This window comes from Bacillus infantis, from assembly GCF_050107595.1.
Lineage (GTDB): Bacteria > Bacillota > Bacilli > Bacillales > Cytobacillaceae > Bacillus_AB > Bacillus_AB infantis_C.
This window is the reverse complement of record NZ_JBNILH010000004.1, coordinates 1-53,631: the sequence shown is the minus strand read 5'-3', so window position 1 is coordinate 53,631 and position 53,631 is coordinate 1. Positions and strand designations below refer to the sequence as shown.

The 53,631-nt window shown below is 46.3% G+C and carries 63 protein-coding genes, 1 tRNA gene, 1 rRNA gene and 1 pseudogene (1 of these 66 only partly in view); 38 read left to right on the top strand and 28 right to left on the bottom strand.

Annotated elements, in window-relative coordinates:
- Nucleotides 1-584 carry the 5' portion of a DUF2225 domain-containing protein gene (locus tag ACQCVH_RS09560; RefSeq protein WP_426835475.1) on the bottom strand. The gene continues 118 nt to the left of window position 1, outside the view, so only the first 584 of its 702 coding nucleotides appear in the window; it begins with the start codon at nucleotides 582-584; its stop codon lies beyond the left edge, outside the window.
- A gap of 187 nt (nucleotides 585-771) precedes the next feature.
- Here ACQCVH_RS09560 and ACQCVH_RS09555 point away from each other — a divergent pair, with 187 nt between their 5' ends.
- From ACQCVH_RS09555 to ACQCVH_RS09545, 3 genes are all read left to right on the top strand, one after another.
- Entirely contained in the window at nucleotides 772-1,137 is a 366-nt protein-coding gene (locus tag ACQCVH_RS09555; protein ID WP_224904699.1) for a HesB/IscA family protein, read from the top strand.
- A 104-nt stretch (nucleotides 1,138-1,241) separates the two neighbouring features.
- Complete coding sequence (locus ACQCVH_RS09550; RefSeq protein WP_426835474.1) at nucleotides 1,242-1,928, top strand: hypothetical protein; 687 nt, start codon at nucleotides 1,242-1,244, stop codon at nucleotides 1,926-1,928.
- Between the two features lie 132 nt (nucleotides 1,929-2,060).
- Entirely contained in the window at nucleotides 2,061-2,279 is a 219-nt protein-coding gene (locus ACQCVH_RS09545; RefSeq protein WP_426835473.1) for a hypothetical protein, read from the top strand.
- Between the two features lie 58 nt (nucleotides 2,280-2,337).
- Here ACQCVH_RS09545 and ACQCVH_RS09540 read toward each other — a convergent pair whose 3' ends face one another.
- The gene (locus ACQCVH_RS09540; protein ID WP_426835472.1) at nucleotides 2,338-3,336 is read right to left on the bottom strand and encodes an NAD(P)/FAD-dependent oxidoreductase; all 999 of its coding nucleotides are present in this window, start codon (nucleotides 3,334-3,336) and stop codon (nucleotides 2,338-2,340) included.
- Between the two features lie 357 nt (nucleotides 3,337-3,693).
- Between ACQCVH_RS09540 and ACQCVH_RS09535 the strand changes: the two genes are divergently transcribed.
- From ACQCVH_RS09535 to ACQCVH_RS09515, 5 genes are all read left to right on the top strand, one after another.
- The gene (locus ACQCVH_RS09535) at nucleotides 3,694-4,911 is read left to right on the top strand and encodes an NAD(P)/FAD-dependent oxidoreductase (protein WP_224904693.1); all 1,218 of its coding nucleotides are present in this window, start codon (nucleotides 3,694-3,696) and stop codon (nucleotides 4,909-4,911) included.
- A 109-nt stretch (nucleotides 4,912-5,020) separates the two neighbouring features.
- Nucleotides 5,021-5,506 (top strand): NUDIX domain-containing protein, encoded by a 486-nt coding sequence (locus ACQCVH_RS09530; RefSeq protein WP_426835471.1) that lies wholly within the window; start codon nucleotides 5,021-5,023, stop codon nucleotides 5,504-5,506.
- Between the two features lie 153 nt (nucleotides 5,507-5,659).
- Nucleotides 5,660-5,785, top strand: a complete 126-nt coding sequence (locus ACQCVH_RS09525) for a YuiA family protein (protein ID WP_187445873.1) — start codon at nucleotides 5,660-5,662, stop codon at nucleotides 5,783-5,785.
- Between the two features lie 178 nt (nucleotides 5,786-5,963).
- Complete coding sequence (locus ACQCVH_RS09520) at nucleotides 5,964-6,281, top strand: YuiB family protein (protein WP_426835815.1); 318 nt, start codon at nucleotides 5,964-5,966, stop codon at nucleotides 6,279-6,281.
- A gap of 267 nt (nucleotides 6,282-6,548) precedes the next feature.
- The gene (locus ACQCVH_RS09515; RefSeq protein WP_426835470.1) at nucleotides 6,549-7,259 is read left to right on the top strand and encodes a 3D domain-containing protein; all 711 of its coding nucleotides are present in this window, start codon (nucleotides 6,549-6,551) and stop codon (nucleotides 7,257-7,259) included.
- A gap of 260 nt (nucleotides 7,260-7,519) precedes the next feature.
- Here ACQCVH_RS09515 and ACQCVH_RS09510 read toward each other — a convergent pair whose 3' ends face one another.
- Nucleotides 7,520-8,296 (bottom strand): cobalamin-binding protein, encoded by a 777-nt coding sequence (locus ACQCVH_RS09510; RefSeq protein WP_426835469.1) that lies wholly within the window; start codon nucleotides 8,294-8,296, stop codon nucleotides 7,520-7,522.
- Between the two features lie 10 nt (nucleotides 8,297-8,306).
- A complete protein-coding gene (locus ACQCVH_RS09505) occupies nucleotides 8,307-8,786 on the bottom strand; it encodes a divergent PAP2 family protein (RefSeq protein ID WP_224904682.1) in 480 nt (159 codons plus the stop codon).
- Nucleotides 8,787-8,957: 171 nt separating this feature from the next.
- On the opposite strand from ACQCVH_RS09505, the gene ACQCVH_RS09500 reads away from it, so the two are divergent.
- From ACQCVH_RS09500 to ACQCVH_RS09485, 4 genes are all read left to right on the top strand, one after another.
- Entirely contained in the window at nucleotides 8,958-9,380 is a 423-nt protein-coding gene (locus tag ACQCVH_RS09500; RefSeq protein ID WP_426835468.1) for a DUF309 domain-containing protein, read from the top strand.
- Between the two features lie 61 nt (nucleotides 9,381-9,441).
- Nucleotides 9,442-10,944: a leucyl aminopeptidase gene (locus ACQCVH_RS09495; RefSeq protein ID WP_426835467.1), complete on the top strand. Its 1,503-nt coding sequence runs from the start codon at nucleotides 9,442-9,444 to the stop codon at nucleotides 10,942-10,944.
- A 285-nt stretch (nucleotides 10,945-11,229) separates the two neighbouring features.
- Nucleotides 11,230-12,543 carry a Na+/H+ antiporter family protein gene (locus ACQCVH_RS09490; protein WP_426835466.1) on the top strand — a complete coding sequence of 438 codons (1,314 nt, stop codon included), beginning with the start codon at nucleotides 11,230-11,232 and terminating at the stop codon, nucleotides 12,541-12,543.
- Nucleotides 12,544-12,655: 112 nt separating this feature from the next.
- Nucleotides 12,656-13,249, top strand: coding sequence for a sulfite oxidase-like oxidoreductase (locus tag ACQCVH_RS09485; RefSeq protein ID WP_426835465.1), 594 nt, complete (start codon nucleotides 12,656-12,658; stop codon nucleotides 13,247-13,249).
- 203 nt (nucleotides 13,250-13,452) lie between these two features.
- Here ACQCVH_RS09485 and ACQCVH_RS09480 read toward each other — a convergent pair whose 3' ends face one another.
- The 3 genes from ACQCVH_RS09480 to ACQCVH_RS09470 are packed head-to-tail and all read right to left on the bottom strand — an operon-like array spanning nucleotide 13,453 to nucleotide 15,908.
- Nucleotides 13,453-14,517 carry an alpha/beta fold hydrolase gene (locus ACQCVH_RS09480; RefSeq protein WP_426835464.1) on the bottom strand — a complete coding sequence of 355 codons (1,065 nt, stop codon included), beginning with the start codon at nucleotides 14,515-14,517 and terminating at the stop codon, nucleotides 13,453-13,455.
- A complete protein-coding gene (locus ACQCVH_RS09475) occupies nucleotides 14,507-15,109 on the bottom strand; it encodes a hypothetical protein (RefSeq protein WP_426835463.1) in 603 nt (200 codons plus the stop codon). Before ACQCVH_RS09475 ends, ACQCVH_RS09480 begins: the two co-directional genes overlap by 11 nt.
- 25 nt (nucleotides 15,110-15,134) lie before the next feature.
- Entirely contained in the window at nucleotides 15,135-15,908 is a 774-nt protein-coding gene (locus ACQCVH_RS09470; protein ID WP_426835462.1) for an SDR family oxidoreductase, read from the bottom strand.
- A 226-nt stretch (nucleotides 15,909-16,134) separates the two neighbouring features.
- Here ACQCVH_RS09470 and ACQCVH_RS09465 point away from each other — a divergent pair, with 226 nt between their 5' ends.
- The 3 genes from ACQCVH_RS09465 to ACQCVH_RS09455 all read left to right on the top strand — a co-directional run bounded on the left by ACQCVH_RS09465 (nucleotide 16,135) and on the right by ACQCVH_RS09455 (nucleotide 16,948).
- Nucleotides 16,135-16,389 (top strand): hypothetical protein, encoded by a 255-nt coding sequence (locus ACQCVH_RS09465; RefSeq protein WP_426835461.1) that lies wholly within the window; start codon nucleotides 16,135-16,137, stop codon nucleotides 16,387-16,389.
- A 26-nt stretch (nucleotides 16,390-16,415) separates the two neighbouring features.
- Entirely contained in the window at nucleotides 16,416-16,607 is a 192-nt protein-coding gene (locus tag ACQCVH_RS09460; protein WP_022544333.1) for a hypothetical protein, read from the top strand.
- A 155-nt stretch (nucleotides 16,608-16,762) separates the two neighbouring features.
- Nucleotides 16,763-16,948 (top strand): hypothetical protein, encoded by a 186-nt coding sequence (locus ACQCVH_RS09455; RefSeq protein ID WP_224904670.1) that lies wholly within the window; start codon nucleotides 16,763-16,765, stop codon nucleotides 16,946-16,948.
- Nucleotides 16,949-17,073: 125 nt separating this feature from the next.
- Here ACQCVH_RS09455 and ACQCVH_RS09450 read toward each other — a convergent pair whose 3' ends face one another.
- A complete protein-coding gene (locus ACQCVH_RS09450; RefSeq protein WP_426835460.1) occupies nucleotides 17,074-17,481 on the bottom strand; it encodes a YuzC family spore coat inner layer protein in 408 nt (135 codons plus the stop codon).
- A gap of 251 nt (nucleotides 17,482-17,732) precedes the next feature.
- Here ACQCVH_RS09450 and ACQCVH_RS09445 point away from each other — a divergent pair, with 251 nt between their 5' ends.
- Nucleotides 17,733-18,338: a DedA family protein gene (locus tag ACQCVH_RS09445; RefSeq protein WP_426835459.1), complete on the top strand. Its 606-nt coding sequence runs from the start codon at nucleotides 17,733-17,735 to the stop codon at nucleotides 18,336-18,338.
- 48 nt (nucleotides 18,339-18,386) lie between these two features.
- On the opposite strand, the gene ACQCVH_RS09440 is transcribed toward ACQCVH_RS09445, so the two are convergent.
- A complete protein-coding gene (locus ACQCVH_RS09440) occupies nucleotides 18,387-18,569 on the bottom strand; it encodes a hypothetical protein (RefSeq protein ID WP_009795431.1) in 183 nt (60 codons plus the stop codon).
- A gap of 210 nt (nucleotides 18,570-18,779) precedes the next feature.
- Between ACQCVH_RS09440 and ACQCVH_RS09435 the strand changes: the two genes are divergently transcribed.
- Nucleotides 18,780-18,908: a hypothetical protein gene (locus ACQCVH_RS09435; RefSeq protein ID WP_426835458.1), complete on the top strand. Its 129-nt coding sequence runs from the start codon at nucleotides 18,780-18,782 to the stop codon at nucleotides 18,906-18,908.
- Between the two features lie 41 nt (nucleotides 18,909-18,949).
- Complete coding sequence (locus tag ACQCVH_RS09430; RefSeq protein ID WP_257992251.1) at nucleotides 18,950-19,333, top strand: PaaI family thioesterase; 384 nt, start codon at nucleotides 18,950-18,952, stop codon at nucleotides 19,331-19,333.
- A gap of 46 nt (nucleotides 19,334-19,379) precedes the next feature.
- Here the strand turns inward: ACQCVH_RS09430 and mnhG are convergent, their stop codons facing one another.
- Genes mnhG through ACQCVH_RS09395 form a run of 7 tightly spaced genes read right to left on the bottom strand, consistent with a single transcriptional unit; the run spans nucleotide 19,380 to nucleotide 25,124 of the window.
- Nucleotides 19,380-19,751: a monovalent cation/H(+) antiporter subunit G gene (gene mnhG / locus ACQCVH_RS09425; RefSeq protein WP_426835814.1), complete on the bottom strand. Its 372-nt coding sequence runs from the start codon at nucleotides 19,749-19,751 to the stop codon at nucleotides 19,380-19,382.
- Nucleotides 19,735-19,971: a Na(+)/H(+) antiporter subunit F1 gene (locus tag ACQCVH_RS09420; RefSeq protein WP_426835813.1), complete on the bottom strand. Its 237-nt coding sequence runs from the start codon at nucleotides 19,969-19,971 to the stop codon at nucleotides 19,735-19,737. The genes mnhG and ACQCVH_RS09420 overlap by 17 nt, the downstream gene beginning before the upstream one ends.
- Nucleotides 19,972-20,018: 47 nt before the next feature.
- Nucleotides 20,019-20,495, bottom strand: a complete 477-nt coding sequence (locus tag ACQCVH_RS09415; RefSeq protein WP_426835457.1) for a Na+/H+ antiporter subunit E — start codon at nucleotides 20,493-20,495, stop codon at nucleotides 20,019-20,021.
- A gap of 4 nt (nucleotides 20,496-20,499) precedes the next feature.
- Nucleotides 20,500-21,981, bottom strand: a complete 1,482-nt coding sequence (locus ACQCVH_RS09410) for a Na+/H+ antiporter subunit D (protein WP_426835456.1) — start codon at nucleotides 21,979-21,981, stop codon at nucleotides 20,500-20,502.
- Nucleotides 21,974-22,315, bottom strand: a complete 342-nt coding sequence (locus tag ACQCVH_RS09405; protein ID WP_426835455.1) for a Na(+)/H(+) antiporter subunit C — start codon at nucleotides 22,313-22,315, stop codon at nucleotides 21,974-21,976. Before ACQCVH_RS09405 ends, ACQCVH_RS09410 begins: the two co-directional genes overlap by 8 nt.
- Nucleotides 22,315-22,737, bottom strand: a complete 423-nt coding sequence (locus tag ACQCVH_RS09400; RefSeq protein ID WP_426835454.1) for a Na(+)/H(+) antiporter subunit B — start codon at nucleotides 22,735-22,737, stop codon at nucleotides 22,315-22,317. Before ACQCVH_RS09400 ends, ACQCVH_RS09405 begins: the two co-directional genes overlap by 1 nt.
- Entirely contained in the window at nucleotides 22,734-25,124 is a 2,391-nt protein-coding gene (locus ACQCVH_RS09395; protein ID WP_426835453.1) for a Na+/H+ antiporter subunit A, read from the bottom strand. Before ACQCVH_RS09395 ends, ACQCVH_RS09400 begins: the two co-directional genes overlap by 4 nt.
- A gap of 424 nt (nucleotides 25,125-25,548) precedes the next feature.
- Here ACQCVH_RS09395 and ACQCVH_RS09390 point away from each other — a divergent pair, with 424 nt between their 5' ends.
- A complete protein-coding gene (locus tag ACQCVH_RS09390; RefSeq protein WP_426835452.1) occupies nucleotides 25,549-25,773 on the top strand; it encodes a hypothetical protein in 225 nt (74 codons plus the stop codon).
- Nucleotides 25,774-25,799: 26 nt separating this feature from the next.
- Here ACQCVH_RS09390 and ACQCVH_RS09385 read toward each other — a convergent pair whose 3' ends face one another.
- Nucleotides 25,800-26,372: a hypothetical protein gene (locus ACQCVH_RS09385; protein WP_426835451.1), complete on the bottom strand. Its 573-nt coding sequence runs from the start codon at nucleotides 26,370-26,372 to the stop codon at nucleotides 25,800-25,802.
- A gap of 161 nt (nucleotides 26,373-26,533) precedes the next feature.
- Here ACQCVH_RS09385 and ACQCVH_RS09380 point away from each other — a divergent pair, with 161 nt between their 5' ends.
- Entirely contained in the window at nucleotides 26,534-27,091 is a 558-nt protein-coding gene (locus tag ACQCVH_RS09380) for a YufK family protein (RefSeq protein ID WP_426835450.1), read from the top strand.
- 48 nt (nucleotides 27,092-27,139) lie between these two features.
- Here ACQCVH_RS09380 and ACQCVH_RS09375 read toward each other — a convergent pair whose 3' ends face one another.
- Entirely contained in the window at nucleotides 27,140-28,963 is a 1,824-nt protein-coding gene (locus ACQCVH_RS09375) for a transglycosylase domain-containing protein (RefSeq protein ID WP_426835449.1), read from the bottom strand.
- Between the two features lie 219 nt (nucleotides 28,964-29,182).
- On the opposite strand from ACQCVH_RS09375, the pseudogene kapD reads away from it, so the two are divergent.
- Nucleotides 29,183-29,782, top strand: a pseudogene (gene kapD, locus ACQCVH_RS09370) (3'-5' exonuclease KapD); the annotation flags it as partial.
- Between the two features lie 37 nt (nucleotides 29,783-29,819).
- Here the strand turns inward: kapD and kapB are convergent.
- Nucleotides 29,820-30,233, bottom strand: coding sequence for a kinase-associated lipoprotein KapB (gene kapB, locus ACQCVH_RS09365; protein WP_426835448.1), 414 nt, complete (start codon nucleotides 30,231-30,233; stop codon nucleotides 29,820-29,822).
- A gap of 296 nt (nucleotides 30,234-30,529) precedes the next feature.
- Between kapB and ACQCVH_RS09360 the strand changes: the two genes are divergently transcribed.
- Both ACQCVH_RS09360 and ACQCVH_RS09355 read left to right on the top strand, forming a co-directional pair.
- Complete coding sequence (locus tag ACQCVH_RS09360; protein WP_426835447.1) at nucleotides 30,530-31,303, top strand: peptidylprolyl isomerase; 774 nt, start codon at nucleotides 30,530-30,532, stop codon at nucleotides 31,301-31,303.
- Nucleotides 31,304-31,348: 45 nt separating this feature from the next.
- Nucleotides 31,349-31,561, top strand: a complete 213-nt coding sequence (locus tag ACQCVH_RS09355; RefSeq protein ID WP_257992238.1) for a hypothetical protein — start codon at nucleotides 31,349-31,351, stop codon at nucleotides 31,559-31,561.
- A gap of 34 nt (nucleotides 31,562-31,595) precedes the next feature.
- Here the strand turns inward: ACQCVH_RS09355 and ACQCVH_RS09350 are convergent, their stop codons facing one another.
- Complete coding sequence (locus ACQCVH_RS09350) at nucleotides 31,596-32,765, bottom strand: MalY/PatB family protein (protein WP_426835446.1); 1,170 nt, start codon at nucleotides 32,763-32,765, stop codon at nucleotides 31,596-31,598.
- 87 nt (nucleotides 32,766-32,852) lie between these two features.
- On the opposite strand from ACQCVH_RS09350, the gene ACQCVH_RS09345 reads away from it, so the two are divergent.
- Nucleotides 32,853-33,113, top strand: a complete 261-nt coding sequence (locus ACQCVH_RS09345) for a YugE family protein (RefSeq protein ID WP_426835445.1) — start codon at nucleotides 32,853-32,855, stop codon at nucleotides 33,111-33,113.
- A 55-nt stretch (nucleotides 33,114-33,168) separates the two neighbouring features.
- On the opposite strand, the gene ACQCVH_RS09340 is transcribed toward ACQCVH_RS09345, so the two are convergent.
- Nucleotides 33,169-33,996 (bottom strand): alpha/beta fold hydrolase, encoded by an 828-nt coding sequence (locus tag ACQCVH_RS09340; protein WP_426835444.1) that lies wholly within the window; start codon nucleotides 33,994-33,996, stop codon nucleotides 33,169-33,171.
- 186 nt (nucleotides 33,997-34,182) lie between these two features.
- On the opposite strand from ACQCVH_RS09340, the gene ACQCVH_RS09335 reads away from it, so the two are divergent.
- Both ACQCVH_RS09335 and ACQCVH_RS09330 read left to right on the top strand, forming a co-directional pair.
- Complete coding sequence (locus tag ACQCVH_RS09335; protein ID WP_426835443.1) at nucleotides 34,183-34,683, top strand: Lrp/AsnC family transcriptional regulator; 501 nt, start codon at nucleotides 34,183-34,185, stop codon at nucleotides 34,681-34,683.
- Nucleotides 34,680-35,849 (top strand): aminotransferase, encoded by a 1,170-nt coding sequence (locus ACQCVH_RS09330; RefSeq protein WP_426835442.1) that lies wholly within the window; start codon nucleotides 34,680-34,682, stop codon nucleotides 35,847-35,849. Before ACQCVH_RS09335 ends, ACQCVH_RS09330 begins: the two co-directional genes overlap by 4 nt.
- Nucleotides 35,850-36,149: 300 nt before the next feature.
- On the opposite strand, the gene ACQCVH_RS09325 is transcribed toward ACQCVH_RS09330, so the two are convergent.
- A complete protein-coding gene (locus tag ACQCVH_RS09325; protein ID WP_426835441.1) occupies nucleotides 36,150-36,500 on the bottom strand; it encodes a helix-turn-helix domain-containing protein in 351 nt (116 codons plus the stop codon).
- 362 nt (nucleotides 36,501-36,862) lie between these two features.
- Here ACQCVH_RS09325 and yugI point away from each other — a divergent pair, with 362 nt between their 5' ends.
- Nucleotides 36,863-37,255 (top strand): S1 domain-containing post-transcriptional regulator GSP13, encoded by a 393-nt coding sequence (gene yugI, locus ACQCVH_RS09320; protein ID WP_148976884.1) that lies wholly within the window; start codon nucleotides 36,863-36,865, stop codon nucleotides 37,253-37,255.
- Between the two features lie 51 nt (nucleotides 37,256-37,306).
- On the opposite strand, the gene ACQCVH_RS09315 is transcribed toward yugI, so the two are convergent.
- A complete protein-coding gene (locus tag ACQCVH_RS09315; RefSeq protein ID WP_426835440.1) occupies nucleotides 37,307-38,710 on the bottom strand; it encodes a sigma-54 interaction domain-containing protein in 1,404 nt (467 codons plus the stop codon).
- Between the two features lie 296 nt (nucleotides 38,711-39,006).
- Here ACQCVH_RS09315 and ACQCVH_RS09310 point away from each other — a divergent pair, with 296 nt between their 5' ends.
- The gene (locus ACQCVH_RS09310; RefSeq protein WP_426835439.1) at nucleotides 39,007-40,197 is read left to right on the top strand and encodes an ornithine--oxo-acid transaminase; all 1,191 of its coding nucleotides are present in this window, start codon (nucleotides 39,007-39,009) and stop codon (nucleotides 40,195-40,197) included.
- A gap of 70 nt (nucleotides 40,198-40,267) precedes the next feature.
- Here the strand turns inward: ACQCVH_RS09310 and ACQCVH_RS09305 are convergent, their stop codons facing one another.
- Nucleotides 40,268-40,498: a DUF378 domain-containing protein gene (locus tag ACQCVH_RS09305; RefSeq protein WP_009795402.1), complete on the bottom strand. Its 231-nt coding sequence runs from the start codon at nucleotides 40,496-40,498 to the stop codon at nucleotides 40,268-40,270.
- A gap of 178 nt (nucleotides 40,499-40,676) precedes the next feature.
- On the opposite strand from ACQCVH_RS09305, the gene ACQCVH_RS09300 reads away from it, so the two are divergent.
- From ACQCVH_RS09300 to ACQCVH_RS09290, 3 genes are all read left to right on the top strand, one after another.
- Nucleotides 40,677-41,840, top strand: a complete 1,164-nt coding sequence (locus tag ACQCVH_RS09300) for an iron-containing alcohol dehydrogenase (protein ID WP_426835438.1) — start codon at nucleotides 40,677-40,679, stop codon at nucleotides 41,838-41,840.
- Between the two features lie 191 nt (nucleotides 41,841-42,031).
- Nucleotides 42,032-43,381, top strand: coding sequence for a glucose-6-phosphate isomerase (locus tag ACQCVH_RS09295; protein WP_426835437.1), 1,350 nt, complete (start codon nucleotides 42,032-42,034; stop codon nucleotides 43,379-43,381).
- A 211-nt stretch (nucleotides 43,382-43,592) separates the two neighbouring features.
- Nucleotides 43,593-44,000 carry a YugN-like family protein gene (locus ACQCVH_RS09290; RefSeq protein WP_224904615.1) on the top strand — a complete coding sequence of 136 codons (408 nt, stop codon included), beginning with the start codon at nucleotides 43,593-43,595 and terminating at the stop codon, nucleotides 43,998-44,000.
- 7 nt (nucleotides 44,001-44,007) lie between these two features.
- On the opposite strand, the gene ACQCVH_RS09285 is transcribed toward ACQCVH_RS09290, so the two are convergent.
- Together ACQCVH_RS09285 and ACQCVH_RS09280 are read right to left on the bottom strand one after the other, a co-directional pair.
- On the bottom strand, nucleotides 44,008-44,994 hold the full coding sequence (locus ACQCVH_RS09285) for a potassium channel family protein (RefSeq protein ID WP_426835436.1): 987 nt from the start codon (nucleotides 44,992-44,994) through the stop codon (nucleotides 44,008-44,010).
- A 632-nt stretch (nucleotides 44,995-45,626) separates the two neighbouring features.
- Nucleotides 45,627-46,415, bottom strand: coding sequence for an SDR family oxidoreductase (locus tag ACQCVH_RS09280; RefSeq protein WP_426835435.1), 789 nt, complete (start codon nucleotides 46,413-46,415; stop codon nucleotides 45,627-45,629).
- Nucleotides 46,416-46,552: 137 nt separating this feature from the next.
- Here ACQCVH_RS09280 and ACQCVH_RS09275 point away from each other — a divergent pair, with 137 nt between their 5' ends.
- The 3 genes from ACQCVH_RS09275 (at nucleotide 46,553) to ACQCVH_RS09265 (ending at nucleotide 49,587) form a co-directional block, all read left to right on the top strand.
- Entirely contained in the window at nucleotides 46,553-47,542 is a 990-nt protein-coding gene (locus ACQCVH_RS09275) for a Gfo/Idh/MocA family protein (RefSeq protein WP_426835434.1), read from the top strand.
- Nucleotides 47,543-47,595: 53 nt separating this feature from the next.
- Nucleotides 47,596-48,681, top strand: coding sequence for a nitric oxide synthase oxygenase (locus ACQCVH_RS09270; protein WP_426835433.1), 1,086 nt, complete (start codon nucleotides 47,596-47,598; stop codon nucleotides 48,679-48,681).
- A 96-nt stretch (nucleotides 48,682-48,777) separates the two neighbouring features.
- Complete coding sequence (locus tag ACQCVH_RS09265) at nucleotides 48,778-49,587, top strand: YitT family protein (RefSeq protein WP_426835432.1); 810 nt, start codon at nucleotides 48,778-48,780, stop codon at nucleotides 49,585-49,587.
- 399 nt (nucleotides 49,588-49,986) lie between these two features.
- On the opposite strand, the gene ACQCVH_RS09260 is transcribed toward ACQCVH_RS09265, so the two are convergent.
- A tRNA-Ala gene (locus ACQCVH_RS09260) sits at nucleotides 49,987-50,059 on the bottom strand.
- Nucleotides 50,060-50,311: 252 nt separating this feature from the next.
- On the opposite strand from ACQCVH_RS09260, the gene ACQCVH_RS09255 reads away from it, so the two are divergent.
- The 3 genes from ACQCVH_RS09255 (at nucleotide 50,312) to ACQCVH_RS09245 (ending at nucleotide 52,739) form a co-directional block, all read left to right on the top strand.
- The gene (locus ACQCVH_RS09255) at nucleotides 50,312-51,013 is read left to right on the top strand and encodes an MgtC/SapB family protein (protein WP_426835431.1); all 702 of its coding nucleotides are present in this window, start codon (nucleotides 50,312-50,314) and stop codon (nucleotides 51,011-51,013) included.
- Between the two features lie 169 nt (nucleotides 51,014-51,182).
- A complete protein-coding gene (locus ACQCVH_RS09250) occupies nucleotides 51,183-52,091 on the top strand; it encodes a DMT family transporter (RefSeq protein ID WP_426835812.1) in 909 nt (302 codons plus the stop codon).
- 54 nt (nucleotides 52,092-52,145) lie between these two features.
- Complete coding sequence (locus tag ACQCVH_RS09245) at nucleotides 52,146-52,739, top strand: GNAT family N-acetyltransferase (protein ID WP_426835430.1); 594 nt, start codon at nucleotides 52,146-52,148, stop codon at nucleotides 52,737-52,739.
- A 163-nt stretch (nucleotides 52,740-52,902) separates the two neighbouring features.
- On the opposite strand, the gene ACQCVH_RS09240 is transcribed toward ACQCVH_RS09245, so the two are convergent.
- Nucleotides 52,903-53,079 (bottom strand): hypothetical protein, encoded by a 177-nt coding sequence (locus ACQCVH_RS09240; RefSeq protein ID WP_187445869.1) that lies wholly within the window; start codon nucleotides 53,077-53,079, stop codon nucleotides 52,903-52,905.
- Nucleotides 53,080-53,530: 451 nt separating this feature from the next.
- On the opposite strand from ACQCVH_RS09240, the gene ACQCVH_RS09235 reads away from it, so the two are divergent.
- Nucleotides 53,531-53,631: ribosomal RNA gene (locus ACQCVH_RS09235) — 16S ribosomal RNA — on the top strand; the annotation flags it as partial.

Here is a 53,631-nt window from a genome sequence, read left to right as displayed (position 1 = left end):
GCCTGCTCATCGCTGCCTGTTTTCCTTGAAAGCTCGGCAATGAGGTAAAAAAGCCTGGTTTCAGAGATCTGCGTTCCCTGGTAATCACCGCTTGAATAGGATTCCACATATTCATGGGCAGCCAGTTTCATAAAGCGCTGTTCCTGTGTCTTCTCTCCGGCATTTCTGTACAGCCAGGCAATCCGCATATACAATCCGGCGATTGACACATGCTTTTCCTTTTTCAGAAGTGCTGAGTAGACAGCCAGCTTGTATGTCTGGATGGCTTCGTTCCGGCTCCTTTTCCTGCCAAAGTCCCTGGGCTTCCATTGGCTGGTGATCTTTTCATCAATCTGTTCTTTTGAACCCGGTGGGAAATAAGGGCTGAACTCCTCGGAAAACGAAAAGCCGCATTGAGGACATACTTGTATGTAATAGAATATTGGGTTGTTTTCATCTGAGTCATAAAAAGGAAGAAAATCAGTGTCATAGCCTTTGATTTTTACAAAGCGGGAACGGACCTTCTGGCTTGTAAAGTTGTTCCTGCATACAGGGCAGCTGAAGCTTTTTCCATACAATGGCTCTAGTACGGCCAATTTTCTCACCTTCCCTTATAAAATATTAGGTTTATTATACCATAAACAGCAGAGGTTTTTAGGCAAAAAGTTCTAATGGTGCAAGGGATTTGATAAAAGGGCTTTAAAAATGAAGCCTGCTCAGTTGAGTCCCGCTTAAAGTCTGTATATACTATATATATAAGAGTAAAAACCTCAAGATTAAGGAGGATTTAAAATGGAAAACCAAATTGTTGAAATTACTGAAGCTGCGGCTTTTCAAATTAAAGATATGATGAAGCAAAATGAAGAGGAAAATGCATACCTGCGCGTTGCTGTAAAAGGCGGGGGCTGCAGCGGATTGTCATATGGCATGGGATTCGCACATGAAGTTGAAGAAAATGATGCCCAGTTCGAGCTGCATGGCCTGCAAATCCTTGTTAGCAAGGAAGATGCTGCAATCCTTAATGGCACAAAGATTGACTATAAGCAATCCATGATGGGCGGGGGCTTCACGATTGACAATCCTAATGCCATCGCTTCCTGCGGCTGCGGTTCTTCGTTCAGGACCGCTAAGAATGCAGGGACACCTGAAAATTGCTGATTATTTAATTGTAAGACCATACACCCTACAGAACGCTTCCTGATCTCAATCGAGCTTATCGGGAAGCGTTTTTTACATGAAAATAGAAAAGCGGGGGAAGGGGAATGAATCTTTTTCAATACACGAAGGAGTCTGAGTGCGAGTTTGTGTGCAGCCCAATGATCCTGACACCGGCAGGGAACATTTCATTTGACCTGCAAATCAATGGGCATACCCCATCCAGCTGCCAGAGCAAACCTTCCTGCCTTCAGCTGGAGCATGGAGAACTCTTACTGAGGTATTCACATAAGGAATACATAGCTGAGCTTCTAATATGCGAGCCTGCCGTCAAGATTCCATCCCATATGAAAATTGAAAAAGCAGCTGCTGCTGTTTGGCGGCTGAGAGCCCGTCATGATTTAAGGGGCTGTGTTTTTCAAGCTGAGATGGGACCAAAGGGGAGCGATGGGTGGCCGGACAGCGGTGAAAGGCTCGAGGCGATGACTTGGGAGTATGGTAAATGGATTCTTACTATGGGCACAGAGGATGGAACCGTCTTAGTCCACAGGGCAGGAATACAGGAAATGATGCCGGATCACTTCAATGCTGAGGATGAAATTTCCCAGCACCAAATAGTACAATACCTGCCGAATGGAATTGCGGTCCCGATTCCCGAAATAAGGAAGGGTGAACTTTGCCAGGTTCATTTTATGGCAGCATGGAACCGCCCTGGGGAAAAAGGGGATGCAGCAGCCTGGTTTGCTGCGGGGACAGATAGCCGGTCAATCCTTTCTTCCTGCGGAATTTATTAGAATAGCATCATTCGCTGCACTACCCATTATATGGTTAAAAGAACATTTTTTAGTGAGAGGGTATTCGTACCTTACAGCTTGTCTCCCCTTTGCATAAGATGCATTATATCCCACAGCAAAGGGGGTGAAACAATGGGTTATTATGGTGATGATAATGTAGCAGGAGCCAATCGCCGCCGCAGAAAACGTGATGATGTAGCAGGGGCTTTTGACGAAAACTTTAAAGTAAACGTTAAAGCATTCATTAAAGGTGAAGAATTCTGCCGTGCTGTACGACGCTGCCTGATCAATGATCTTCTCAATGCAGCTGAAGATGATGATAATGGCAAAAAATGCTGCAGACGCCGCTAATCATGAATTTAACAAAGCCCGCAGAAGTATACCTTCTGCGGGCTTTGCCATATGAAATTTACTTGTCGAACATAGATGTACTGTGCAGAGGCTGTACACGTGCCTTAGGATCAATAAGGGCCTTTGCATTGTTTACTGCAGTCGGCGCTTCTCCAAAACCGGAAGCGATCAGCTTCACTTTGCCGTCATAGGTACAGATATCGCCGGCGGCGTAAACGCCCGGGATATTTGTCTCCATTTTGCTGTTGACGACTATATTATTTTTTTCAATTTCAAGGCCCCACTCTTTAATCGGGCCAAGCGATGAGACAAAACCGTAGTTGACGATGACGGCATCAACATCAATGGCTTCTTTTTCTTCCCCTTTGGCATCCTGGATGATCACCTGGGAAATGCCCGTTTCATTGCCGATCAGTTCGGCAGGAACAAAAGGTGTCTTGATTTCAACCTTTGAATTATGAAGATTTTCTACACTGTGCTCATGGGCGCGGAACTTGTCCCGCCGGTGGATGATCTTCACATTCTCTGCGATAGGCTCAAGCATCAGGGCCCAGTCCACCGCTGAATCGCCTCCTCCGAATACAACCACTTTCTTGCCGGAGAAATGGTTCAGGTCATCAATGAAGTAATGAAGGTTCTTGCCCTCGTATTGCGGAGCCGAGTCAAGCTCAAGGCGGCGCGGCTGGAATGCACCATTACCAGCCGTGATGATGACCGTCTTTGTATAGTGGATTTCTTTGTTGGTGGTTAGCTTGAAAATGCCGTCCGGCTGTTTTTCGAGCTTTTCAACCGACTGTTCAAGCGAAACCGTCGGTTCAAATTTCTTCATCTGCTCTTTCAAATTATCCACGAGCTCCTGTGCCCGCACCTTCGGGAAACCGGCTACATCGTATATGTATTTCTCCGGATAAAGAGCTGACAGCTGCCCGCCAAGCTGGGGAAGGCTTTCAATTATTTTAACAGAAGCCTGCCTCATGCCGCCGTAAAAAGCGGTGAACAGCCCGACAGGCCCTCCGCCGATAATCGTTATATCGTAGATTGTCTGATCTTCCTTCACACTAATCACCTCAACATATGTAGTAACATTTCTAGCCTTCATCATACCATAAATAATGAAAAACCTCACATAGCAGAACTGAAAGTTGTTGGAATAATGAGAAAAATTCCGTAAAAATCTTAATTTTCTCAATAGGATATATTCGTACTTTTTACCTTGAAAAACAGTTGGAAAAAGAATATTATGTATTATAGACATATACTTTGTGACAAATTTCGGACATTTTTTTGCTCTGCTTCGTGAAGAATATCACAAACTTTTTCTTGAACTTATAAAATAAAAACTCATAAAGCAGTGGAAGATAAGAAAAAGCAGAAGAGTTTTCGAAAATACTAATAAAGGTGGAAGTGATACGCTTTGAAAAAGCCAAAAATAGTAATTCTAGGTGCCGGATACGGCGGACTGATGGTGGCAACCCGTTTGCAAAAGCAGGTTGGAGTGAATGAAGCAGAAATTGTACTAGTGAACAAGAATGACTATCACTATGAAACGACTTGGCTGCATGAAGCTTCTGCAGGTACCCTTCATCACGATCGTGTTCGCTATGATGTTAAAAATGTCATTGACCGAAACAAAATCGAATTTGTCCAAGGTACTGCTGTTGAAATCAAAACTGAAGAAAAGAAGGTAATCCTGGAGGAAGGCGAAGTAACATATGACTACTTGGTCGTTTCCCTTGGTGCAGAGCCGGAAACATTCGGCATCAAAGGCCTGGATGTACATGCTTTCTCTATTATAAATGTGAATGCCGCAAGACAGATCCGCGAGCATATTGAATATCAATTTGCCACTTACAATACTGAGGTGGAGAAAAAGGATGAAAGGCTGACAATTGTAGTCGGCGGCGCCGGCTTCACAGGCATTGAATTCCTTGGCGAGCTGGCAAACAGAGTCCCTGAGCTGTGCAAGGAATATGATGTGGATTACAGCAAGGTTAAGATCATCTGTGTCGAAGCTGCCCCTACGGTCCTTCCTGGCTTTGACCCTGAGCTTGTCAACTATGCAGTCTCCCACCTGGAGAAAAAAGGTGTTCAATTCCTGATTGGCACTGCCATCAAAGAATGCAATGAAGATGGAATCACAGTCGGAAAAGGCGACGAAGAAGTTGAGCATATCAAAGCAGGCACAGTTGTATGGGCTGCAGGTGTTCGCGGCAACTCCATCATCGAAAACTCCGGCATTGAAGCGATGCGCGGACGCGTAAAGGTTCAGCCTGACCTAAGGGTTCCTGGCCATGAAGATCTTTTCATTATCGGCGACTGCTCATTGATCATCAATGAAGAAATCAACCGCCCTTATCCTCCTACTGCTCAAATCGCCATGCAGCAGGGAGAGGTATGCGCGCGCAATATTGTTGCTCTTATCCGCAATAAGGGTGAGCTTGAGACTTTCACACCTGATATCAAAGGTACTGTATGCTCATTGGGCGAAGACGACGCCATCGGTGTTGCTTTCGGCAAGAAATTGGTAGGATCAAAGGCTTCCTTCATGAAGAAGATGATCGACAACCGTGCCCTCTTCATGATTGGCGGACCTGGGCTAGTCCTGAAAAAAGGCAAATTCAATATCTTTTAATATAAACAGCCGGGGATCATTTCCCCGGTATTTTTGTGTCCAGAAACCAAAGAGAGCAGAGAGCTCTGCTACAATAGAAAGAAAAGTATGCATGGGGGGCATGACAGTAATGGAGAGTAAACGAGGCAAGGTGTGGCTTGCTGTTTCAGGCTTGGTCGTTTCACCGGAGGGAGAGTGGCTTTTAGTTAAAAAAAAGTACGGCGGGCTGAAGGGCAAATGGTCGCTGCCTGCAGGGTTTGTCAACCCCGGGGAGACTGCGGATGAAGCAGCTGTAAGGGAAGTAAAAGAAGAAACGGGCATTGCAAGCAGGCCGGTCGGCATGATAGGGTTGAGGACTGGTGTGATCCGCGGTGAGATAAGCGACAATATGATTCTTTTTCTTATGGAGCCTGAAAAAGGCCAGAGCATCACTGTCCAGGAAAGCGAGCTGATGGGTGTGCAGTATATGGACCCGGGAGAAGCAGCAGTACATAAAGATGCCTCTGTTCTACTCAAGTATCTGACAGAACTTAAAGACGGGGCCGCCAAACAGCTGATAGACGGTGTAAATCCTGGTGACCACTTTGGATACTCCGCTTATAAACTATTTTTATAATTTTCAGAAATTATTAGAAATCATTAGATATTGTAAGATAATCTTACATGTATGCGTTTACAGCAGGGCTTTTCCGGCCAATTTGAAGCTTTCCATTTTCCTTTATCCTTGATATATTATCAGAAAATTCAGTGTGAAAAGGGGATGAGCAGGATGGCAGCAACGACATATGAAACCAAAGAATGCGACTATTGTTCAGGGAAGGGCTATTTCCAGCTTTTATTAGGCGGCTCTGAAACATGCACCTGCTGCAACGGTTCCGGCAAAAAGAAAGGATAAAAGAAAACCCTGCTGAGGGCAGGGTTTTTCCATGGCGTGAATAGCCTTCAGCAAGATGAGGAATTTAGGACAGGTGCAGGTATGGTTGTTAAAAAGTGTTCACAAAATTAAAATTGACTACCCTTCGGCCATTCAGTACACTTAAAAGTGATGTTTTAAGGGGGTACTGCCTGTGCAGATGACGATTTTTGTGTTGCCAATTTCAATGCTGCTATTCTTCGTTTTATTTTTTGGAATCGGTTTTATATTGAATATGCTGCTTAGAATGTCCTGGATCATGGCCATTATTTATCCAATCATCGCAATCCTGATTGTTGACCAGGTTCGTTTCATAGAGTATTTCACCAACAGCAGTGAAGCATTTCCTGAGCTGGGAAGGCTTTTGTCTGAGCTTGCCATGGCTGATGTCCTGATCTTAAGCAGCGGGATGGCCGGTGCGGTCGCAGCCGGAATTACGATTAAAATGCTGAGGAGCAAGGGCTACAGAATGTTTTAATGTAAAAGCATTCCCATATCGGGAGTGTTTTTATTTTGGCTTCTTCATAAATAAAAAGCTGGCAATAGCGGTTAAACTACATCTGAAACATAAAATTTATAATTTTTTTTGGGGAAATAGACTTTCTATATTAAACCTTGATACAGCTGGCTTCATGGGGATTTGGCTTCTTGACAGAATGCCCCGTCATGGCCTTAATTCAATTCCTCCCAGGAATACTTTTTCTAAAGTTGGGAAATGATTAACTTGGGAGGAGTGAATTATCATATGAATAGACTAAAAAAATGGACAAAGCGAATCATTATGTCAGTTTTATTTTTAGGGGCACTGCTTACCACCTTTCAATCGATATCCGGAGTAGGCGCTAAAACCCATGAGGCCTATCAGTACGAAGGCGGCGGAGCAGCAGCTGAAATGGAAGATTCTGCTTTCTTAGACCATACATATAAAACAATGGGACTTGCCTACAAATATCTTCCGAGGCTGGAAGCGAATGAACTGATCTCCTCAGCGGAGGCGGTTACTGCCGGGCCGCGGTCATTGGAAGAAGCATTCAATTGGTCAGAATACCCCGCCAAATCTGTAGTGGCGACCGGTTATACGGCCTATTATGAATCAACAGGAAAGAATCCGGGGCACCCGTCCTTTGGCATTACATATTCTGGCGTCAAAGTAAAACGCGACCTGTATTCCACAGTGGCCGCAGATCTTAACGTTTTTCCAATCGGCACCATCCTGTTCATCCCCGGCTATGGATACGGAGTCGTCGCCGATAAAGGCGGCGCAATCAAGGGAAATAAGCTTGACCTGTATTATGAAACCGTCGAAGACGTCTATAGCAGCTGGGGCAAGAAAACGATTGATGTCTATGTGATTGAAGAGGGAGACGGAACTCTCACTGAAGAAGAACTAAGCGCCCTGAACGAAAACGAATCCATGCAGGTATTCCGCCACCAGTATAAGACTGTGGAGGAATAAGAAAAGCGGAGAAGCCTTGCTAAGACCCGACGAGCAGGACGGAAGTGTTCTTTACCTCTGGCCCCTTTTGGCTTGTGACTCGAGGGGCTAGGCTTTGGAGCTGGAAAATAACGAAATGCGGCAGTCGCAAATATATCGGGAAAGTTTCAAATAAAAACCGGGAGTCGCAAATAAATTCAAGAACACGCAAATATTAGCAAAAGACAGCATAAACCAAAAAAGAGGGAGGCCAATTATTCGGCCTCCCTCTTCTTATCACTTTAAAAGCATTCCGGATGGAGCATCCGGGCGAGCTTTTCCGCACCTTCAATCAGGCGCGGGGAAGGGCGGCAATACAGTTCTTCCTCCAGCACAAGGATTCTTTCCTGCTTGACTGCCTCAAGTTCCTTCCATCCTGGCCTTTTCATGACAATTTCCGGCTTTACCTTCTCTTTGCGGACACCTACCCATGCCAGGCAAATATAATCAGGATGGCGGCGGAGGACGTCCTCCCAATCTGTCTGGACGCTGGCAAGCTCCACATCCCTGAACAGATTGACAGCGCCGGCAAGCTCGCTGATCTCAGTGAGCCAGTTGATGCTTCCTGGGGTGAAAACCGGCTTTGGCCACCATTCCCAGTAGAGTGAGGGCCTGTGCCGGGCGCCTGCCGCTTTTTCCTTCAGGCTTTTAATTTTCATCCTGAATTCCCCGGCTGCCTTTTCACCCAATTCAGGATGTCCGATAGCTTCGGCTGCTGTCCCCAGATCCCGGGCGATATCCTCAAGGCTTTGGGGATTAAGCGTGATGAAAGGCAAATTTCTTTTCTTTAATTCCCCGATATTTTTCTCCATCCCCGGCACACTCAAGGATGCGAGTACGAGATCAGGCTTCAGCGCCTCGACCTTATCCATATCAATTGATAAATCAGGCCCGAGTCTTGGAAGGTGAAGCACTTCCTCCGGCCAGTCAGAATAGTCATCGATTCCGACCAGAAGATGCGTCAAGCCCAGGTAAGCCATAACTTCAGTGTTGCTGGGGCAGATAGATACTATTCTCATAAAGATCTCCTTATAAATTAACTAGCATATCGAGAACCAGGGTCAAAGCAATCCCTGTCAGACCGCCGAAAAATACTTCAATCGGTTTGTGGCCCAGGAGCTCCTTCAGTTCTTTCTGCTTTTCTTTTTCAGCCTTCTTCTGCCATACCTTGGCTTCCTCGACGAATTTATTAAAATCGTTTACAAGCTGATTCAGGACAATGGCCTGTTCGCCGGCCTGCCTTCTTACACCGGTAGCATCAAACATCGTGATGATGGCAAACACAGCTGCTACCGCAAATACAGCGGAATCCATCCCCGTTTCCAGGGCCACACCCGTGGATAAGGCTGTTACAGCGGCCGAGTGGGAGCTGGGCATGCCTCCAGTGCTTGTTAAAAGAGACCAATCCAGCTTTCTTGTGGCAATATACTGAATGGGCACCTTTACAAACTGTGCAAAAAAGATTGCGGCCAGTGCAGACCATAAGGGGAAGTTGAGCAATAAATCCATCGGGAAACCACCTTTTCATTTTTTGGCTGTTTTGACAGCTGCGGGCTGATAGGAGCAAGTGAAGCTCGAGCCTCCCATTAAGCCGCAGCTGCAGGGCGGAGAGCCCTTTTGTTTTTTTATACCCGCCGGGGCGGAAGTTGAATACTGAAATTTATGTACATCTGATATGATATGGATAACCAGGAGTATGAATACATTCTGTGCAGGGGTGATTGCTTGCTTTATCCCAAAGAATACTACGAATTCTTCATCTGTTTTAATGAAGGTGACTATTACACTTGCCATGACCTTTTGGAGGAATTATGGATGGAAGACAAAGCCAATCTGTTTTTTAAAGGGCTGCTGCAAATGAGTGTGGCCATCTACCATTACGAGTACGGCAATGTGAAAGGCGCCAGGCTCATGATGCGGGCTGCCCATTCTTATCTTCAATCCTACAGGCCGAAGCATTGGGGGCTGGACCTGGAAAAGGTGTACGGATTCATCTCTGCATGCCTCTCCATTATACCAGAGACTATAGATACAATTCCTTATGAGGAGGTAAAAACCCTTCCCGTCCTGCCTGATATCTATTTATTTTTGGAAGATGATTAGATTCTCGAAATAAATACCTTTATCCGATATAATAAAGGTATTAATACTGGAGGTGAGCAGAATGTATACAATCAAACAGGAGTTGGACTTCAATGCCGGCCATGAGGCCCTTGTCATCGGATTATTCGATAAACCTGCCAAGCTTGAAGGCAATCTGGCAAAGGCAGATGACATTTTTGAAGGAAATCTGACAGAACTGATGAAAAGCGGAGACATTTCAGCTAAGAAAAAAGTGGTTTCCAAAATACATACATTTGGCAAAACAGGAGTCAAAAGGATTTACTTTGTAGGGCTTGGAAAAGAAAAGGAACTGGATTTTGAAGTGCTGAGGGAAGCTTTCGGAAAGGCCTTCAAACGGTTAAAAGAAGACAGGCTGCAGGAGGCTGCGCTTTATCTTGACTCATTCACAGCAGAGAATGCAGACGCAAATGATGCGGCGCATGCTGCAGCAGAAGCTTTCGAGCTTTCAGCATATGAGTTCCAGGGCTATAAGCAAAAATCGAATGAGCCTGAAAAGGAAGTTGAAAGCCTGACAGTGTACAGCACTGCTGATGAAGCCGAGGTCAAGGCTTCACTTGAAGTAGGGACCGCCCACGGAAAAGGGACAAACTCCGCGAGGACGCTCGTAAATCTTCCGGGGAATATGCTGACAGCAACAGATTTGGCGAACTACGCGCTTGAGCTTGCGGGCAGATATCATTTCGAAGCGGAAATTCTTGAAAAAGAAGATATGCTGAAGCTCGGCATGGGTGCCCTTCTTGCCGTCAACCAGGGATCTGCAGAACCGCCAAAAATGATTGTCCTGAAATATCAGGGCAGGGATGAGTGGACGGATGTGGTCGGCCTGGTCGGAAAAGGGATTACTTTTGATACAGGCGGCTATTCACTCAAGCCGAAAGATGGCATTGTCGGCATGAAGACCGATATGGGCGGTGCCGCGGCTGTGCTTGGCGCTATGGAAATCATCGGTGAACTGAAGCCTGCGCAGAATGTTGTGGCCGTCATTCCGTCTACAGACAATATGGTGAGCGGTACTGCATTCAAGCCAGATGACGTTATCACTTCCATGAGCGGAAAAACGATTGAGGTCCTGAATACAGATGCAGAAGGGCGCCTTGCTCTTGCAGATGCTGTCACCTATGCGAAGCATCATGGAGCAGGATATCTGGTTGATGTAGCGACTTTGACAGGCGGTGTGATTGTTGCGCTTGGCAATGATACAACCGGAGCACTGGCCAATAATGAAGCCCTCTATGAGCAGGTGCTCGAAGCGTCATTCGAAGCCGGGGAGCCGATCTGGAGGCTTCCATTATTTGAAAAAGACAAAGCGCGCATCAGGAGCAGCAAGATTGCCGATCTTAACAACTCCCCTGGCCGTGCAGGCCATGCCATCATGGGCGGCGGCTTTGTCGGGGAATTTGCCGAGGGGACTCCTTGGGTGCATCTTGATATTGCCGGCACTGCCACTGTTGACAAGGCGCATGATCTCGGCCCGTCCGGCGCCACCGGAGTGATGGCCAGAACACTTGCCCTTATGGTAGAAAGATTTGAGCCATTTGAATAAAGACTAATCCGGGCCTGCCCCTTAAGGGGGCGGGCTTTTTTCAATATTTTAATATAAGCACTGCCCGCCAGCTGCCTCCAATCACTGGAAGTTCTCCGGGATCATTGACAGGACTATCCCTGTATGGTATTTTAGTATTTGTGTTTTAGTTCTTTACCGATTTATCAGAGTAAAGCGACATAAGCCGCAGTACCTGCTGCTGACAAAAGGCTGGATGCTGTAGAACACTTGCAAACTATTCATTCTATATACTTACAGGTTTTTCATCAAGAGAGGGGATACAACATGAATGCAGTTATTGCAGCTGTGCTTGTGATGCTGGCGCTGAGCCTTTTGCGTGTGAACGTTGTGTTTGCACTGATTGCAGGGGCTTTGGTTGGCGGTTTGACGGGCGGGCTGTCTGTAGATAAAGTAATTGAAGTATTTACAAACGGGCTGGGAGGCAGTGCCGAGGTGGCCCTCAGCTATGCACTTCTTGGCGGTTTTGCCGTTGCCATTTCCAAAACCGGGCTTCCTAACTTAATGGTGGACTGGGTGCTGGGGGTTGTCGGCAGAAACGGCGGATCTAAGGGAAAAGCTTATTCAAAGGCTTTAATTGTGTTTGCGATCCTTTTAATGGCCTGTTTTTCCCAGAACCTGATTCCGATTCACATTGCCTTTATTCCAATCTTGATTCCGCCGCTTCTTCATGTGATGAATGAACTGAAAATCGACCGGCGCCTGATTGCTTCAGTCCTGACATTCGGGCTGACTGCACCTTATATCCTGCTGCCTGCAGGCTTCGGGAAGATTTTCCATGAAATATTGGCCAGCAATATGGCTGACAGCGGGCTTGTCATTGAAATGGGAGATATCCCAAAAGCGATGCTGATCCCGACTGCCGGTCTTGCAGCAGGCCTTATTATCGCAGTATTCTTCTCATACCGTAAATCAAGAAGCTATGAGACTATCGAAATTGCTGCTCCGGAAAAAGGAAGCTATTCAAAACTGGCCATCCTGTTTTCCATCCTCGCCATTGTCGCGGCACTTACAGTTCAGATCATCCTGGACTCAATGATATTCGGAGCACTGAGCGGCATTCTGGTCATTTATATCAGCGGAGCGATACGCTGGAGGGAAGCAGATGCCCTGTTGACTGAGGGAATGAAAATGATGGCATTCATCGGGTTTGTCATGCTGGCGGCCTTTGGGTTTGCTGATGTGCTGAAAGAAACCGGAGATGTTGAAAAGCTTGTTGAGCAGGCAGCGGCAATTATCGGCGGCAGCAAGGCTCTTGCAGCTTTCCTTATGCTCCTTGTCGGGCTGCTCGTAACAATGGGCATCGGCTCATCCTTCTCGACTATCCCGATTATTGCGACGATCTTTGTCCCGCTTGCCATGGAGCTTGGCTTCAGCCCAATGGCGACTATCGCCTTGGTCGGAACAGCCGCTGCTCTTGGAGACGCAGGATCGCCGGCATCAGACAGCACGCTGGGACCGACTGCCGGGCTTAATGCTGATGGACAGCATAATCACATTTGGGATACATGTGTGCCAACCTTTGTGCACTATAATATACCGCTGATTGCCTTTGGCTGGATTGCAGCAATGGTTCTATAATCGAGTAGAGGGGTTCCGGTAATGGAGCCCCTCTTTTTGCATATTCCTGTGTATTGACAGAAATATAGGATAATATATCCTTACATACGATGAATGAATGGGGTGATTATGCATGTATTTCGGAAAGGTTAGGAAAACAGACAGCGGCCGTGTCCCGCCGAACCAGAATGTGACCGCATCTTTTCCGGTCCTGCACTATGGCAATGTTCCTTATTATTCTAATCTGGATCACTGGTCGCTGCGGATCTTCGGGACTGTGGAAAAGGAAGAAGTCTTCAGCTACAGCGAACTTCTGAAGCTGCCGCAGACAGAGTCCGGCAATGACATCCATTGTGTCACAGGATGGTCAAAGCTGGATAATGTGTGGAAAGGTGTAGCGGCAAAAGAGATTGCCAGGCGGGTAAAGCTTAGGGATGAAACATCATTTGTCATTCTGCATGCAGAGGAAGGATGGACTACTAATCTGCCGCTTGCAGACTTCCTGAAGGAAACGAGCCTCCTGGCACACTCCCATAATGGCGGGCCTCTTACCCCGGAACATGGCTTTCCGCTCCGTGCCGTCATACCGCATCTATATTTCTGGAAAAGTGCCAAATGGCTCCGCGGCATCGAGTTCTCTGCTGTAGATAAGCCTGGATTCTGGGAAAAAAACGGGTATCATAATTATGGAGATCCCTTCAAAGAAGAAAGGTTCAGCTTTGATTGACCTGTTCATGGAAAAAAACCTCAACCCTTTTGGGGATGAGGTTTCTTTTATAGAGGACAAGCCTCACTATTAGCTGCAGCATCTCTTGAAGTAATCTGCAAACACAATTGAGGCGAATCCGTAGTAGCTGCATTGAGCTGTTGGATTGAAAAGGTTCTCATAGTTCAGAGTATAAAGCATCGTATCCCTCCATTGTTCAGATTTTAACTGCCGGAAGGCTCTGAGTGTTCATGGAGCCAATCGGTCAGGTAGGGAGGGAGCTGTCCGCCGGATGCAAGATTGGCGTGCCCTCCATGCTGCAAGTGAAAAGTTCTGTCTCTGCTTGAAACGAGGCCGATTACAGGCTCAACCTGTTCTCTGGGAACCAGCCTGTCTCCTTCTGTGGCAACAGCGAGCAGGTTTGCCTGGATATTAGCCAGGTCGGCTTTTTTTCCGTCGATGACGAGAGAGCCGTCCATCAGGGAGTTCCTTCTCCCAAACTCATGGAAAATCTGTTTTAAGGCTGCTCCGGAAAAAGGAATATGGCCAGTTGTCCATGTGTTGAACCTCAGCCACTTTTCTGTGTATTTTTCATCATATGAGCGGTTTAATAGAGAGAGGTAGTGAGATAAGTAGATAGGTGAAGTAAGCAGCCGCATGCCGGCTTCCATAAGAGGGGCCGGGATGATTCCGAGTGCATCAATGACAGCATCGAAATCGGCCCTGCCTGTTGAAATGGCTTCAATCCACTCGTCATAAGCGGGCAAGATGCTGAAATCGATTGGTGTTACAAATAGAATCAGGTTCTTGATCGGCTGCTCTGAGATGCTTGCATAGATGGCTGCAATAGTCCCGCCCAGGCAAAAGCCCATGACTGTCAGCTCCGATGCCCCTGAGTGGCTGAGCGCCTTTGCGGCGGCCTTCGCAATATAATCCCTGATATAATCGGTAATCGTCAGGTCTTTATCTTCATATCCTGGGGCGCCAAAATCGATTAGATATACATCATATCCTTTGTTGACAAGTACCTCGATCATGCTTTCATTTGGTGCTAGGTCCAGAATGTAAGGCTGGTTAATGAGTGAATAAATCAGGAACATTGGAGTGCTGTACTTTCTTTCTGCCGGAGGGTAATACCATAAGACCGCTTTGTTCTTTTTCCAGACTGCTTTCCTGTATGTGCATCCCTGTTCGGGCTTTGCTGCAGAGATTGTCTGGAAAAATCCTTTCCATCTATCCTTTTCCTTCTCGGACCAGAATCCATTGGAGCTGCCGATATTATCTTCCATTTATTTTCGATCCTTTCGAAAGCAATCCGAATTGGATTTCAGCATTTTTCTGGAGGTTATCCTGAAGAATGCTGAGCGCCTTGGACCGTGCTTTCCGTCGCTTATCAGCCAGACTGCCTTCTGTCCAGGAGGCTGCAGCCCCTGAATCAATATCAGATTCCTGATTGGAGGGAGATGCTTTCGATTCCGGATTTTGTCCTGCTTTAGAGGAATCCATAGCCGGGCTGGCCGGCTTTTCTGTAAAGCTTCCTGACCCAAGCATCTCGACCGAGTTTTTAATGTCGGCAAGTGTACTGGACAGTGTCAGCATTTGTTCGTCAAGCTGATCGACTTTCTCTTCAACCTGAATGACAAGCTTCGCCACTCGTGCCACATCGTTTTTTGTTGGCAAGTTTAGAGGTATGGAAAGCAATTCAGCCATATTCCTGCATTGGCTTATTATGCTCGCGATTGCAGCTGAATTCGAACTGGCTGAAAGAAGAAGATCTTCTTTATTCAGCTGCTTTTTTATCAGCTCATTTAATTCAAATTCAAGCTTCATTCCCATTTTTTTTAATGAACTGAATAATTCCTGCGCTTGTTCATTTGACATTCGCCTGCTCCTTTCCGCTGTTTTTCTAGATGGTTGCCGTCAAGCCGCCATCTACTACAAGCGTATGGCCTGTCACATAATCAGAAGCACTGGAAGCCAGAAACAAGGCTGTTCCCTTTAAATCTTCATTCTTGCCAAACCTTCCGGCAGGTATCTTTTTCAGCAATATTTTATTGGTTTTTTCCATGGATGCCGTCATTTTTGTCGGGAACAGGCCAGGGGCAATACTGTTGACCTGGATGTTATAGGGGGCGAGCTTCACAGCCAGATCCCTGGTCAGCACCATAAGGGCTCCTTTGCTTGTGTTATATGCCGGAGTATCCAGGAAGCCGGATGGAGCCCCCCTGAATCCTGTGACAGATGAGATATTGATAATTTTTCCGCTGCCCTGATCCTTCATGGCCCTGGCAGCTGCCTGGGTAAATAGGAACGCGCCCTTCACATTTACATCCATCACTTTGTCCCATTTGTCTTCAGGGTAGTCCAGGAGCGGAGCGACCCAGGAAGTTCCGCTGTTATTGATCAGGATGTCAAGCCGGCCGAAATGGCTGATCGTTTCGGCGATGACAAAGCTGATATTGTTTTCATTGGTCACGTCGCATTCCAAAGCCAATGACTGGGCTCCCATGGATGCCAGTTTCTTGCTGACCGCCTGGCATGCCTCAAGATTCCTGGAACAGACGACTATATTTGCTCCTGCCTCTGCAAGTGCATAGGCCATTTGTTCGCCAAGCCCCCGCCCGCCGCCGGTGACGATGGCCGTTTTATTGGACAAATCGAAAAGGTCTTTTGTATCCATATGATATCCCTCCTTATTGGAACAGCTGTAAGGCTACATAAGATGAATGCTGGAATACCCTGCAGGCTGCCGATTTATGCTTCGCTATATTATAGACGAGCCATCATCCAAAAGTGCAGAAAATGGTTGTTTTCCCAGAGCCTTTTCTTGCCTGGGGAAGTATAAAAACAGCCTGTTTGGGAAAAATCAAAAATGGAAGATTTCTGGTATGCAGGGAGGCGGCCGGATGGATGAAAATCAGATAAGGGAAATATTTGATGAAGCAGGATACAGTGCAATTGGGCAGTCATTGAGCTTTAAGCTTTGGCTTTCAGGCGTGATGGAGCATTCCGGGGCAGGAGATAATCCGCTGGAGCTCCTTTTGGAAGCATGCTCTTTCGATGATGGTGAGCCGATCCTTTTCGATCAATTTCTGTTCCAGCTCCGGCTGATCAGCTCTGCAGATGAACGGAATTGCCTTCCCATAGGTTATTGGCAGTGAAAAATAAGAAGCAAAGAGGTGCTGACATGCAGAAAAATGCAAGAGGATATGTACAGGACTCTTATGGGTCCCTGAATCAGGCGAAAGATTCCCTGCAGCAGGCATTATCAACGGTAGAGCAGGGGTCAAACCGTGAACGCATCGAGGAATCCCTCCAGGCGGTCGAACAGGCACTGCAGGCGTGCGGACAAACGGCAGATATATTGGAACAAAAATAATGCTGAAAACACAGGGGAGCTTCTCCTGTGTTTTTTTGCGGATAAGAACAGCCCGGCGCGGGATTGCCCTGGTTTGCCGGACAAATGCCCAGTCCAAAAGGCGTTTGCCTGCATATGTAGTAGTGTAGGGAAGAAAATAAGGAGGTAGACCTTTTATGCATCCATATAGAGCGCCATATTATGCTGGAGGCGGTTCAAGATTTTTCTTTGGGGCGCCGTTTGTAGGCGGATTGCTTGGAGGGCTTGTCGGCAGTGCACTGTTTTATCCGCGGCCAAGGCCGTACTTTTACCCGCCGCCATTTTACGGCCCGCCATACGGCGGAGGATATCCGTATTACTGATTGATGAAGAATGAAGTGCCATTTAACAATACACTCTCTCTTTTTTAAAGCTCTCTGGTTAGAGAGCTTTTTTTGTCTTGAAATGATTTCCTGCTTCACTGCTGCACTTTATGGTCACTTCGCACTTACATCCATCTGAGCTTTAAGGTCAGGATGCAGCACTGAGCATGGTCGTCTTTTGCTTCAAATACCAGGGTGAGCCCGTCAGGTGTATATGTGACACGGGGCTGGGACTTAATTCCGGTTGCTTTGATCATCTCTTCTGTTTTTTGGGTCTGGGATTGCTGGGCAGCTGACATCAGATCATTGGAAAACTGCTTGGAAGTGGCCATCCTGTCAAGCAGTGTACCGGCATCACTCATTAGATCCTGCATACGCTTGGCCGAGCTCATAAAGGTGGCAGGATTGACAGAAGGAAACTGCCTCATGCTGGCTGTATAATGGAACTGGCGGGGAGGCGGAGGGAAATGGCATACAGGCTGCGGGTAGCGGCTTATGCTGTTTCTTTTTCCATAATAATGATGCGGAAACATCTTTTTGTCTCCTTTCATGTAACATAATCCAGGTGCACCCATTCATTCCATTTATATGCGGCTGCCCCCTTTCTTACGATCACCAGTGAAAAAAAACTGCCAGCCATGGTATTCGGTTATGTGCTTTGCAGGAAGGAATATACATTTAAGAAGCATGAGAGTATTAGGATGGATTTATAAAGATAAAAGAGGGGTAAACAAGGGTAATGGAGAATCCTTAAATAGATGGAGAGCGGGGGGAGGGGCTGAAGATGGAGCTGGATTATATATTGCTGTTAATTGAAGAAAACGGCTATACAGGCCTATTCCTGTGGCTCTGGTTCGGCGTCTTCGGCATCCCCGTCCCGAATGAAGTCATTGCCATGACAGTCGGGATGGTCTCCTCGATGAGTGTGCTTCATCCTCTTGGGGCCTTTCTTGTGACATATGCCGGCATGACTGCTGCACTGACGACCTGCTATACACTTGGACGGTTTATCGGCCGGCCGCTGATTAAATATTTCCATAAAAGAAAGCGGTTCGCAAAAATCATTGATGACTCTTTAAGGCTGATGGATAAGCATCATGCCTTTTCCCTTTCGCTCAGTTATTTTATACCGGGGCTGCGCAATTTTGTCCCTTTCCTTTATGGATTCAGCAGGCTTCCATTTAAAACATTCGCACTGTTTGCGTTCAGCGGAGCGCTGCTCTGGCTCGCGGTTGCTTTCACTTTAGGATATCTGTTCGGCGACCATATAGATGCCATCATTCTTTATGGAAAAGAGGCGCTTTTGGCAGGTGCCGCCTTTGCGCTTATCATTCTCGTAATCAAGAGCCGCAGCAGAAGAAAAAAAGAAAAGCAAAGGGAGCTGGCGTGAGGGACAAAAAAAAGAAAAGGCAGCCTGCAAAAGCTGCCTTTTTGTGTGCTAATAGTGATGGCGGTGTTCAACCAGATCAATGGCTCCCAGAACGATATGGGCAAGTCCGAAGCCGACGATGGTGTCTGACAGCGTGCTGTCTACCTTTCTGGATTGCTTAAGCGCGTAGCCTGTTGCCGTTACAGCTGTACCAAGAACTGCTGGAATTAAACCTTCACGGATATGATCCATAATTGAACACCCCTGTCTCTGGTTTCGTCCATGCCTTAGCGGCACTTGATTGGACATCTTTAGTTTGCCGCAGCAGGCTTTTTTTATTTGGCTTTGTTAAACATTGTCGTTGATTTTGGGCCCATGCGTGTGAAACAGAGTTTCACACGTTATGGATCCAAAATCAACAAGGTACACTAGCACAGTCTTTTATTTAAGCAGTTATTCTGTATGAAATTGGCGTTCGCTGACTCCGAAGCAGCACACAGGGCCCTGCTTTGGGGCAGGGAATGGGAACAAGCATACTTTGGCAGGTTGTCTGCCGCCAGGATTGAAGTTATAGTAAAAGTACATACATAATCATGCACCATGGTTAAAAACATGGAGGGGGAACTGGAATGATGAAATTGGAGAATACGCTGATACATGCCTTGGGAATCGAAGTGACTGAGCTTGGGAAAGGGCATGTGACAGCAACCATGCCGGTGGATGAGAGGACCAGGCAGCCTTTCGGGCTTTTGCATGGCGGCGCCTCGGTTGCTTTGGCTGAAACGGTGGCCAGCATAGGGGCATTTGAATTAGTGGACCAGGAAAAAGAGGCTGTGGTCGGCCTTGAGATCAACGCCAACCATATCAGGGCAAAAAAAGACGGAGTTGTCACTGCAGCTGCCACTGTTCTTCATCAGGGCAAATCAACAATGGTCTGGGATATCAAAATCACTGATGAAGAAGGGAAGCTTGTGTGTGTTTCAAGATGCACAATGGCGGTCATTCAAAGGAAATAGCAGCATCCGGGCATGAGAATAATAAGAAAAGCCATGAGGGATTCCCTCATGGCTTTTCTTGATTGACACTTACCTGTGAATTTTTCTTTGTTTTTAAATCATCCTGTACGCTGACATCGGCCAATGGGACACCTGCGTTATAGGCTGCACGGCTGATCAGGTGGCCCGCAACCGGGGATGTCATAAAGATAAATATGATTCCCAGGATAAGCCTTGAGTTAAAATGACCTTCTTCTGCATAAAAATAAAGGAAGGTCCCAAGCAGAACGGACATGACACCCAATGTAGCGGCTTTGGAGGCGGCGTGGTTCCGTGTGTATACATCAGGAAGCCTGATGACTCCAAATGCCGCTACAAGGCTGAGGAAGGCCCCTATCAGGATCAGGACAATGATGATGATTCTAATGATTTCGATCACGTTCAATAATAACCCCCTTTTCCAAATATTTCGAGAAGGCTACCGTGCCGATGAATGCAAGGATACCGATCAGCAGGATGATCTCCAGGAAAGCATTGGTTTCCAGCAAGATGGAAATGAGTGCAATGACAGCTACGAGATTGATCCCGATGGCATCGAGTGCCACGATTCTGTCCGGTATGGTAGGCCCCTTGATTACACGGTAGATAAGGCCAACCATGCTAACGGAAATACAGAGCAGCGAAACTTGTACAATCACTTCCAGCATCACTTGCTCACCTCCATGATTGCTTTTTCAAAAGAATTCTTGATGCTGCTGACCGATTCATCGACATCCCCTATATCCATGGCGTGGATATAAAGGATTCTATTATCATCAGAAACATCGATGACCAGCGTCCCCGGCGTCAAAGTGATCAGGCCTGAAAGGACCGTGATTTCCCAATCCTCCGTCAGCTCTGTTTCAAGAGCAAAGATGCCGGGCCTGATATCAAGCTTTGGCTTCAGGATCACCTTCAATATGGCGATATTGGATAAGATCAGCTCCCTCATGAAGATCAGCAGCAGATTCAGGACAGCCGCGACCCGGAGGAGATAAAAGCGGGAATCGAAGAACCGCCTGAAAGCAAAGATGATCAGCAGTCCGAAGAAATAGCCGACAAGGAATGTTACCGGGTCATAAGAGACCTTCAGGAACATCCACACAAATGCTAGAAAGAAATTCAATAAAATTTGAAATGCCATATCATTACTCCTTTAAGACTGCATTGATATAAAGATTTGGGTCCGAAAGAGTTTCAGCAGCCTGCGAGATATAAGGATAGATCACTTCTGTCCCGACTCCCATAAATACAGACAGGGCAGTGAGCATCACCGGAGCAATGAGCAATGTTCTTACAGGAGCTTTATCTTCATTTTTGAAGGAGCGGGGATTTCCCCAGAATCCATTGATGAAGATTTTCATGACAGAGAACAGCACCAGGAGGCTTGAAAGCAGGACGATCCCTGCACCCCAATAGCGGCCGGCTTCAAATCCTCCCTGGACGATCAGGAGCTTTCCGATAAAGCCGCTGAGCGGAGGGATCCCGGCAAGAGCAAGTGCCGCAATGAAATAGGTCCAGGCTAGCCCGGGGTACCTTTTGATCAGCCCGCTGATATGGCGGAGGTTACTTGTTCCCGTAATGGTGATGATGATTCCGACAAGCAGGAAGAGCGCTGCTTTGATGATCATATCGTGAATGATATAAAAGAGCGACCCGGCCAGTGAATCGGGAGTCATTGCCGCAATCCCGAATACGATGACCCCGACGGCGACAACAATATTGTAAATGATGATTTTTTTGACGTCCCAGTATGCAACGGCCCCTATTACCCCAAGGATGATGGTCATTACTGCGAGTACACTGAGAATTTCATGTGTATACCCCTGGTCATGGTAAAAGAAGAGGGTGTACGTCCGCATGATGGAGTAGACTCCAACCTTGGTCAGCAAGGCGCCAAAGACGGCCATGACCGGGATGGGCGGTGCATAATAAGAGCCGGGAAGCCAAAAGTAAAGCGGAAATATGGCGCCCTTCAGTCCGAACACGATAAGGAACAGAACAGCGACAACCGTCAAAATGCCAGGCTGTCCGGACGCTGCGATTTTAACGGAAATATCAGCCATATTCAAGGATCCTACAATAGAATATAAATATCCCACTGCAATGACAAACAGAGCTGATGATATGACATTCACCAGAATATATTTGATGGATTCCCTTAGCTGTATCTTCGTCCCGCCGAGAACGATCAGGACATATGATGCCATGAGCATAACTTCAAAGAAAACAAACAGGTTGAAAATATCCCCTGTAGTGAATGCCCCGTTGACACCGACGATCAGAAACTGGAATACAGGATAATAATAAAATTTCTCACGGTCAATGCCTATAGATTTGAAAGAATAAATCAGACAGGCCAGGGATATCAGGCTTGTCGTCAATACAAGCAGGGCAGAGGCCATATCAGACACTAGCGTGATTCCGTATGGCGCCTCCCAGCTGCCCAAATTGATTGTCTGGATGCCATCATTGTGCACCTTCTGCACAAGCAGGAAGGCAGCAGCAGCCGTGATTGCGGCAGATATCCCTGATACCCAGCGCTGTGCAGGGACGTTTTTAGCGAGAAAGATTAAAAGGATCGCTGTTGCCAGCGGAATTAGAATTGGAAGCATTAAAAAGTTAGTCATTTCCTTCTTTTCCTCTCAATCTGTCCATATTATCTGTGCCGAGTTCCTGGTAGGCGCGGTAGGCAAGAACCAGGAAGAAGGCTGTAACGCCAAAGCTGATAACAATGGCAGTAAGGATCAGGGCCTGGGGGATCGGATCAACATAAGACTTTGCATGCTCCCCCAAAAGCGGCGGATCTCCCCTCTTCAATCCGCCCATGGTGATTAGCAGAAGATGGGCGCCATGGCTCAAAAGGCCGGTTCCAATGATGATTCTGAGCAAGCTTTTTGAAAGCATCAGATACGTGGCAGTCATAAACAGAATGCCAATGAGAACGGACATTAATATCTCCATTATTCATCCTCCCCTATTGTTTGAATAATGGTCATTGTGACTCCGACAACGACTAGGAATACACCGGTATCGAACAGTACGGCCGTGTGCAGGGATGTTTCCCCGAGCAGCGGCAGATGCACATGGGTAAAGGCGTGGGTTAGGAATGGTACATTGAACAGAAGTGCCCCGGCCCCGGTTCCCACAGCAAACAAAAGCCCCGTGGCAATCATATATTTATAGTCGATCGGCAAAATATTTGCGACAGTCTTCATATCAAAAGCGAGCAGGAGCAGCACGATGGCACCGGATGTCATCAATCCGCCCACAAATCCGCCGCCTGGATAATAGTGGCCGGCAAAGAACAGATGGATTGAAAACAGGATGATGATGAACAGAGTGACCTTCGTCACTGTCTGCAGTATAATATCGTTTGTTTTCATCCTTCATTCCTCCTTGCCAGGCGAAGCTTGATCATGGCGAAGATGCCAAGGGCGGCAATCCCGAGAACGCATATTTCAAACATGGTATCAAAGCCCCTGAAGTCAACCAGGATCACGTTGACCATATTTTTTCCTGCTGCTTCTTTATAAGTATTTTCAATATAGTAGCTTGCAATAGATTCAAACACCTTATTGCTGTGTGCAGACAGGGCGATCAGCGTGACAATGGCGCCAACCCCGATCGAGACTGCAAGATTGACTGCCTTAAAGCGGATCCTCTCTTCATCCCGCTTCAGCTTCGGCAGATGATAGAAGCAAAGCAGGAAAAGCGATACAGACACAGTTTCGATGACAAGCTGCGTCAGAGCGAGGTCAGGCGCCCTGAATAATACAAAGAACAAGGCGACAGTATACCCGACTGCACCGAGCAGGATGATCGAAGTCAGCCTTGACTTGGCAAACAGGATGGAAATGGATGCAGCGGCAATGATCAGCGCCAGCAGCACTTCATAGAAGCCGATTGAAGACAGATCATTCGTACTCAGCTTAAAGGCGTTTTTCCAGACAAGCGTCGTGCCAAGCAGCAGAATAAAGAATGTAAAGATGTACACAAGATATGTCCGGATAAACCCGTTCATATAGGTTCTTGTCAGGTTTGATGAGAAGGTCTGCATCCCTTCGATCCCGCCATCGTAAAAGCGGTTGAGTGCAAGCTTCTCCGGGAACAGATCATAAATCTGGCGCCATTTGTCCAGTGTAGTATAAAGCAGCACTCCAAACGCAATGACCCCAAGCGTCATGAACAGCTCTGGAGTGAAGCCGTGCCAGAATGAAATATGCACGTCAAACACAAGGCCCGGCATGATCACTCCAAGGGCTGGAGCGATAATGGTGCTTGACAGGATATTCGGGAAGAATCCGATGATGATGACCAGTGAAGCCAGTATAATCGGCGAAATAAGCATGCCGAAAGGAGCTTCATGCGGCTTTTTATCGAGCTTGTCAGGCTGGAACTTCCCTGTGAATGTCCTAAATACAAGCACCATGCTGTAAATGAACGTAAACACGCTTGCAATCCAGGCAAGCACTGGGAATAAAATGCCCCATGTATCAAGATTGAAGATATCCACTTCAAGGATGCGGACCATTCCCGTAAAGAACATTTCCTTGCTGAGGAACCCATTGAACGGCGGCAGCCCGGCCATTGAAAAGGCCCCGATCAGCGCCAGGGTGAATGTGATCGGCATAAAGCTCATTAATCCGCCGAGCTTGCGGATATCTCTTGTCCCGGTTTCATGGTCAACGATGCCGACCACCATAAAGAGGCTTCCTTTAAAGGTGGCATGGTTGATCAAATGAAACACTGCCGCAGTTGTAGCAATCGTATAGAAGCTGTCTTCCACGGTATCGTAATGCAGGGCAGCTGCACCAACCCCGAGGAGGGACATGATCAGCCCGAGCTGGCTGATGGTTGAAAAAGCAAGGATTCCTTTGAGGTCTGTCTGCTTGACGGCAGAAAAGGAACCCCAGAACAGTGTAACGATCCCGAAGGATGCAACAAGCCACAGCCAGATGCCGGATTCTGCAAAGACCGGGCTCATCCTGGCCACTAAATAGATGCCTGCTTTTACCATTGTCGCAGAATGGAGGTATGCACTGACAGGCGTCGGCGCCTCCATCGCGTCAGGAAGCCAGATATGAAAAGGGAATTGCGCCGATTTTGTAAAAGCGCCCAGCAGGAAGCAAAGCAGAGCAGGGACAAAGTACGGCTTTTCCATGATTTCAGAGGCCATCGGGACGATTTCGGAAATAGAGAAGGTTCCTGTCATCATATAAAGCAGGATGATCCCGCCCAGCATAGCCAGTCCGCCAAGCACCGTAATCATCATCGATTTCTGGGCGCCGTAGCGTGATTTCTCCCTGTGATACCAATAGCCGATCAGCAGGAAGGAAGAAAAGCTGGTCAGCTCCCAGAAAGCATACATGACAATCAGGTTATCAGAAAGGACAACCCCGAGCATAGCCCCCATGAACAGGAGCAGATAAACATAAAAGGTGTTGAGCTTTTCTTTTTCCTTAGAAAGATAATAAATGGAATACAGCACCACTAAGGATCCGATGCCTGTGATTAAAAGGGCGAAAAGAAGCCCCAGGCCATCGACCCTGGCTGTAAAATCAATCCCGAAGGATGGAATCCAGGACAGAGTTCTGCTTACTGCCCCATTCGCTTTTGTTTCCGGCAGATAGCTGATGAAATAGCTGAAAAGCAGGATGGGCAGAGGCAATAGAAACCACCCGGTATGTATTTGCCTGAAATATTTATAGAAGAACGGTATAAATATGGCAAACAATAATGGCGAAACAATCGCCAAATGCAGCAAAGACAACAATATGACCTCCTTTATAATTGTAAGCGCACAGAATTAGTGCATGTGAGTCCTTGTCAGGAAGAAATTGATACATATCAAAAGGCCTTTTCCCATTTGCGGCTGAAAGTATACCATGCTAGTGAAGAAAAGCTGTAAATAGAGACACGTATGTATACAATTATCTCCAATCTTTGTTATAAGATGCTCCACACTTTACCTGCTCTAAGTAATGCCAGGGGAAAAAAATTCCTCCCGGAGACTGCCTCTGAACAAATTATAACCTAAATGGCACGGTCGTGCATTTGAGGAAACCTTATGCGGCAAGGATTCTCCCAACTTTATTAAATAGGTAGAAACAGGTTGGAAACCGGAAAAAATTTCGAAAAAAATATGAATAAATATATTAAAATGCATCCAAACTACGACTAGGTGGTGGTTTGGCATGCATAAGAAAATACTTGCCTCCATAATCCTCTTCGGATTTCTGTTTGCAGGTGCATGGCTGCTGGAAGCAAAGGATAAAAGAGAATTTTTCTACTCTGATGCAGAAGAGGAAATTGTGGAAGTCATGCCGGCTGATGCTGGCCAGGGACCCAATAAAAGAAAGATAAAAGCATTTGAATCAAGGGAATATGTAAGGGTGGAAGCAGGATTGCCCCTTAAATAAAGAGAGGATGAGCAGCTCATCCTCTCTTAAATCTGGCCGGCTGCCTGGGAGCCTGACCTGCTCTTATTATGAAATATCATGATCAGAACCGGCACAATGATAATGGATGATAGCAGCAGCAGAAGCAGTGCAAGCGAGGCCGGTGTCAGCACTTTGGTGAAATCATGCATATATTCTTTGAAAAACTGTTCCACCCCGGAATTCCCCATCACATGTACAGAAGACAGGAATTCCTTTTTTTCAAGATCATAATAGTACATTTCTCTTTTCTTAAAAAAGAAAATGGAATCGCGCTTCAATTCAAACTCAGTAAAAGCCACTGCAATCCTTGCGGAATACTCCTCAATCTTCTCCTCATTTTCCGGTGTGGCAGAATTATCTGTCTGGATGATCTTTACCACGTCCCCTTCAATTGTGATAAAGTCCTTGATCTCTGCTGAATCTTCATGATAATAATGGACTGTGCTTTTCATATGATCTTCCAATGCCCCTTTGAATTCCTGCATCTCATTTGGTGTGGACGCTGCCGGCGAATTCCATGCAAACAGGAGACAGGCTGACAGAAAAGCGGCGGGCAGGCAGATGATCATCCTTTTCATATTTAATCCCCCTCATGTTAGCGCTTTCATTTTTATTATCTTATTAAATGATTGCTGCTTTTAGAGCAGATTTTTTTGCCGGTTTCATGTGTATTGCCTGTACATATGGCCAGACGCGCCGATAATGTAATTAGGGGATTCCGGGACTAAGGGGGCTTCATATGAAAAATAAGTATTTGACCAGCTATTTCCCTTTAATGGCAATTTTATTATTCAGTTTGTCTTTTTCAATCATAGCGGAGGAGAAGCTGCAAGGATGGCTTTCGGGGATGGGAGTATATGAAGGCATGAAGGAATTCTTCCCAGAGGCTGGCATTAAGCTGGCAATGGTTATCGTTTGTATGGCCTGCTGCTTTATGATTTTTGCTGCCTTGAAGCTGATTGCAGACACCATCAATGGGCTCTCCCTTCTTTTCTTTTCGAAGGATGAAAGCGGGGAAGCGATCGCTAAAAGCCGGAGCGGATCAGTCATATATCTGGCTGGCGGGGCACTGTCGCTGTTCAGCTTTTTCAGCTTTTATGCTATGCTGGGGATTTTTCTTGCATCTACTGTCATTTATTTCATCTATTTTGTCTATATCTCAGGCAGTTCTTTCTCTCCGGCCGGACTGATCGGGATCATCTTCTTTCAGGTCCTTTCCTGGGCCTCTTTGCTTTCCATTCTTCTGTTTTTAACATTGAAGCTTTATAACAGCGTAATGGCGAGCCTTCCTGTATAGAGGATACAGCAAAAGCAGCAGAGTGCCTGCAGGCACTCTGCTGCTTTACTATTTCAAGATATCCTTCCAGATCAATAAGTGCGGGGCCATCTTTTCATATGATTCCATGCTTTCCGGCTGATCCTTGCCGACCCATACTGCTGCCGTATATTCATCGGTGAGCCCTGCAAACCAATAATCTTTATAATCATTGGTTGTTCCGGTCTTGCCCCCTGTATAGCCTCCTGGAAAATAAGCTTTCCTGCCGGTTCCTGCTGCGACGGTTTCCTGCAGCAGCAGTCTCATCTTATCAATGGTTTCATTGCTCCACACTCTCACTGGCTGGTCTTCCCATGCATACAGCAGGCTGCCGTTTTTGTCTGTGACCTTTTGGATGGCTCTTGCGGGCTGATAAATGCCTCCATTGGCAAAAACGGTGTACGCTCCTGCGAGCTCCAGGGGGGAAACCCCCCTGCTGAATCCGCCGATTGCAGCAGCAAGGGACCGGTCTGGCTTTCCTACTTTACTGAATCCGAATTTGTCCAGATCCTTGAAGCCTTCTTCTATTCCTATCATGCTTAGGAGCCTGACCGCAGGTGTGTTATAGGAGTGGATAAAGGCTTGTTCCAGGCTCACCTTTCCATAATTTTTACCGCTGTAATTATGGGGGCAATAGCCGCTGATGCAAAGGGAGCCGGCATCTACCTTCTGATTGATCAGCGGGCGCGTCCTCTCAATATAAGGGGCATACACAAGCAAAGGCTTGATGGCAGAGCCCGGCTGCCTGAAGGCCTGATAGCCTCTGTTGAAGTCATATTTCCTGTAACCCCTCCCGCCTGTGAGGGCAGCCAGTCCGTGGGTGCTGCTCTTGACGACGGCCGCAGCTGCTTCTGCCTTCTGATCAGGCAGATGGGCGGAGGCTGCATGAACAGCTTTTTGCTGAAGATCAGGATCCAGGGAGGTATGGATGACCACCCCTGTCTGGAGAACCTGCTCCACCCTTCTGTCCAGCTCTTCCTCTGAATCTGGGGGGATGCCTTCCTTGAATCGGATCAATTCTCTCAGCTCAGCCTCGGCATATGTTGTGTAATCTGGATAAAGGTCGATCCGGTCCGCCAGTGTAAAGGCAATTTTTTCGCCTTTCAAAGCCTTCGCATCTTCAGGGGATATCTCTCCCTTTTCAGCAAGCACATCAATCAGCAGCTCCTGCCTTTTTTTCGTCCTGTCAAAATGTTTGGCGGGATTATACATGGAAGGGTTGTTCGGGATGGCAGCCAAGAAAGCCAGCTGCACATACGAAAGATTTGCGGCCTCTGTCTGAAAATAAACCTTTGATGCTGCCTCGATTCCATATGCCCCATTCTGAAAATAGATGCTGTTCAAATAATAAGATAATATTTCTTCCTTGGAGTACGTCCTCTCCATTTGATAGGCATACAGCAGCTCTGTCAGCTTGCGGTTATAGGTCTGCTCATGGGTCAGGTACAGATTCCTGGCCAGCTGCTGTGTAATCGTGCTGCCGCCTTCCTCAATAGTGCCGTTATCTGCATTTGCAGCCAATGCCCTGCCAATGGCAGTTAAATCGAAACCCTTGTGCTTATAAAACCGCTCATCCTCCGAGGCAACCACCAGTTTTTTCAAGAATTCGGGAATATCTTCAGCTGCAAGCGGAATGCGGTTATAGGGTGTAAAGATTTCAGAAATCACATTGCCATCCTGGTCAGTCATCAGGCTGGTCTGGGGAAACGTTGCTGCGTTAGTCACTTCAATCCTGCTGTCCAAAAAGTGGGGAAGGCTCTCCAATCGGCTGGCTTCATCGGCCGTTTTATAGACAAACAGCACAAAGAAAGGCAGGATGAAGGCGATTGTCAAATATCCCGTCAGTGTTTTCATGCCTGTTTCTCCGTTTCTGATATAATATGGCACTCATGCCGGCTTCAAAAGGTGTGCTATACGTATTATCGGCATCATTCAACTTTTTGTGAGAATGTAAAATATAAAGCAAGAAATTATTTACTGAATAGTAAAAATATTATTCTTTGGTGATATAATAAATGGTAAACGGAGTAATCGTGATCTGGAAGGAGGGATGGTAAAGCTGGCAAACACTGCTTATTTATCGACTTTGAATTCACCATGCCAGATAGAAACGAAAAATATAAAAGGTTTTCTCCGGAGATCATTGAGGCGGGCGCGGTGTCTGTCCAAAATGGAGCGATACTAGAACAGTTTTCCTCTTTTGTGGCTCCCATCCGTTTTCCTGAGCTATCCGAAAGATGCAAGTCTTTTTTACATATCAGCCAGGAGCAGGTGGATAAGGGGATTTCATTGGCAGATCTGATCTGCAGACTTGAGCAGATGGGCGGCAATAAAGCTGATGAAATTGTTACCTGGGGCAATATGGATATGAAGGTGCTCCGCCAGAACTGCAGCCATGCAGGAATCGGCTTTCCATTTAAGGGGAAGGAAGTTGATTTGTCGATGGAGTATAAACGTTTTTTTGGCGACCAGAACCAAACCGGCCTATGGAAAGCGGTGAAGGAATACGGAAAGGAGGGAACAGGCAGGCATCACCGTGCTTTGGATGATGCGCTGACAACCTGCAAAATCTATCAGCTTGTCGAGAAAGATAAAAGATATCTCCAAAACCACGAGCCCACGACAATTGGGGACAGGATTGACCTTTCCAAGCTTTTAAACCGCTTTGCATAAAAGCCAAACCCGCAGATGGATTTGGCTTTAGCTCACTTTATTTAAAATAATCGGCTTCAAGCCGCTCCGCATTCTCAAGGGAGCGCTTCGCCCAATCAGAATCATCCTCCCAAAGCCCGCTTTTCATATTATCCAATGCTTGCTTAAGAGACGTCTTATAGTCCGGGATGCTTCCCTCATATGTCCTGACCATCTGCTTAGGAACATTTGTCTGCTCTCTATAGGCAAGCGCTCTGCGCTCATGGAACATCATGACATCTGCCTGTTTTGGATTATGGAGGTCTCCCTGCATCGGATGCTTTTCAACAGCAAGCACCCTGACAAGATAATGCTGGGGCCGAATATCCGTAACCTCCCCGATATACTTACCTGTTTTATAAATGGCCGTCACCTGAGCTCCCACCTGGAATTCACTCAAAGCTGTCCCCTCCTTTGAAGCTTTTCTTCCCATTATGCCCGAATTTTTTTGAAAAACAAAGTGCAAAGCAAGAGGAAATCCAGTAATCTATAAGAAAAGCGGAAGGAGCTTGCTCTTCTAAGGAACGCAGACTAAGAACGCGACGTCCTGTGGCAACGTCTGCATGACCCACATCCTGTGGGCCTCAAGCATAAGACGCTTCAGGATAGAAGGCGTTCTTTGCCTTCAATCCTGAAGTGGCTTATGACTCGAGGGGCTAGCGCCTGGAGCTGGACAGAAGAAAAGCGGAAGGTACAAACCTATCAGCAGCAATAGAGGGGGACTGAATCATGAAAAAGAATTTCATATACCTTTTCCTTGCAGCAGCGATCACGCTGCTGGCAGCATGCGGGACAAGCACTGATCAAAGCAGCAGTGCCGGCAAGGAAGGCGGAGGAGCATCAGAAGGAAAGCAAGGTGAACAGGCCGCAGAGGAGAAGAGCTCTGAGGGAGGCTATCCGCAGCTCACAGCGGAAGTTGGGGAGAATGAACGACTCGTGGAAATGGAAACATCAATGGGGACCATTAAGATTAAGCTTTTCCCTGACCATGCTCCAAAGGCGGTAGAAAACTTCATCACCCATAGTGAAGAGGGCTATTATAATGGACTTATCTTCCACCGGGTCATCAATGACTTTATGATCCAGGGAGGAGATCCGGACGGGACAGGCATGGGCGGAGAGAGCATCTATGGACAGCCGTTTGAGGATGAGTTCTCAGATAAGCTGTACAACCTCCGCGGTGCTTTATCCATGGCGAACAGCGGCGCCAACACGAACGGAAGCCAGTTCTTCATCGTACAAAAGAGTACATCAGAAGCGGGCATGAAGGAACAGATGGAAAAAGCAGGGTATCCAGAAGAAATCGTTGCAGCTTACGATAAGGGAGGGACCCCTTGGCTCGATTCCCGCCACACTGTCTTTGGGCAGGTGATCGAGGGCATGGAAATCGTTGATAAAATTGCAGCTGCAGAAACAGATGAATCCGACCGGCCGGTTGAAGATGTAAAAATCAAGGAGATAAAAGTGATAAAGCAGCCGCTTGGACAGGACAAGCCCAGCTGATATAATAAGGCTGACCACTGCTTTTGGCAGAAAGGAAGAAAACGAATGATCCAGGCTTATATTTTATCTCTGTTTCTATATTTTCCGGAAGATAAATCTGAGTATATTCCGGCATCCATAACATTCACCATATTTCTAATTGGAGCGATCATCGCCATGCGCCTGATCATCAGGACATCCAAGCGCGAGGAAAAAAAGGCGAAAGAGCTGGAAAATCAAATCATGAAGCAGGATAGCCTGCAAAAAAAGAACAGCTGACCTGAGCTGTTCCTTTTTTTGTGCATTTTAAGAATCAGGAGAAAGCCAGTTTCAGCCGTTTTAGTCCTTCTTCCAGAGTATCACGCGGGCAGGCAATATTCATCCGGACAAATCCTTCGCCGCCTGGGCCGTATTTTGTGCCAGGCTCAAGCGCGAGCCTGCCTTTTTCAATGAGAAGAGAATTAAGGTCTTTATCCGGGAGAGAGAGTTCCCGGCAGTCAAGCCACATCAGGTAGGTTGCTTCAAGATCCATGACCTTGACCGGAGGAAGCTCCCTTTCTATGAAGCTCCGGGCGATTTCGTAATTTTCCTGCAGATAAGTCAAGAGCTGATCCAGCCAGTCATGTCCATGCCGATAGGCAGCCTCCAGGGCGGTGATGCCAAAGATGTTCAAAGTGAAAAATCCCTGCTGTGCCTGGATAGCCTTGAATTTGTCGCGAAGCTGCTCATTGGGGATGATTACTGCTGATGATTGCAGCCCGGCAATATTGAAGGTCTTGCTCGGTGCAATGCATGTAATTGTAATATCCCGGAATTCCTTGGAAAGAGATGCAATCGGAATATGCTTGTGGGGCGAAAATACCAGATCTGAATGGATTTCATCTGAGAGAATCAGGCACCCGTATTTTTTGCATAATTCTCCTATTTTCAAAAGCTCCTCTTTTTTCCAAACCCGGCCGCCCGGGTTATGGGGATTGCAGAGCAAGAAAAGCTTGATGCCCTTTTTCAGCTCTTCCTCGAAACGTTCAAAGTCGATTTCATAGCGCTGTTCCACTAGAGCTAGCGGAGAGTTGACGACCATGCGCCCATTTTTTTCAATCATCTCAAAGAAAGGCGTGTAAACAGGGGACTGAAGCATAATTTTATCTCCCGGACTTGTGAATGCCTGGACGGCAAGGCTGATGGAGGGGACCACCCCCGGGCTGTATAACACCCATGATCTGCCTATTTCCCAGCCGGATTGATCCTTCTGCCACTGCTGGACGGCTTCGGATGCAGAAGGAGGGACAAATGTGTAGCCGAAGACCTCGTGGCTGGCCCTTTTGCTGATTGCATTCTGCACCTCTTCAGGAGGTTCGAAGTCCATATCTGCCACCCACATAGGAAGCACATCCGAAGAGCCAAATACATCTTTTGTCAGCTCCCATTTCACAGAAGCTGTTTCATATCTGCTGATTGATTTATGAAAGTCATATTTTGTCATGATAACCCCCTGGATTGCAGTTTTCGGTCCTGATATTCTTATGATAAGATATGGTCAGGCAAAATTAAATCAAAAAGGTGGTTTCTGATGGAAGTCCAGGTTATGCACCTGATGATGTACCAGGCTTTGGATCAATGGGATCCTTTCCGCTGCGGGGAAGGGAATTATGATACTGAAATAGCAGACGCCATCCAGGCCGTTCATGATTTGGACAGCCCCGATAAACTCGCACGGAAGATCCAGGGCATTTATGAATTTTCCTTCGAAAGCATCATCCCTCTGGAGCAGTGCAAAAAGATGGCTGAAACGCTCCTTGTTATCAAAAACAGCGGGAGCTGCACGATATAAATCATGTACGTTGAATAATGGCCGGCACCAAATGGGTGTCCGGCCATTCTTTTTATCACTTGGCGCAAATAAATGCCTTCATATGACTGTATACTTCTTCAGGCCGTTCTTCCGGGACAAGATGTCCTGTGTCTTTGAGCACAATGAGCCTGGAGTTTGGGAGGTCGCTGTCCAGCCTTTTTCCGATGGACAGCGGGACAACCCTGTCATGCTCGCCCCATATGAGGAGGCAGGGTGTGTCAATGCCTTTCAGAGCCTTTTCATCCAAGTCGCCTTCCCTGTGCCTGATCATCCTGGTCAAGGCCTTGAAAATGTCATCTTCCAGAAAAGGAGCCAGATAGCCGTACATCATTTCATCCGTGATCATGCTGTGGTCATGGACAACATTCCTTAAATTCTGCCGGACGCCCGAGCGCTGCAGGTACAGCTTTACATACAAATGGAAATAAGGGAGGTAGCTCGACAGGACCAGCGGCATCTTTAATTTTGGCAAATAGCTTGAGCTGCAAAGAAGGATCGCTTTTTTTATTATGCCAGGATATTGGTGTGCCACATTGAGTGAAATCTGCCCGCCCATGGAATGCCCGGCAATCGTGACTTTGTCGAGACCGAGCTTTTTAAGGAATTGCATGACTGTTTGGGCAGTGTTTTTGTAGGAATAGATATAGCGATCCGATTTCCCGCTTTTTCCAAACGGAGGCAGATCAATAGAAATCACATTGAAGTCTGCCTGCAGAAAAGGGATCAGTCTCCTGAAGCTGAAGGAGGAGGAAAGAAAGCCATGCAGGAGGACAATAGTCTCTCTTGAGGAAGCTTGTCCGTACTGTTCATAATAAATTGTATTCCCATTCACTTCGATTTCTTCAGTCTTAAAGGCTTGCATCGTTACCCTCACCCCTATGAAAAGTGGTAGTGCCTGGCAGGTTTTATCCGTTATATCATTCCCTTTTTGGTAACCTTCACACATAGCGAAAAAATTATTTTAGAAAAATAATAGAAAAGTGAGATATATTATCCCGCTGATTTTGCTATAATGTAACTATTTTAAACGTGAATGGGAGGAAGGTCCATGAGACTGAGTGATAAAGAACTTGAAATTGTTGAAATTCTGGAAAAGGATGCACGCACCCCGCTTGAAGATGTGGCGAAAATGGCCGCCATCTCTGTTGAAGAGGCGGCAGCGCTGCTGGAGAAGCTGGAGCAGTCCCGGGTGATTGTCCGATACACCTCTGCAGTGGACTGGGCCAGAATTGACGGCCATGAGGGCGTAACAGCCATGATAGATGTAAAGGTGACCCCGAAGAGGGGAGTCGGCTTTAACGAGGTCGCACAGCGCATATACCGGTACAAGGAGGTAAGCTCTGTTTATCTTATGTCTGGGGCCTACGACCTGTCTGTCATTGTGGAAGGGCGCTCCATGAATGAAGTTGCCCGGTTTGTATCAGAGAAGCTTTCGACCCTGGATTCAGTGCTGTCGACCACCACTCATTTCATTCTGAAGAAATATAAGCATGATGGGACCATCTTTGACCAAGAAGACGAAGATAAAAGAATAGTGGTATCGCCATGATGAAAACGAAAACTTATATATCCGCTAAGGTCGATCAGCTCAAGCCGTCAGGCATCAGGCGCTTTTTTGATCTGGCGGCAGGAATGGAAGGCGTAATCTCACTTGGTGTTGGCGAGCCGGATTTCGTTACTCCCTGGTCCGTCAGGGAAGCGGCAATCCTGTCACTGGAACAGGGATATACCTCTTACACCGCGAATGCCGGCCTGCTTGAACTAAGAGAGGAAATTGCGTCTTACATGGTGAAAAGCTTCGGGATCCAATATGAACCGGAATCTGAAATCATCGTGACAGTAGGGGCAAGCCAGGCCATCGACATCGCTTTAAGGGCCATCCTGGATCAGGGGGATGAAGTGATCGTGATAGAGCCTTGCTTCGTTTCTTATGCTCCGCTTGTAAGCCTGGCAGGAGGAAATCCTGTTACTGTCCAGACGAGAAAGGAAGATGATTTCAAAATTCTCCCATCCCAGCTGGAACAGGCGATAACCCCGCGGACAAAAGCGATCCTCCTCTGCTCTCCCAATAACCCTACCGGCACAATGCTTTCGGGCAAAGAACTGGAGGCCATAGCGGCTGTTGCAGAAAAGCATGATCTTCTTGTGCTGTCTGATGAAATTTATGCGGAGCTCGTTTATGATGAGGATTATACAAGCTTTGCCAGCATCAGCGGGATGAAGGAAAGGACTTTATTAATCTCAGGATTTTCAAAAGGCTTTGCCATGACCGGCTGGAGGCTTGGATTTATTTGTGCGCCGAAGGAGATATCCCAGGCCATGCTGAAGATTCACCAGTATAGTATGATGTGTGCCCCGACAATGGCGCAGTTTGCAGCTCTGGAAGCGCTGAGGACGGGAAGGGGCGATGTGGAGAGCATGCAAAAGAGCTACCGCCGCCGCCGCAATTATTTTGTACAGTCCCTGGAGGATATCGGGCTGCCGTGCCATATCCCCGGCGGTGCTTTCTATGCCTTTCCTTCCATTGAAGGAACAGGATTAACCTCTGAGCAGTTTGCAGAACAGCTGCTGCTGGAGGAAAAAGTAGCCGTCGTCCCAGGGAATGTCTTTGGAGAGAGCGGGGAAGGGCATATCCGCTGTTCTTATGCATCATCCATGGAACAGCTGCAGGAAGCCGTAAAAAGGATCGGCCGCTTCCTTGAAAACAGGAAATAAGAAAAGCGCAAGCGCCTTGCTCACCCCCGACAAGCACAAGCCAATCCTGCCAGAAAGGCGTTTTTTGCCTTTTTGGCAGGATTGGCTTGTGACCTCGAGGGGGTAGGCGCTGGAGCTAGACAGTAATCGAAGTTAACAAATATACTTTCTTATATTATAAAAAAATGGATATCCATCAGGATATCCACTTCAAAAAAGGGGGGGAATACTAGAAAGCTTATGTTTTAAGCATTTCCGTATTCCCCCTTTTGTATACATAAAAACTCAAAAAATATTTTTATTAATATCTCAGGTGGAAGTTTATCTAGTTTCCTCGATCGTATCCATTATCCTCAAAAGATTTTCTTTTCCAGCTTTCTTCGCTTTTTTCAAGATCAATTTCGCATCGCGTATGCCTGTATCCATAATGAGCTGCTCCAGTTCGGGATCCAGTCCTGTCTGGCAAGAAGCGAAGCCATCCTCCAATAGCTCGGATGCTGGCACGTCAAGGATAGTGGAAATTTTTAAAATGGTCTGGGTGTCAGGCCGCTGGCATCCGTTTTCGTATTTTTCAATGGTGCTTGTGCCAATTCTAAGCTTTACAGCCAATTCCTGCTGAGTCATATTCAATCTTTCTCTATTCTGCTTAATAGCAAGACCGATTGCGGACATTTTGCACCCACCCTTTCACAGAATGATCTTACACATTTATTTTACTGCGAATTTAGCTATATAAAATTTAATATCCTTGTATTTTTTGTTACAGTTCGATAAATGTTATTAACAGCTTTATGAGGAAAGAATGAGGAACTCAAGAGGGCGTGTGATTCAGCCAGAGTGTTTCAAAAGGAAGTTGAGACAGTCAAGAATAAGACTTAAGCTGGATCTCTGAGAGCAGCTGAGGTGACCGGTATTTGAAGCATATACAAAGGGTGTTTTCTCAAAAAGGATTGTTTTGATAAAAAGGATGATTTATGATATAATTTTTAATTGCGTATAATCGACGAAAATAAATAGGTATTAGGAGTGTTCATATGTCAGAGAAAATCGAAGTAGGCAGCGTATTAACAGGAAAGGTTACTGGAATCCAGCCATACGGCGCATTCGTTGCTCTTGATGAAAATACACAGGGATTGGTTCACATTTCTGAAATTACTCACGGGTATGTAAAGGATGTTAACGAGCACCTGAAGGTTGGGGATGAAGTAAACGTAAAGGTTCTTTCTGTAGATGAAGCTGCAGGAAAGATCGGTTTATCTATCCGTGCAACTGAAGAAGCACCAGCTGAAGCTGCTGATGCAAAAGCAAGAAAGCCTCGCAAACCGCGCCAGGCTGCAGCTATTCAGCACAACGATCCTGATTCTTCCCAGGGCTTCAACACGCTCAAGGATAAGCTGCAAGAGTGGATTGACCAGTCACAGCGCTAATATGTTATATGAGGAAAGGCCGGGCATTTATGCCTGGCCTTTCTTTATTATCTAAGCATTGCTCCCCGGGTATGTGAGATCATGCTTTTTAATTCGGTATTGGAGGTTTTGCCTGCTCATGCCAAGAATTTTTGCAGTCTGAGTGATATTGCCATTATGTTCGCGCCACACCTTGTTTATATACCCTTTCTCAGCAGAAGCTACATAATCGGCCAGGCTGGGCAGTGACCCGGCTGCTTCTTCCGGCATTCTTCCCTGGGAAGAATGGCTGCCGTCAGCTTTATGCCTGAAATGATGAGGAAGGATTTCAGGTGTTATCCTGGCATCCTCTTCAGCCATGTTCATAGCCCCTTCAATCACATGCTCAAGCTCACGGATATTTCCCGGCCAATCGTACCGGAGAAACTGCTCTTCAGTCTCTTCATCCAGCCCCGGAATGTCCATGCCGAACCAATCGTTATATTTCTGGATGAAAAAGGAGGAAAGCAGCAGAATATCCTCCTTCCGTTCCCTTAATGGAGGTATGAAAAGGGATACTGCGCTAAGCCTGTAATATAAATCCTTCCGCAGCCGGCCTCCTGCAATCGCATCAACGGGGTCTTCATTAATTGTCGCAATTATTCGGACATCTGTCTCCCGGTCTTTCGTATCCCCGATCCGCCTGACTTTTTTCTCCTGCAGTACGCGCAGAAGCCTTGCCTGCAGGGCAGCGGGCATCGAATTGATTTCGTCCAGGAGCAATGTCCCTCCTTCCGCCTGTTCAAACAGTCCCGGACGATCCACTGCCCCTGTGAAGGCGCCTTTTTTTGTGCCGAAAAGGATGCTTTCAACCAGTGTTTCCGGGAGGGCTGCGCAGTTTTGGGCAACAAACGGACCTGGTGAACGCAGACTTCCGCTATGCAGGCTCTGGGCGAATAATTCTTTCCCTGTCCCGGTCTCTCCTGCAATCAGGGTGGGGGAAGTTGTCCTGACCGCTCTTTTTGCCGCTTCCACGACTTCAAGGATTGCTTTACTCCTTCCTATGATGCTCTCAAACGTATAGCGGGCACTATTTTTTCTGGAGATATTCTCTTTTATCAGCCTTTCAATCCGGCTGACATCCTTTGCGATTTCAATTGCACCTAATGTTTTGCCATCTGCCAGAATAGGGATGGCATGATTAAGGGCGGTAATCTCTTTTCCTTTGCTGTTAAAATAAGTCTGTTTGGCGGGCAGTGTCCCTTTGCCGCTCTGCAGTGCCAGCAGAAGTGTGCTGTCCTCCCTGCGGCTGAAGGGGAACACCTCAAGGAGGCTGCGCCCAACTACAAATTCCGGATCCATTCCTTCTATTTCAGCCATCTTGCGGTTATAGATGATAGTCCTGCCTTCGTGATCAATCGCATGGATACCGGCATCCGCATGTTCAAGGATCTGCTCAAGGATGATTGCTGTTAAATGGTGCTGTTCATTCTTCATATTGTCTGCGGCTCCCTCGTATTGTCTTTTTTTATTGTAAGGCTTTCCTGTCTTGGGGGGCAAATTTATTTTGCGTTAATTACCTTGGGCTGGATTACAGATGCAAAGATATTTTGCTTTTTAGATATTAGAACTAGGATATTCCCCTTATTTGAATCTGGCATAGAACTTGCATAATAAATATGTGGATTCAGATGATTTTTTTCAGAAGAATCAGGCATCTTCCCTTTAAAGGGATGTCTATTAACGTTACAATGAAAAAGATAATTTCTAAGTGTGAATGGAGGAATCATTATATGGCAAACAGCAGCCAGTTAATTCAGCAGACAGAAAAGTTTGGGGCAAATAATTATCATCCTCTTCCGATCGTTATCTCAGAAGCTGAGGGGGTCTGGGTGAAGAATCCTGAAGGTGAGCGGTATATGGATATGCTCAGCGCCTACTCGGCAGTCAATCAGGGTCACCGCCATCCGAAGATCATACAGGCCTTGAAGGATCAGGCAGACCGGGTTACCCTGACATCGCGCGCTTTCCATAATGATCAGCTTGGGCCATGGTATGAAAAGGTCAGCGGACTGACAGGGAAGGAAATGGTCCTGCCGATGAACACCGGCGCCGAAGCGGTCGAAACAGCTGTGAAGGCGGCGCGCCGCTGGGCATATGACCGTAAAGGGGTGGCCGAGGACCAGGCAGAAATCATTGCCTGCATCGGGAACTTCCATGGCAGGACGATGACAGCCGTCTCTCTATCTTCTGAAGAAGAGTACAAGAGGGGCTTTGGGCCGATGCTGCCTGGCATCAAGCTTATCCCGTATGGTGATCTGGAAGCGCTGAAGAATGCAATCACTGATCGTACAGCAGCGTTCCTGATTGAACCTATTCAAGGGGAAGCCGGGATTGTCATCCCTGAAGAAGGCTTCCTGAAGCAGGCTTCCGACCTTTGCCGCGCAAACAATGTTCTGTTCATCGCCGATGAAATACAGGCTGGCCTGGCCCGTTCAGGTAAAATGTTCGCCTGTGAATGGGAGGGTGTTGAACCGGATATGTATATTCTCGGAAAGGCGCTTGGAGGAGGTGTTTTCCCGATTTCATGTGTGGCTGCCGATGAAGATGTTCTTGGCGTTTTTAATCCTGGCTCACATGGTTCAACCTTTGGCGGCAATCCGATGGCCTGTGCTGTATCAGTAGCCGCATTGGATGTTCTTGTAGATGAAGATCTGGCTGAAAGATCCAGAAAGCTCGGGGATTACTTTATGTCCAAGCTCAAGGAGATTGAGAACCCGGTCATTAAAGAAGTGAGGGGCAGGGGGCTGTTTATCGGCGTAGAGCTGAGAGAGCCGGCGCGCAAGTATTGCGAAGCCTTAAAAGAAGAGGGGCTGCTCTGCAAAGAGACGCATGATACGGTCATCCGTTTTGCCCCTCCGCTAGTCATAAGTGAAAAAGACCTGGATTGGGCAATTGCAAAAATCAAAAAAGTATTGAGCTGAAACAAAAACTCCCCCGGCAGCCGGGGGAGTTTTTACATAAAAAGCTTCAGTGAATCCAGAGCCAGCCGAATTATGAACGGTTTGTCTCAGGAGCACGTTCTACTTCTTCGCTTGGCTTGAATAAAAGGCCGAGGTTGATAAGACCTGCGATACCTACTAGTCCATACACAATGCGGGCAAGAGCAGAGTCTTGTCCACCGAAAATTGCTGCAACAAGATCAAATTGGAAGAAGCCGACTAAACCCCAGTTGATAGCACCAATGATCGTTAAAACCAGTGCAATGCGTTGAATGGCACTCATGTTGTTGTTTCCTCCTTTTGTTATTCTTTCTTTACTAATGTGATACAGTCATCCTTTTATTATTCATGCCAGAATGACTTTGTTTTTAGTGTGCCCGTGCTCTATATCAAAAAACGTACTTTTTGCATTGCAACTGCAAATAACAGATAATAATAACGAAGAAAAGGAGGATGCTTTCATGCAAAACTTTACATTTTCAAATCCGACAAAATTGATCTTCGGCAAAGATACGCTGAAGGAGCTGCAAAATGAGATTCCCCAATATGGAAAGAATGTACTGCTGGTTTATGGGGGAGGAAGCATTAAACGAAGCGGTCTTTATGATAAAGTATTGGCTGAGCTGAAGGATATCGGTGCGGAAGTGTCCGAGCTTTCAGGAGTAGAGCCGAATCCAAGGCTCTCGACTGTCCGTAAAGGGGTGGAAATCTGCAAAGATAAAGGCATTGATTTCATCCTTGCTGTTGGCGGCGGAAGTGTAATCGACTGCACAAAGGCTATTGCGGCAGGCGCTAAGTATGATGGAGATGCCTGGGATCTGGTCACTAAAAAGGCCTTCGCAAGTGAGGCGCTTCCTTTTGGAACTGTACTGACCCTTGCGGCAACCGGTTCTGAAATGAATGCAGGCTCTGTTATTACAAATTGGGAAACGAATGAAAAATATGGCTGGGGAAGCCCTGTCACTTTTCCCAAGTTCTCTATTCTTGATCCCGTCAACACATTCACGGTGCCGAGAGACCAGACCATCTACGGCATTGTGGACATGATGTCCCATGTTTTTGAACATTATTTCCACCTGGAAGAGAATACACTGCTGCAGGACCGCATGTGCGAAGGACTGCTGCTTACTGTAATGGACACTGCGCCTAAGCTTCTAGAGGATCTCGAGAATTATGAGTACAGGGCAACGATCCTCTACAACGGGACAATGGCTCTCAATGGCATGCTGTCAATGGGCTACCGGGGAGATTGGGCAACCCACAATATTGAACATGCTGTCTCAGCCGTCTATGATATTCCGCATGGCGGGGGCCTTGCTATTCTGTTCCCGAATTGGATGAAGCATAACTTAAGCGTGAAGCCTTCACGTTTCAAGCAGCTGGCAGTCCGTGTGTTCGGAGTCGATTCTGAAGGGAAGACAGATGAGGAAGCAGGACTTGAGGGCATTGAAAAGCTGAGAGAGTTCTGGAACAGCATCGGCGCTCCATCACGCCTGGCTGATTATGACATTAATGAAAGCGGCGTTGAAACAATGGCTGACAAAGCTATGGCTAACGGCGAGTTCGGAAACTTCAAAAAACTGAACCGAGAAGATGTTGTGAGTATTTATAAAGCATCTTTGTAAAACATAAAACCTGGTGCCCGGCACCGGGTTTTATTTCATCTTAATACGCCATTTTGCATTCCAATTTTTCCATCTGGTTCCTGTTTAGAAAAAAACCTGATTTGGACACGCTTACATTATGGCTAGTTTCTTGATTACTGTTACGCCTTTGGTTAAAGTGAAAGAGAATAAAAATAATTGGAGGATCATTCATGACACATGTTCGTTTTGATTACTCAAAAGCACTGAGCTTCTTTGGTGAACACGAGATTACATATTTAAGGGATGCTGTTAAGGTTGCCCACCATTCCCTGCATGAAAAAACAGGGGCAGGGAGCGACTATCTTGGCTGGATCGATCTGCCTGCTGAATATGATAAAGAAGAATTTGCCCGCATCCAGAAAGCGGCTGAAAAAATCAAGAGCGACTCTGATGTCCTGCTTGTCATCGGCATCGGCGGTTCTTACCTTGGTGCCCGTGCTGCCATTGAAATGCTGCAGCACAGCTTTTACAATGAACTTCCAAAGGAAAAGCGCACCACTCCGCAGGTTCTGTTCGTAGGGAATAATATCAGTTCAACTTATATGAAGGATGTTATGGATCTGCTTGAAGGCAAGGACTTTTCGGTCAACGTCATTTCAAAATCCGGCACGACAACAGAGCCTGCCATCGCATTCCGCATCTTCCGCAGCATGCTTGAAGAGAAGTATGGACAGGAAGAAGCGCGCAAACGCATTTATGCTACAACAGATAAAGCGAGAGGCGCATTAAAAACCCTGGCTAACGAGGAAGGCTATGAATCGTTCATCATCCCTGATGATGTAGGCGGACGCTACTCTGTGCTTACAGCAGTAGGCCTCCTTCCGATCGCAGTAAGCGGGGCTGATATCCAGGCAATGATGGAGGGAGCCGCAAAGGCCCGTGAAGAATACAGCAGCTCTGAAGTCGAAGAAAATGCCGCCTACCAATATGCAGCTGTCCGCAATGCTTTGTACAATAAAGGAAAAACAATTGAAATGCTGATCAACTATGAGCCGGGGCTTCAATATTTCTCTGAGTGGTGGAAGCAGCTGTTCGGCGAGAGTGAAGGAAAAGACCAGAAAGGAATCTTCCCTGCATCAGCTAACTTCTCTACAGATCTGCATTCTCTTGGACAGTACGTGCAGGAAGGGCGCAGAGACATCTTTGAAACGATCATCAAGGTGGAAAAGCCGCGTCATGAGCTGACAATTGAAGAAGCTGACAGTGATTTGGATGGCCTGAACTACCTTGCAGGCAAGACAGTGGACTTTGTTAACAACAAAGCTTTTGAAGGGACGATGCTTGCCCACACAGATGGCGGGGTGCCAAACCTGATTGTGACAATCCCTGAAATGGATGCCTATACATTTGGATATTTGGCTTATTTCTTTGAAAAGGCTTGTGCCATGAGCGGTTATCTTCTTGGGGTCAATCCTTTTGACCAGCCTGGAGTGGAGGCATACAAGGTTAATATGTTCGCGCTTCTTGGCAAGCCGGGCTATGAGGAGAAAAAAGCCGAGCTTGAAAAAAGGCTTAAATAGGTGTGAAAGAAAGAGTGCTGAAAACCTTCAGCACTCTTTTTTGTGCAATATCGAGGATCTGTTTTGGAAGCCTTTCTGAGCTGGACCTTTAGATTTAAAGGCTGTGCAAAGGCCACTGTCATTAATCCCTTTAAGGGGCAGCACCAGCTAGAAAATATGATAGAAAAACGCTAACCGGGAATACTATAAAAAAAGAAAAGAGGTGCTGGATATGATTGAATTACCATCTCAGGTGGAAGGGATGCATTTTGATCTGTACAAGCTGGAACAGCTGCTCAAGCCGGCTGGCTATACGGTTGGAGGCGGCTGGGAATATGACCATGGCGCCTTTGATTATAAGATAGATGATGAAGTAGGCTATCAATTCCTGCGCGTACCTTTCAGATCAATTGATGGCCAGCTTGATTCAAGGGGCTGCACCGTTGAGATTGAGCGGCCATTCCTTCTCTCCCATAAATATCAGCGGGGGCTGGATGATCATGCTTATACGTGGAATCGTACTGCTTCTTTTAACCAATTCTCAGAGCCTGTGGACAAAGACGCCAGCTTCCCGGATAAATATGTTGATATCGGCCGGTCGCTCATCCAGGAGCTGGAATCACTCCTGCTGGACCGCTGATTTCAATTCAGGCAATGACAATCAGTTCGTCATCTGAATCAATACTGAAAGGGTGGGGAGGATTCACAAAAGTTTCCTCTCCTCTTTTTATGCCGAAGAGAAGCATGCCATCCTTCAGCAGCAGCGCGCTTAAATCGGTAAAGGTCACTTCATGTTCAAAGTCTTTAGCGGGCATGAGCCTCAATCTTCTTCCGTTCATGTGGCCAAGCAGATCCAGGAAAGAAGTGACCATTTCCTGTGCGGAAATGCTGTGGATCATAACGGAGCTTGTCAGGATATTTGTCTGGATGATTTCATCTGCTCCTGCCCTTTTCGCATTGGCAACTTGTTCAGATGTGAGGATTTCGACAATGCATGGAACTTCAGGATTCAAACCTTTTACGGCAAGAAGCGATAGAATTGAATTCATATCTGCCTGCAGTTCATCCCTGTTTTGGTCAGCTGTAATGATGACCTTGTTTGCTTGCCGGATATTTGCCTTTAGAAGCACCTGATCCTGATTTGACCGTCCCTGTATAAAATGTACTTCTCCAGGGGATGGGTTTGATCGGAGCGTCTCATCAATAAGTGCAATGGAAATCCCTTTATGCTCCTCGGCCAATGCCGTGATAAGTTCTCTTGAACGTTCATTCCAGCCGATAATGATAAGGTGATGTTCTCCTTTAAAATTCACTTTGCCCTCCAAATAATCATTTTGTCTTGTTACGGCAGCCGCTGCCAGAGTTACAAAATAGGTAGACAAAAAGCCCGCCCCGGTAAGAATTAAAATAATGCCTGTTACTTTCCCTGGTACAGTATGCGGCACATAATCTCCATAGCCAACTGTGGAAGCGGTGATGACTGCCCACCATACTCCATCAAACACCGTGGGAAAATTATGCGGCTCAAGAATGGAAATGATAAACCCGAATGTCAGAATGACCAATAGTGCAATGAGAAGTATCCGTATAGCAAGCGGGAGTCTTAAGAAACTGGAATAAATGAAATGCGGCATGCTGTTCACTCCTTCTAAATGCAGACACCTACCAGTATGGACCAAGTCCCTTTTTCCGAAACATAGATTAAAGGAATAGAACTTAGGCCTACAAGTGTATTTACCAATAATCCTCTCTGCTGTAAACGCACATGCATACCAGAAAAATATTTTTTTGCGGGCAAGGAATTACACAATGAATGGAGAAATAAATAGGTGGCTGGGATTCTCAGAGAAAGGGGAAATGGAGAATTGTAAATATCAGATATGCGGAGCTTATGCTTTATTTTCGCACAAACCTTAAAAGGGAGCTTACTTTAAAAGAAAAAATCTTTTTACAGGAGATATCCAGGAAAGAGGTTAAGAAAAAGAAGTCATATTACATATAGCTTAAAGAAAGCCCGGCAGCTGCCGGGCTTTTATTTCAAAAGATAAAGTTAGTATATATTTTCTCTAACTTTATCACTGTCTAGCAGCTGCGCCTACCCCCTCGAGGTCACAAGCCAATCCTCCCAAAAAGGCAAAGAACGCCTTTCCGGGAGGATCGTCCTGAGGCCCCCAGGATGGGGGTCATGCAGACGTTGCCACAGGACGTGGCGTTCTTAGTCTGCGTTCCTTTAGGGTGACCAAGGCGCTTGCGCTTTTCTTATTGATCACAGGAGCGATTCGGCACCGTCAATATATACCTCCGTGCCGGTAATATGGCTGGACAAATCGGATGCAAGGAAATGGACCAGGTCGGCAACCTGTTCGGCGGATCCAGGATGGTCCTCGAGAGGCATGCTTCCCTCCGGAAATTCAACGGGTATTTTTACTTTTTTCAGGTTTTCTTCCTCTGGAAAAGTATTTTCTCCGATATTCGTGCTGATGGCTCCAGGGCAGATCATGTTGACGCGTATGCGGTATCCTGCCAATTCAAGGGCAGCCATTTTTCCAAAGCTGACCTGGCCCCCTTTGGAGGTGCTGTATGCTGACATCCCAAAGTTGCGGAAGGTTCTGTTGCCGTTGATAGAGCTGGTGATGATGATACTCCCGCCCTCTTCCTTGAGAAGGGGTACCGCATATTTCACTGTCAGGAAGGTTCCTTTCAGATTTGTTGAAATGGTCGTATCCCATTCTTCAGGAGTCAGGTCTTCAATTGGGGCAACAACACCATTTATCCCGGCATTGGCAAAAACAATATCAAGGCGTCCCCATTTACTGGATACCTTCTGAAAAGCCTCCTCCACCTGTAATGGAACAGAAACGTCTGTTTCAATGATTATGGCTTCGCCGCCTGCTGACTCTATTTGATCTTTAACTTCTTTTGCAAACTCTTCTTTAACATCGACAAGAGCAATTTTAGCCCCTTCTTCAGCAAGCCTGATGCTGGCAGCCTTTCCGATTCCAGAGCTTGCCCCGGTGATTAAAGCGACCTTCCCATTCAGCGTTGATCGGCCCATCCGTAATAACCTCCTTTTTCCAGTCATTTTCCCCCAGCCGGCTGGATAAGAAACCACAAAATGCAGCTGCTGGCGAAATAAGCAGAAAAAATGTATCCTTGTTGGAGAGAATAATAAGCATTCATGGAGGTGCCATAATGGTTCGTTTTGGTGTTATTGGAACAAATTGGATTACAGAAAGATTTCTGGATGCAGCCAGTAAAGTGCAGGATTTTTCGCTTACAGCTGTTTATTCACGGACAGAAGAAAAAGCAAGGGAATTTGCAGATAAATATGATGTAAAACATACATACACGTCATTGGAGGAAATGGCGGCAAGCAGTGAAATTGACGCTGTATACATCGCCAGCCCGAATTCACTTCATGCGGAACAATCAATTCTCATGATGGAACATGGGAAGCATGTGCTCTGCGAAAAACCTGCAGCGAGTAATGCGGCTGAATTAAAGCTTATGGTTGAAGTGTCACAGAGGAATAAGGTAGTACTGATGGAGGCGCTGAAATCCACTTTGATGCCGAACTTTAAAGCTGTCCAGGAGAATCTTGATAAAATCGGTCCGGTCAGAAGGTATTTTGCTTCGTATTGCCAATATTCTTCAAGATATGACGCATACAAGGAAGGGACAATCCTGAATGCCTTCAAACCAGAGTTTTCCAACGGTGCATTGATGGATATAGGCATTTACTGCATCTATCCGCTGGTGGTCCTATTCGGCAAGCCGGATGAGGTGAAGGCGCAGGGTGTTATGCTTGATTCAGGAGTTGATGGGGAAGGAAGCATGGTATTGAAGTATAAAGAAATGGATGCTGTCATCATGTATTCAAAAATCACTGACTCCCAGCTTCCTGCAGAAATTCAGGGAGAGAACGGAAATATTGTAATCGATAAAATCCATACGCCGGAAAAGGCTGAAATACGCTATCGCGGCGGCGGCTCAGAATTGATTACAAGAGAGCAGAAGGAAGCTTCAATGTATTATGAAGCAGAGGAATTCGTTGCGCTTGTCAAAAGCGGAAAGCTGGAATCAGCAACGAATACATTGTCTAACTCCCTTGCTGTCATGGAGATTTTGGATTCTGTGAGAAGCCAGCTTGGCATTGTCTACCCTGCAGACAAGAAAGCCTGAACGTTAATGGCCATTGCATCAAGATCACTATACGATACAGGGGGGGCAAATTTTTGGTTAAGGCACTGAGGAAGGAAGCAGAGAGCTTTATTGCTATATGCCACAGAGAGCTGAATAAAAGCAGCAGTGAAACAGAACAGCGCATTAATGAGATCTTTGAGGAGATTGATCAAACAGGCAGTTATCGCCACAGCTATGAAGAGCTTGAGTATGGCGCAAAAACGGCCTGGAGGAACAGCAACCGCTGCATCGGCAGGCTCTTTTGGGACAGCCTTAAAGTGTTCGATGAAAGGGAGCTTGAAACTGAAGAAGAAATTTGCCAAGCTTTGCTGAGGCATATCAGCTACGCTGCGAACGGCGGCAAGGTAAGGTCTGCCATCACTGTATTCCGTCAGGAGGATAATAACAAAAGAGTGAGGATCCTTAACCACCAGCTGGTCAGGTATGCAGGCTATGATACAGGAGAAAGGATTATAGGCGACCCTGCCTCCGTCAAACTGACGAACCTGTGCCGTGAGTTGGGGTGGGAAGGAAAATATGGGCGGTTTGACCCGCTGCCTCTTCTTGTCCAGATAGATGGGCGGAAGCCGGCGCTTTTTGACATAGCTGCTGAAGATATTCTTGAAGTGCCGCTAGAGCACCCTGAGTTTGAATGGTTCAGCGATCTTCAGTTAAAGTGGTATGCTGTTCCGTTCATTTCGGATATGTGCCTTGAAATCGGGGGTATCCGCTATACAGCTGCACCCTTTAATGGCTGGTATATGGGGACTGAAATCGGCGCCCGGAATCTTGCGGATGATTTCAGGTATAATCTGCTCCCTGAAATAGCGGGCAGGATGGGGCTTGATACAAAGAGGAACGCCTCCTTGTGGAAGGACCGTGCGCTGGTTGAGCTGAATGCATCTGTTCTTCATTCGTATAAGAAGAAGGGGGTCAGCATTGTTGACCATCATACAGCCGCACAGCAGTTCAGGCTGTTTGAAGAAAAAGAATCAGCATGCGGCAGGCCGGTAACAGGCGAATGGACCTGGCTGATCCCGCCCATATCCCCGGCAGCTACACATATTTTTCACAGCAGCTATAAGAATGAGGTCAAAACGCCTAATTTCTTTTACCAGGAAACTGATTTCCAATTATAGCTATTTATTCTGAAAACACTATTTTTTAGGGATTCCTTTATTTCTCTACTATAATAAATTAAATTATTATTGTTGTGGAAATAAGGGGGATGCCATATGAAAAATTTATTGATCATTATTCTGGGTTCTGCGATTGTAGGCTTTGCTTATAACCTATTCCTGATCCCCCATGAAATCCTGAGCAGCGGGCTCAGCGGGGTGGCAATCATGCTCGGCATCATTACACCCTTCAATACAGGTATCCTTAACTTCCTGTTGAATCTGCCATTATTGATCCTTGGGGTCATTAAGCTTGGAAAACGGTTTATCTTCTATACAATCGTTTCAGTGCTGACTCTTTCCATCAGCCTTTACTTAATTCCAGTCCACTCAATTTCTTCCGAGCCGATATTGTCTTCCGTTTTCGGCGGAGTCTTGACGGGTGCAGGAATCGGACTGATCTTCAAGGCTTCAGGCTCCTCCGGGGGCTTTGATATCATTGCCATGCTCCTGACAAGGAAAAAGGATTTTCCGCTTGGCGCCATTCTTTCACTGATGAATGCTACTGTTGTTTTGGCTTCAGGCTTCATCTTCAGCTGGGATGCTGCATTGAATACAATGGTGGCCATCTACGCCACAGGCAAAGTGGTCGATACCATCCATACAAAGCATATTAAGCTGACAGTAATGATAGTGACGGCCAAAGGGGAAGAAATGAAGGCAAAGCTTCTCTCAAGCATATACAGGGGAATCACGGTCATCAATGGAGAGGGCGGCTACACTGGGGAAGGCAGGAAGATTCTCATGACAGTCATAACCCGCTATCAGCTGACAGAAGTCAAGGCTATGATAGACGAAGTTGATCCGCAGGCCTTTGTCAATATTACAGAAACGACCGAAGTTCTGGGCTCTTTCCATAGAACCTGAGAATTTTCAACAAAAATAAAGACCCTTGGCCAACTGCTGTAATTGGTTAAGGGTCATTTTTTATCTGCTGTATTCAAATATCCAGCCATCCTCATTTATCCTTTAGTAAATCTTCCTCAGTAAAATCTGCCTCTTTCACTGCAAAATAATTCAAGCCTGCTGCGGCAGTAAAGGCTGCAGCCAAAATAGCGATTGTTGACATCATGCTAATCTCTCCCATCTTTATTATTGTGTTATGGGCATTATTCCCGATTTGCAGCGCCTTAAACATGTTAATGGTCCTGGTATATTTTGCCTGTATAACAAAATGAAATGTAAATAAGTATTTCAAAAAGTATTTTTAATATGCTGATATAACAAAAAAGCCAAAATCTCAATGGATTTTGGCTTTTGGATGTATGGAGCATAGCGGGCTCGAACCGCTGACCTCTACGCTGCCAGCGTAGCGCTCTCCCAGCTGAGCTAATGCCCCGTGGTTGGTACAAGAAAAATTATATCCATAATTGATCAAATATGCAAGAGGAAAATCTAATTTTTCTTTTTTAAAATAAAATCTTAAGTTTTCTGCCAGTGATCCTGAAAGTACACAATAATATTAGAGGGCAAGGCTGCATAAAGTAGGAAAAGAAAAGTATGCTTACCGCTATTTTTATCCAAAAATTAGTTTATTCAACTATCTATATTGGAATATTTATATAGATAGAAATAGAAGAGGGGATACCTTATGGAAGAAATGTTTTATACAGTGATGAAAAATGATGTGCTTGTAAAGCTGTGCTTCGCAGCTTTGGCAGGGCTTGTCATAGGTTTGGAAAGGGAACTGAAAGGAAAGCCGCTCGGGCTCAAGACCTGCCTGATTGTTTCGGTTATGGCATGCCTCTTGACTATTGTGTCATATGAATCGGCTTTTCTTTACTCAAAAGAGTATTCAAGGCCGATGGACCCGGGGAGGATTCCTTCTTATGTAATCAGCGGCATCGGCTTTCTTGGAGCGGGTGTAATCCTTCGCAGGGGCAATGAAGCCATTTCCGGGCTGACGACAGCCGCTCTTGTGCTGGCTTCAGCAGGGATTGGGATTACCATCGGAGCAGGCTTTTATATAGAAGCGCTATTAGGAGTTATTTTTATCATCATTGGAGTTAAAATGATTCCTGCTTTATTTGAGCGGGTAGGACCAAAAAAGCTGAAGGAAAAGGAAATCAGGGTAAAGCTGTATATTGAGAAATGTACGGACCTGACAACCTTGATGAAGGAAATAAAAAGCAAAAAACTGGGAATCAAACGGGTCCGTGTCAAAGAAGAAGCAGATGATATACTGATCAATTGTGTGATAACGACAACGCGCAGCATGTATACGACCGATGTATACTATACAATGAAATCGCTGATTGGTGTAATTGCCGCAGAGGTGGAGAGCGGGGAATAGAACAAGAGGACGATTGGCAAGAAGTGCCTGCCCGATTTCGGGCCAGGCACTTCTTCATTTCTATTCAATACTTGCCGTGCGAAAAAAGATGGCAATGTGAAAACCGGTAAGTGTAATATTATAGCTAAACTGGATTTTTCTTAGAAGGAGATGCAAAGACTTGCCGAAGATAAACCCTTATGCAGCATTGGCAATCGGTGTGGTGTCTGTTTCCACGTCTGCCATTCTAGTTAAGTTTTCAGCTGCACCATCAGGAGTGATAGCTTTTTATCGTTTATTCTTTTCTGTTTTGCTGATGCTCCCTCTCGTATTATTTAAATATGGGCCAGAGCTCAAGCGGATTGGCCGGCGGGATTGGCTTTATTCGGCCATTGCCGGGATATTCCTTGCCTTTCATTTTATCCTCTGGTTTGAATCTCTCCGCTTTACTTCAGTGGCAAGCTCAACTGTTCTCGTTACCTTGCAGCCGCTGTTCGCTTTTGCCGGGACCTACTTATTTTTCAAAGAAAGGTTTACAGTAAAAGCAATTTTGAGCGGAGTGATAGCTATTGGAGGAAGTGTGCTTATCAGCTGGGGGGATTTCAGGATCAGTGGAACTGCATTGTTTGGAGATCTTTTGGCGCTTGCTGCCTGTGCGCTGGTTACAGCCTACTTGATGTTTGGGCAGACAGTGCGAAAACGGCTGTCTCTTATTACTTATACATTCACCGTGTACAGCATAAGCGCCATGACCCTTTTAGTTTATGTAATTGCTGCTGGTGAATCTCTTGGACCTTATCCTGCAAGCGACTGGGTCTGCTTTATTCTCCTTGCGCTGGTCCCGACCCTGCTCGGACATACACTTTTCAATTGGTCACTGAAATGGCTCAGCACTTCCACGATTTCAATGGCCATCCTGTTTGAGCCGGTGGGTGCTGCTGTCCTGGCTTATTTTTTGCTCGGGGAATTTGTAGCCTGGTATCAGGCTGCGGGAGGGATGATTGTCATTGGGGGTATCATGCTGTTCCTTGCAGATGGCAGAATAATGAAGAGAAAAGCAAAGAAGACAGAAGTAAGCGGAAATCACCCAAGTTATTAGGTGAAGAAGCTATTATCGTGTGAGCTGACCGCTATAAAAAGGAGGGTGATTGGTATGGCAGGGATTGATGCGGCCTTTTCTGCTGAATTCCCCATTATAGAGACTGAAAGGCTTCTGCTCAGGAAGCCTGAGGAAGATGATATTCCGAAGCTGTACAGGATATTTTCGAATCCTGAAGCAACCAGGTTTTATGATGTTGAGCCCTTTAGGTCTGTCAGTGAAGCGGAAGATCTTCTCGAAAGTCTTTTGTGGAGATACAGTATGAAAAAGCAGATCAGGTGGGCCATCTGCTGGAAAGAAGACAACACTCTCCAGGGGACCTGCGGATTCCATTCTGTTGAAAAGTTCCATAACAAGGCGGAAATCGGGTATGAGCTCCACCCAGAGGCCTGGGGAAAAGGCATAATGTCAGAAGCCGTGGATGCTATTATCCGCTATGGATTTAACTGCATGAACCTGAACAGGATAGAGGCGGTTTATCTTCCTGAGAATGCTGCCTCCAAAAAGCTTCTTGAAAAAAAGGGTTTTAAAATAGAAGGCCTCCTAAGGAAGCGGTTTGTTCACAGGGGAGTTTACAAAGATGCTGTTATTTCTGCGCTGCTGCAGGAGGAGGATACTAAACGCATACTTGAGGGATGTAACTTATAGAATGATGAGGATCAGGTCGTAATACCTTTATCCTTCGTTCCATGATGACAATTTATTTTGCCTGTGCACTCCCTCTTCCTGCTTTTTAGAGCGAGGCAACAGGGGATTCACGCTAAGCTGAAAAGTGGCCGTCCTCAGAAGGAAGGCCACTTTTAAAATGGTATTAGATAAATGCATAAGTAAGCCCGGAGAAAATAAAACCGGATACCGTTGTGAAAATGAAAGTGCCTCCGTAGACCTTTTCCTCCGAGTCTGCAATTTTAATTCCTTCGAAATAGGAAAATGCCAACAAGAATACAGCCATGATAAATGATAAATAGAGTGCGGCGGTTTGAAGCATATATCTCACCTTTCGAATATGTTACTATATTATATGGGCTGGCCTGGATTGTATGACCCTTTAATATAAGTTTTCTTTGTGGCGTGCTATTTGCAAAAAGGCTTGGTATCAGCTGAGTCATTTTTTAGAAACCTCACCTGATTGGCATAGGTGAATACATCAGAACGGTTTTTCCTCAAATCATTCTTTATGTGAAAAACAAAATGCAATTTAATTTAAATATTATATTGCAATTGTATTTCCACCATGATATATTATTACTTGTCCTCACGAGGAAGAAACGAAAACATCGAAATTGAAGTTTTGAAAGACTAAAAAAGATGTTGACTTCTTCATCCGAAGATGTTATATTAATAAAGTCGCTTCTCAGCGATGGGGATTGTCCTTTGAAAACTGAACGAACAAAAACGTCAACGTTAATCTTATTTTTATCAGAGCTAAATCTTACTCTTATATGGAGAGTTTGATCCTGGCTCAGGACGAACGCTGGCGGCGTGCCTAATACATGCAAGTCGAGCGGACGGATGGGAGCTTGCTCCCTGAAGTCAGCGG

Bases quoted from the DNA above. Each gene is read 5' to 3' on its own strand.
- ACQCVH_RS09550 (WP_426835474.1), top strand. From the start codon at position 1,242: ATGAATCTTTTTCAATACACGAAGGAGTCTGAGTGCGAGTTTGTGTGC.
- ACQCVH_RS09450 (WP_426835460.1), bottom strand. From the start codon at position 17,481: ATGTTTCCGCATCATTATTATGGAAAAAGAAACAGCATAAGCCGCTAC.
- ACQCVH_RS09510 (WP_426835469.1), bottom strand. From the start codon at position 8,296: ATGAGAATAGTATCTATCTGCCCCAGCAACACTGAAGTTATGGCTTAC.
- ACQCVH_RS09300 (WP_426835438.1), top strand. From the start codon at position 40,677: ATGCAAAACTTTACATTTTCAAATCCGACAAAATTGATCTTCGGCAAA.
- ACQCVH_RS09480 (WP_426835464.1), bottom strand. From the start codon at position 14,517: ATGGAAGATAATATCGGCAGCTCCAATGGATTCTGGTCCGAGAAGGAA.
- ACQCVH_RS09400 (WP_426835454.1), bottom strand. From the start codon at position 22,737: ATGAAAACAAACGATATTATACTGCAGACAGTGACGAAGGTCACTCTG.
- ACQCVH_RS09495 (WP_426835467.1), top strand. From the start codon at position 9,442: ATGTATACAATCAAACAGGAGTTGGACTTCAATGCCGGCCATGAGGCC.
- ACQCVH_RS09380 (WP_426835450.1), top strand. From the start codon at position 26,534: ATGAAAAATAAGTATTTGACCAGCTATTTCCCTTTAATGGCAATTTTA.
- ACQCVH_RS09445 (WP_426835459.1), top strand. From the start codon at position 17,733: ATGGAGCTGGATTATATATTGCTGTTAATTGAAGAAAACGGCTATACA.
- ACQCVH_RS09385 (WP_426835451.1), bottom strand. From the start codon at position 26,372: ATGAAAAGGATGATCATCTGCCTGCCCGCCGCTTTTCTGTCAGCCTGT.
- ACQCVH_RS09470 (WP_426835462.1), bottom strand. From the start codon at position 15,908: ATGGATACAAAAGACCTTTTCGATTTGTCCAATAAAACGGCCATCGTC.
- ACQCVH_RS09280 (WP_426835435.1), bottom strand. From the start codon at position 46,415: ATGGGCCGATCAACGCTGAATGGGAAGGTCGCTTTAATCACCGGGGCA.
- ACQCVH_RS09285 (WP_426835436.1), bottom strand. From the start codon at position 44,994: ATGCCGCATTTCATTTATTCCAGTTTCTTAAGACTCCCGCTTGCTATA.
- ACQCVH_RS09435 (WP_426835458.1), top strand. From the start codon at position 18,780: ATGAAATTGGCGTTCGCTGACTCCGAAGCAGCACACAGGGCCCTGCTT.
- ACQCVH_RS09355 (WP_257992238.1), top strand. From the start codon at position 31,349: ATGATCCAGGCTTATATTTTATCTCTGTTTCTATATTTTCCGGAAGAT.
- ACQCVH_RS09360 (WP_426835447.1), top strand. From the start codon at position 30,530: ATGAAAAAGAATTTCATATACCTTTTCCTTGCAGCAGCGATCACGCTG.
- ACQCVH_RS09555 (WP_224904699.1), top strand. From the start codon at position 772: ATGGAAAACCAAATTGTTGAAATTACTGAAGCTGCGGCTTTTCAAATT.
- kapB (WP_426835448.1), bottom strand. From the start codon at position 30,233: ATGGGAAGAAAAGCTTCAAAGGAGGGGACAGCTTTGAGTGAATTCCAG.
- ACQCVH_RS09455 (WP_224904670.1), top strand. From the start codon at position 16,763: ATGCATCCATATAGAGCGCCATATTATGCTGGAGGCGGTTCAAGATTT.
- ACQCVH_RS09515 (WP_426835470.1), top strand. From the start codon at position 6,549: ATGAATAGACTAAAAAAATGGACAAAGCGAATCATTATGTCAGTTTTA.
- ACQCVH_RS09500 (WP_426835468.1), top strand. From the start codon at position 8,958: ATGGATAACCAGGAGTATGAATACATTCTGTGCAGGGGTGATTGCTTG.
- ACQCVH_RS09265 (WP_426835432.1), top strand. From the start codon at position 48,778: ATGAAAAATTTATTGATCATTATTCTGGGTTCTGCGATTGTAGGCTTT.
- ACQCVH_RS09430 (WP_257992251.1), top strand. From the start codon at position 18,950: ATGAAATTGGAGAATACGCTGATACATGCCTTGGGAATCGAAGTGACT.
- ACQCVH_RS09345 (WP_426835445.1), top strand. From the start codon at position 32,853: ATGGAAGTCCAGGTTATGCACCTGATGATGTACCAGGCTTTGGATCAA.
- ACQCVH_RS09530 (WP_426835471.1), top strand. From the start codon at position 5,021: ATGGAGAGTAAACGAGGCAAGGTGTGGCTTGCTGTTTCAGGCTTGGTC.
- ACQCVH_RS09325 (WP_426835441.1), bottom strand. From the start codon at position 36,500: ATGTCCGCAATCGGTCTTGCTATTAAGCAGAATAGAGAAAGATTGAAT.
- ACQCVH_RS09405 (WP_426835455.1), bottom strand. From the start codon at position 22,315: ATGGAGATATTAATGTCCGTTCTCATTGGCATTCTGTTTATGACTGCC.
- ACQCVH_RS09290 (WP_224904615.1), top strand. From the start codon at position 43,593: ATGATTGAATTACCATCTCAGGTGGAAGGGATGCATTTTGATCTGTAC.
- ACQCVH_RS09505 (WP_224904682.1), bottom strand. From the start codon at position 8,786: ATGGATTTATTGCTCAACTTCCCCTTATGGTCTGCACTGGCCGCAATC.
- ACQCVH_RS09390 (WP_426835452.1), top strand. From the start codon at position 25,549: ATGCATAAGAAAATACTTGCCTCCATAATCCTCTTCGGATTTCTGTTT.
- ACQCVH_RS09440 (WP_009795431.1), bottom strand. From the start codon at position 18,569: ATGGATCATATCCGTGAAGGTTTAATTCCAGCAGTTCTTGGTACAGCT.
- ACQCVH_RS09465 (WP_426835461.1), top strand. From the start codon at position 16,135: ATGGATGAAAATCAGATAAGGGAAATATTTGATGAAGCAGGATACAGT.
- ACQCVH_RS09340 (WP_426835444.1), bottom strand. From the start codon at position 33,996: ATGCAAGCCTTTAAGACTGAAGAAATCGAAGTGAATGGGAATACAATT.
- ACQCVH_RS09415 (WP_426835457.1), bottom strand. From the start codon at position 20,495: ATGGCATTTCAAATTTTATTGAATTTCTTTCTAGCATTTGTGTGGATG.
- ACQCVH_RS09410 (WP_426835456.1), bottom strand. From the start codon at position 21,981: ATGACTAACTTTTTAATGCTTCCAATTCTAATTCCGCTGGCAACAGCG.
- ACQCVH_RS09520 (WP_426835815.1), top strand. From the start codon at position 5,964: ATGACGATTTTTGTGTTGCCAATTTCAATGCTGCTATTCTTCGTTTTA.
- ACQCVH_RS09330 (WP_426835442.1), top strand. From the start codon at position 34,680: ATGATGAAAACGAAAACTTATATATCCGCTAAGGTCGATCAGCTCAAG.
- ACQCVH_RS09310 (WP_426835439.1), top strand. From the start codon at position 39,007: ATGGCAAACAGCAGCCAGTTAATTCAGCAGACAGAAAAGTTTGGGGCA.
- ACQCVH_RS09315 (WP_426835440.1), bottom strand. From the start codon at position 38,710: ATGAAGAATGAACAGCACCATTTAACAGCAATCATCCTTGAGCAGATC.
- ACQCVH_RS09545 (WP_426835473.1), top strand. From the start codon at position 2,061: ATGGGTTATTATGGTGATGATAATGTAGCAGGAGCCAATCGCCGCCGC.
- ACQCVH_RS09490 (WP_426835466.1), top strand. From the start codon at position 11,230: ATGAATGCAGTTATTGCAGCTGTGCTTGTGATGCTGGCGCTGAGCCTT.
- yugI (WP_148976884.1), top strand. From the start codon at position 36,863: ATGTCAGAGAAAATCGAAGTAGGCAGCGTATTAACAGGAAAGGTTACT.
- ACQCVH_RS09350 (WP_426835446.1), bottom strand. From the start codon at position 32,765: ATGACAAAATATGACTTTCATAAATCAATCAGCAGATATGAAACAGCT.
- ACQCVH_RS09305 (WP_009795402.1), bottom strand. From the start codon at position 40,498: ATGAGTGCCATTCAACGCATTGCACTGGTTTTAACGATCATTGGTGCT.
- ACQCVH_RS09460 (WP_022544333.1), top strand. From the start codon at position 16,416: ATGCAGAAAAATGCAAGAGGATATGTACAGGACTCTTATGGGTCCCTG.
- ACQCVH_RS09295 (WP_426835437.1), top strand. From the start codon at position 42,032: ATGACACATGTTCGTTTTGATTACTCAAAAGCACTGAGCTTCTTTGGT.
- ACQCVH_RS09475 (WP_426835463.1), bottom strand. From the start codon at position 15,109: ATGTCAAATGAACAAGCGCAGGAATTATTCAGTTCATTAAAAAAAATG.
- ACQCVH_RS09420 (WP_426835813.1), bottom strand. From the start codon at position 19,971: ATGGTTGGCCTTATCTACCGTGTAATCAAGGGGCCTACCATACCGGAC.
- ACQCVH_RS09245 (WP_426835430.1), top strand. From the start codon at position 52,146: ATGGCAGGGATTGATGCGGCCTTTTCTGCTGAATTCCCCATTATAGAG.
- ACQCVH_RS09375 (WP_426835449.1), bottom strand. From the start codon at position 28,963: ATGAAAACACTGACGGGATATTTGACAATCGCCTTCATCCTGCCTTTC.
- ACQCVH_RS09525 (WP_187445873.1), top strand. From the start codon at position 5,660: ATGGCAGCAACGACATATGAAACCAAAGAATGCGACTATTGTTCAGGG.
- ACQCVH_RS09275 (WP_426835434.1), top strand. From the start codon at position 46,553: ATGGTTCGTTTTGGTGTTATTGGAACAAATTGGATTACAGAAAGATTT.
- ACQCVH_RS09485 (WP_426835465.1), top strand. From the start codon at position 12,656: ATGTATTTCGGAAAGGTTAGGAAAACAGACAGCGGCCGTGTCCCGCCG.
- ACQCVH_RS09255 (WP_426835431.1), top strand. From the start codon at position 50,312: ATGGAAGAAATGTTTTATACAGTGATGAAAAATGATGTGCTTGTAAAG.
- ACQCVH_RS09335 (WP_426835443.1), top strand. From the start codon at position 34,183: ATGAGACTGAGTGATAAAGAACTTGAAATTGTTGAAATTCTGGAAAAG.
- ACQCVH_RS09240 (WP_187445869.1), bottom strand. From the start codon at position 53,079: ATGCTTCAAACCGCCGCACTCTATTTATCATTTATCATGGCTGTATTC.